This window comes from Pseudomonas gregormendelii (assembly GCF_017114825.1).
Lineage (GTDB): Bacteria > Pseudomonadota > Gammaproteobacteria > Pseudomonadales > Pseudomonadaceae > Aquipseudomonas > Aquipseudomonas gregormendelii.
Map to the genome: position 1 here is coordinate 1 of NZ_JADEVO010000043.1, position 44,734 is coordinate 44,734.

The window sequence follows — 44,734 nt, forward strand, 5'->3', positions numbered from 1 at the left end:
CCCCCCAACCCACTCCCCACCCCGCTCCTCACCCTGTAGGAGCTGTCGAGTGAAACGAGGCTGCGATCTTTTAACACCCAGCGCACACCAGCCACCAACATGTCGCCCCAATTCCCACAGGCATTTTCCCTACAACACAGGCGTACGCGGCGGGATCAGGCGCTTGGAGCCGGTGGCCTCGAACGCACTGGCCAGGCGCAGCAACGATGAATCGTCATAGGCACGACCGGCAAAGGTCAGGCCCACCGGCATGCCAATGTCCGGCATCACGCCCATCGGGACCGTCACCGTAGGGACGCCCAGGTGGCGGATAGCGAGGTTGCCATTGGCGACCCAGACGCCGTTGCTCCAGGCGATGTCCGCAGAACGGGGATCGACATCGGCATTCGCCGGGGCCACGTCGGCGACGGTCGGAAACAGCACCGCGTCCAGGCCCAGGCGATCCATCCAGTCTTCGAGATCGATGCGCCGGGTCTGTTCCAGTCCGCGCAGGCCGTCAGGCACCGTGGTGATCTGGTCCCACGGTGTGATGCCGCGTTCGGCCATGCGCACATACTCGTCCATGCCCGCTACCAGGTCGCCTTCGCGGTTGGGCAGGGTGCCTGGGTCGTGGGGAAAGATCAGCGGGCCGTCGACGTCGACCAGCCGGTTGAGCTTTGGATCCCCGTTGGCCTGCAGGAAATCATCGAACGCCCAGGCCGTCAGGTCCCAGAGTTCGTGGTGCAGAAACTCCTTCGACACCAGGCCCCGAGTGAAGACCGTCGGTGCTCCGGGGCGATCACCCTCGCAATTGGACACCAGCGGGAAATCCACTTCGATCACTTGCGCGCCCGCCGCTTCCAGCGTCTGACGCGCCTGTTGCCAAAGCCCGATCACCGAATCCCGGGTGATGATGCGCTGGCCTGTCGGCCCGCCGATGCCCGGCGCTTCTGCCGTGCCAGCCTCGGGGTCGGCATTGATATACATGCGCGGCACGCCCAGGCGTTTCCCGGCCAGAGCCTCAGCCTTAGCGGCCAGCGCTGGATAGCTCGCCGGACGCACCGAGGCCACGCTCGGAATCGGTACCCAGGGCTGCATGCGCCACAGGTCGCCGCGGGTGTCGGGATCTTCCGCGACCACCACGTCGAGCACTTCGAGCAGATCCGCCATGGTCCGGGCGAAGGGCACGACCACGTCCATGGTCGGCGTCAGGGGCCAGTTGCCGCGCACCGAAATCACCCCACGCGAAGGTGTATAGGCACACAAGCCGTTGTTCGATGCTGGCCCACGGCCACTCGACCAGGTTTCTTCCGCCAGCCCGAACGCGGCGAAACTGGCCGCCGTTGCCGTACCCGCGCCATTGGACGAACCGGAAGCAAAGGGCGCCGTGAGGTAATCGGCGTTGTACGGGCTCTCTGCACGGCCATAAACCCCGCGTTGCATACCTCCATTGGCCATGGGCGGCATGTTGGTCTTGCCCAGGCAAATCGCACCCGCACCACGCAGGCGCTCGATGGTGAACGCATCACGGTAAGCCACCAGGTCGACGAAGGCCGGGCTGCCGGAGGCGGCCGTCAGCCCCTTGACCAGATAACTGTCCTTGGCAGTGTAGGGAATACCATCGAGCGGGCCGAGGGTCTGGCCCTTGGCGCGGCGCTCATCGGATGCCTGCGCTTCGGCGAGGGCTTCAGGGTTGCGCACCACCACTGCGTTCAGCGCTGTCGGCGTGTCGCGCCCGTCGTAGGCATCGACCCTGGCGAGATAAGCCTGGACCAGTTCAACCGCGGTGGTCTGGCCCGACTCGAGCGCCGCCCGCAGCTGCGCAATGGAAACCTCAGTGACCTCGATCATGCGGTTACCCCCGACATTGTTTGAATGATGTGCTTCGTTGAACCAAAACGCTGGGTCCGGGGGGCATCACACTTCTCAACTTGGATATTCATATGACTCTCGTTGCACTGCATTCGCGACAGGGCCTGAGCTTATCGGCCGAGTGCCTATTTTGCACCAGAGTGGGCGCGCCGCCGGCAAAAAAAGTACCGAAGCCTCAACCCTCGCGGCCATGCGCAGCGGCGGCCAGCTGTCCGGTATCGACCCGCACGAACACCGAGTCGCCCACCGCTGTCAGCACGCCATCGGCATACACCTCGCAGATCACCCGGGTCTTGCGGCCAACGTCACTGCCAAGCCTATAAGAATTTCCTGACCTGTGGGAGCCTGACTGGCCGGCGATGACGCCCGTGAGCTCGCCATCGCCGGCAAGCCAGCGCCTGCAAGATGCTCTGCCCTACGGTTTCACGACCACCGCCCCGCCGGGTAGCCCGACGCTGTTCACCGCCCCATAGGACACCCGCGGCACACCTCGCATGCGCTGCTCCAGCAACTGCGTGAGCGACTCTCCGGGATTCAGATAAGCGTCGCCGAAATCCGTGCCGATTTGGTTCGGGTGGGCGACGATTTCCAGTACTCCTTTGGTCGGCATTGCTGCGTTGCGCAGGTCCACAGGCGTGCACACATAGTCGGCTGTGGCGCCGGCCAATTGCTGGAGACGGGCGTTGAGCAATCGTTTGAACACGCGCTTGGGCAGGCTGAGGTTTTGCCCCAGGTTGCGCGCCAGGCGCACCGGCACGCCCTGGCGGGCGGCGAAGCGCGCGACGATTTCGCCGATCGGCCAGATGTTGTGCACGTGTTGATGGGAATCCAGATGGCTGGGCCGCACGCCGTTGTCCAGGCAGCGTTGCCATTGCGCTTCAAGCTCCTCCAGAACCGCTTGGCGATCTTCGCGGCTGAGCCAGAGGCGATGGCGGGGCAGGTTGAGGTCGAACACCCCGGCGTTGTCGCAGAAGTGCGGGCGCGAAAGAATGCCCAGGCTCAACGGCTGGCCGTAGGTGAGGTTGAAGTGCAGGCCGATGCGACCGGTCAGCAGCGGATGCCGCGCCATGGCGCATGCGGCTTCGAAGGCCGGCATGTTGGCCATGGCCGTGGCAGAGCTGATAACGCCCGCCTGGAATGCACCGAGGATCACGGCGTTTTCATTTGGGCTGAGCCCGAAATCATCAGCGTTGACTATGACTTGACGTGGCATGTTTGCCCTCCAGTATGGCGGTGTTCCTGGCCTTGACCTGCTTGGCAGCGGGGGTGGGCGTGGCCACGGCGGCCGCCACTGGTTGCACCGCTTCCGGTTTTACGGGCTTGGCCGCACGCCGCGCTTTCCATTGTTGCAACCGTGGCTTGAGCGCCTGCCAGACCCGTAAGGCCAGCCCCAGGGCGATACCGCTGGGTCGCCAGGAATAGAAGCTCCAGCGCCAGTGCTCCAGTTGCCCGGTCATGCGCTCGTGCAGTTGATGACTGGAATTTTCCAGACTGACGCGCGAGGCATCGATCCAGCGCCAGTTGTCGTCCAGGCCCCAGCGAATCCACTCTTCGAGCAAGACGCGGCCGCTGCCCAGGTCGGCGTATTGCGGCAGGAATGCCAGGTTGTAATCGTACAACCGACCCTGTTCGAGCAGCCCCAGGCGGTAACTGATGCAGCGCCCGTCCAGCTCGAGGATCACCACCCGCACCAGCCCCTGGGCGGCGAGGGCGGTGAAGGCTTGATTCATCCATTGGCGGTGGCGCTCATCGGCAAAAATCCCCACCCCTTCGTCACCTTTCCAGCTTACCGCCTCGACTTCACTGATGGCCTGCAGCAACGCACCCATGGTCGACGCATCCGGGGTAATGCGCCGCACTTGTGCACCACAGGCAGCGATGCGTTTACGTGCGCGGCGCAGTTTGTAGCGCGGGTCGCCGGAGATTTCCTGGTGGTCGGCCTCGCTGATCTGGTGCACGGGCACGCGACAACTCAGGCGCCGTTCACCGGTAGAGCTGTGCGCCATCCAGTGGGTCAGGGCGCTTTCTTCGCCAGCGGCAGCGCAAAGCTCGTTCAATTGCAGCAAGGCGTGGGGCAGTTTGCGGCGAACCTGCGCCAATGCCTGGCGCACGTCCCCGGCGTCCAGGCGGGCAAGCAGCGCCAGGCGATCGGCCAGGGGGTAGCCCAGGTGGTGCAGCACCCGGAAGGGCAACCCGCCGAAACGCTCCACCGATGCCACCAAGGGCAGGCACAACTGCAGCTCATCGCCTCGCCAGGCCAGCAGCACATGCACCTGGCATCCGACGGCGAGGGCCTGTTCCGACGCGCACATCCAGGCCAGCGTGTTGAACGGAGTGTGCTCCGCGACCCGCAGGCGCAACGCTTCATAAGCCGCTGCCGGGAAGTCGGGTGTACACAGCGAAGTACGCCATTCAAATCGTGCTGTCATAGGTTCAGGTCGGTCCGTGGCGTTCATGAGGCGCTCCAGCGCAGGGCGAACAAGGTTTCCCCAGGCAGCTCGAAGCTGATGCGGCCGCCCTGGCATTTGAAAGGTGCTTCGCGGCTGCGATTGTCCGCGCCGAAGTAATGCAATGTGCCGTTGTTCAGCGGGCAGGCCGTGCCCTCCAGGCTGACCAACTGGATGCGCGCGCCTTTGTTGACCCCGAACAGACTGCGTTGATGGTCGCTGGCCATGGCCAGCACATCCACTTCGAAGGCGTCGTTCTCCAGGCGCATCACGTCGTGCAGCCAGTGCTGCTGCATGAACTGCTGGGCATATCCCACCGGTTTGAGCTCGTAGTGCTCTTCGTCGAGCATGCGCAGCATGCCCTTGCGATGGTCGGATTCGTCGGCGGCCTGGAACCAGCCGAGCATGTCGAGCAAGCCATCCTGGGATGAATTGATCGCTACCGAGGCCCACCACAGTGAAGCGTAATGGGTCTCCTGGTCGTACGGGCTGAGGCTGCTCCCGCTGGACATGTTGGTTTGGTCCAGCAGCAAGGCCTTGCGTGGGCGACCTTGGGCATCCAGCCCGACCAGATCGGCGGCGCGCCGCACGCTGTCGCGATAGACCCGGGTCGCCAGCAGGTCGCGCACCATCCATTCGTGCCAGGCCAGGGCATCGATGCTGTCCCCGGATTCGGCGAGCAGGCGCCTGGCCCAGTCGATGCCACGCCGGTCTTCGGCGTTTTCGATGAACGGACCGTTGATGAACCGCGAGCTCGCTGGCATCACAATGCGCACGCCGGCCTTGGCATTGGCCGGGTCGCTGCGTACCTGGCGAGCCATGCTGTTGAAGATCGCCTGATAGCTCGCGTAGTCGCGGTAGTTGAGGTTTGGCTCGTCGGCGAAGCCGATGTAGTGCGTGCCCTTGCCGCCGAGGGCGCGAGTGGCGGCCAGCCAGGCATCGAGCCCGGCGGTGCTGTTGGCATCGAGGCGCAGGTCGGCCACTCGGTACCGGCCGGCCAGCAGGGTCAGGTTCTGGGTGATGCCGAAACGCTCCTGGAACAGGCGACGGAATTTGTCTTCGTAATGCGGCCGGGTCGCCATGATGTCGACCAGGCTGTAGTGGGTCGCGGCTGTGGCGTTGAGCGCATCGAACAAGGCAAAAGTCGAGGGCGGCGGCAACGCGTAGGGCATGGCGATGCCCAGGTTCGGGGTCTTGCCGATCACGCCCGGGTGCAGGGTCAGGCGGGTCTTGCCGAAGTCCTCGCGCAAGGGTTTGAGTTGCTGTGGGGTCTGGGCAAACAGGTTGGCCGTGCCATCGAGCCAGAACGCCACTTTGCCACTGCCGCGCAAGCGCAGGCGCCAGACCTGGTCAGCGGCGGCCACTGGCAATTCGACCTTGTCGAACTGCCAATACGCCGGGTAGGGTTTGAGGGCCAGCGACACCTGCTTGCCGTCATCCAGCCGTTGCGCCTGTAAGGCCTCCACGCCGCCGTGGAACTTGCCGGCCAGTACCGCGCGCTCGCCGGCCGCGACCTTGAAGTACAACTCCTCGTTGTCCCCGGGTTCGGCGCTGAAATGCACCTTGGCCGGGGCAAACAGCGCGACCGTGCGCTCGTCGTGCTCAACCGTGTACCGGCGGAAGCTGTAGCCTGGAATTTCCAGGCGATAACTGGCCGCGCTCGGTGCCAGCGGCCAGCTTTGGCTGCCACTGGTTTCACTCGCGGCGATCTTGCGTTCGGCCTGCAATTTGCCCTGGCCATCGATCAGGTACAACTGTTCTTCGTTGGCTTGTGCCTGCCAGGCCGGCGTCCAGCGCACGGTCAGGGTGTCAGGACTATCGGGTTGCAGGTACAGGCTGCCGTCGCGAATTTGCGCCCAGCGCATGGGGGCGGCTTCGGCGCTCAGACTCAGACTGATGAACAGTAACAGCCACTTCATGCCGACTTCCGTTGCAGCATTTGCAGCATGGGCGCCACGTCGCTGGGCAGGATGATCAGGGTTTGCCAGATAGGCACCCGGCTCAAGTGGCAGTACAGCAGCAGCAGCGCCACAGTCACCGCCAGGTAGGCAATTGAAGAAGCCGCTGCTGCACCGACGATGCCATAGGCGGGGATCAGTATGAGGTTCAGCGGCAGGCTGAGCAGGGCGCTGAAACCCATCAGCATGGAAATCGCGCCGGGACGGTTCTTGCCCAGCAGGTCCAGGCGCAGGATGCTCATGTAGCACAGGCCCAGCAGGCCCGGCAGCAGCGCCAGGAGGGCCGGGTAGGCCGGTTGATAGGCAACGCCGAACAAGGTAATGATCAGCCATTCACCGATCAGCGCCATGGACAGGCACGCACCGATCATCACCGTGGCGGTGAGGCGCAATGCCAGGGGCGTGAGTTTCTCAATGCCCTTTTCCTGCTGCAGCAGGTTCTTCATCAGCGGAGTGGTCACGGCTTCGGGAACGATCAGCAGCAATTCCGCAGCCGCGCTGGCCATCGCGTAATGGCCCAGGGCCGTGGTACCTAACAGGGCGCCGATGAACAGATAGTCGGAGCGCAGGATCACCTGCTGGAACAACAGGTCGGGATGGCTGCGGGCGCTGTAGCGCAGCAGTTCTTTCTGGCTGGCCCGGTCCCACTGCAAGATCACCGGCTGGGCTCGCTTGAGCCAGATCCAGCCGGTCAGCACCACCATGCTGAGCCCGGCCAGCCAACTGATCAACGCGGCTTCCAGCGCCGCGTTTTTCCACATCCAGAACAGGGCGAGAAACAGCAGCAGCGGCGCCACCGATTCGATCAGGCGCAAGACGTTGAACGCCATCACGTTGCCCGAGGCGTTGTGCAGCGTCAACAGGCCACTCTTGAGTACCGTCAGCGGCACCGCCAACAACAATAACCAGGCGAGCAAACCCAGTTGCAGGGTGATGTCCAGTTCGCTGCCGAACTCCCGCGTCAGCGCCACCACCACCAACGTCAGCAACCCGGCGAGCAAGCAGCCGTACACCAATACCTGACTCAGCAACAGACCCATGGGCCGATGCTGCGCTGCCTGGAAGCCGACGGCCGAATTTAGCCCGCCACTGGTGGCGGCGCTGATCAGTTCGGGCAGGGTACTGAGCAGGGCAAACAGACCACGCTCGCTTGGCCCCAGAATCCGCGCCAGCAAAACGTTGCGTAGCAGGCGCACGGCGATCATCGCCAGCTTGGTGCCCATGCTCAAAGCCAGGTTTTTCAGGTACGTGTTGCGACTCATGCGCGGGCTCCGCGGCAGATGCGCCAGGACAACAACTGCGGATTGCGCGCCACCCTTTGGCTGACGCCGAACCTGGGCAGTGCCAGCGGATCCGGGTGGCCACGGTAAATCCCGGCAGCGGTGCCCAGGGCAAATGGGAAATCATGGTCGGCGACCTGTTGCCGCACCCGTGCATCGTTGTCGCCATTGGGGTAGCAGTACACTGGCAACGGTCGCTGGCAGCCGTTGTGCAGCGCATCGCGGCTACGGCGGATTTCCTCCGCCAGGGTGCGATCGTCGAGCCCGGTGAGGATCGCATGGCTGGCCCCGTGCGGACCGAAGCGCACCAGCCCGGAATTTTCCAGCTCGCGCACCTGCTGCCAGTCCAGTGCCTGGGGCATGGATTCGGCCGGACACTCGTCGGTGAGTCGGCTGAGCGCCTGGGGCGGCAGGGTTTTCAGGCTTTGCAGAAAGCGCAGCAGCGCCAGGCTGCGGCGTTGCTCGTTGGCATCGTGCAACTGCGCCGGCAGTGGCCGGCCGGCCTGTTGCAGGGATTCGATCAGGTGTATCCGCGCCTCCTCGCCATGACTGCCCCAGAGCGTTTCACCAAGGCTTTCCCACCAGAACCGCTGGCGGCTGCCGATGAAATCGCTGGAGAGAAAAATACTCGCCGGCACTTGGTGCTTGAGCAATACCGGGAAGGCGTGCAGGGCGTTGTCGCGCCAGCCGTCGTCGAACGTCAGGCTCACTCTTGGCCGCTTCGTCGGGCTTTGGGTGGGTTGCAGGATGTCCATCAGCGGCACGCAGTCGAAGTGCCTGCTCAGCCAGCCCAGAAAGTGGTCAAAGGCCTGGGTGCCGATGCACAGTTCGTTGCGATGGGGCAGGTCGGCGGCGTCGTCATCGGGCAGCACCCGATGCAGCATCAGGATCACCCCGGCGCCGTGCAGTTGATTGCGCCCCACTGACGAGTTCAGGTAGAGCCATCCGCTGGTCTGTTTGAACAATTGCATAATCCCCATGGTTCCATCCTCTCAGCGATTTTGTTCGGGGTTCCATCGTGCATAGCGTTGACCGCGCAGGAACTGCCACAGCCCGATACTCATCCCGGCAAGGGTGACCAGCAGGAAGGCGGCGAGGCGGAAGGGTTTGGGCAGGCGGTGTTGCGAGTCCAGCAGACCGGCGATAGCGATCGCGTAACCGAGCAGTTGCGCGACCAGGAACACTTGGTAGAAAGCATGCTCCTGCCACAGCCAGAAATTGCTCAGCAACAACGGCAGCAACAGGATGGGCGCCAGGCGGCGGATCAGCTTGTGGCTGATCAGCGCGATGGCGTACAGCCCGTGCTTGAACGGGTTGAGCAGTTCGCGGCGCTGGGCCAGGCTTTGCAGACCGCCGACGGTCACGCGCTGGCGCCGGCGGAATTGTTTGTCTGCCTCGTCGACGCCCTGGTCGATCACTTGGGCCTGGGGCACGTAAACGATGCGTTTGAACGCCACAGGCGCACAGGTGCTGATAAAAAAATCATCGTTGACCTCTGCCGGCACGGTCTGGAACAACTCGCGTCGCAACGCCAGTAGCGCGCCATCGGCGGAGACCATGCAGCCGGTGCGATTCTCCACCCGGCGCAACCAGCCTTCGTAATGTCGATACAGGCTGTCGCCGATGCTCAGGCCTTTGCCGGTCACCGGGATCACCATGTGCCCGGCGCAGGCGCCGACCGCAGGGTCTGTCAGCGGCGCGAGCAGGTGGCCGAGGGTGTCGGTGGCCCATTGATTGTCGGCGTCGGTAAACACCAGGATGTCACCGCTGCTCAGTGCTACCCCGGCGTTGAGGGTCGCGGCCTTACCCCCGCGGGGCAGGTCGAGCACTGTGATGCGCGGGTCGACAACCTTGCGCGCACAGGCCACGGTGTCGTCGGTAGAGCCGTCGCTGGCGAGGATGATTTGCAGCGAGCGTGGCTGGTAATCCTGGGCCAGCAGCGTGCGCAGTTTTTCCTCGATGTGCCGCGCCTCGTTGTGGGCGGCAATCACGATGCTCACGTTCATCGGTGGCGCCGGCGCCGGACGGCGCGCCGGGTACAGCGGTGCGAGCAACGTCAGCAGCACGGGATAACCCAGATAGGCGTACACCGGCAGCAGCAGGCACATCCAGAAAATGAATTCAGCCACGGGCGGGCCTCCTGGCATTCCATTGGCAAAGGCTGAGAATGAACGCGGCGCCGGCCAGGTGCAGACGCACCCAGTGCAAGCCCCAGAGTTGCACCGTCAGGCCGACGCTGCGGTGCCTGGCACTCTGGCGCAAGCTCAGCATCAGCGCCGGCAACAGTGTCAGCACAAACATCAGCAGCGCGTGATGCGGGTAGCCGTTGAGCAGTGCTGAAATGGCGAGAAAATCCACCACCCAGGCCATGATCGACAACAACGGAAAGCGTAGCAGTCGCAGGCTCATGCCGTGGGTGCGCAGCAATTGCAGATGACTGCCCTGACGCCACATTTCCTTGCCCATCCATTCCCGCCAGCTGCCTTCGTAACCCCAGTGCAGGGCCACGCTTTGGTTGGCGGTGAGCAGGCGCGCGCCGTGTTTGCCCAGGCGCAGGGTGAACTCCTTGTCTTCCCCGGTGCGCAGGTTTTCGTCGAAACCGCCGACCTTGTCGAACCAGCTGCGCTGCATCAGCAGGTTGGCACTGGGCAGCCAGTCCACCGTCTGTACGGTATGGGCGCTGGGGCGCAGCGTACGGCGCTGCCAGGCGGTCGCGTACCAGGGCGCTTCGGCGGGGGTGTGCAGGTCCAGGCCAAATACATCGGCCTGGCCGCCGGCGTCGAGTTCGATCAGCCGGGTCAGCCAGTCCTCGGGCATCTCGATGTCGGCGTCGATAAAGGCCAGCCAGTGACCGCTGGCGACGGCGGCACCGCGATTGCGCAAGGCGCCGATCGCCAGGCCAGGCATCACCAGCACCTGGGCGCCGAACTGCCGGGCAATCTGCGGGCCCCGATCAGTGGAGCCATTGTCGACCACGATCAGCTCGCATTGCAGGTCGGCGGCATGCGCGGCCTTCTGCGCGGCGAGCAGCGTGCGCCCAATATGCCGCGCCTCGTTGAACATCGGGATGACGATGCTGATGCTGTTCATGTCCGAGCCTCGAACGGAGCGCTTTCTTCAGCTTTGATACGTAGCACGCTGGTCAGCGCGAGCATGATCCACAGGTACTTGTGGTTCGGCGCACTGAGGAACATCAGGAACAGTGTCAACGAGAGAAAACTCATGCTCAGGTGCGTCAGCATGTCGACTTGCTCGCTATTGCCGCGCTGCCTCCAGGCGCGACGCGCCCGCGTCAGGTTGTACATGGCCAGGCCGAGCATGCCGACAAACATCAGCCCGGCAGGAATCCCCAGCTCACTGAAAATCTCCAGGTAGGTATTGTGCGCGTGTCGGTACAGTTCTTCGGGGTTGCTGTTGAAGGCGAAGGCCTTTGAATAGCCGGTGGCTGCGTAGTGCAGCGGGAAGGTACCGGGACCGGTGCCGATCAACGGGTTCTCGGCAATCATCCCGCTGCCGACCACGATGTAGGACGCGCGGCGGCCCAGGGATGCGTCCTGGCTCCTGGCGCCGGAGCTAAGGATGCTCAAGGACTCGATGCGTTTGATGTAGCTGGCCGGCATCGCGTACAGCGCAAGCGGAATCACGATTGCCAGACCCAGCATGGCAAACCCCAGGTGCCGTGGACGGATGCGGGGCAGCAATGCCCGGTAGTGCCAGGCGCCGATCAACAGGCTGATAAACAGCACCACCAGGCCCGAACGAGATTCGGTCTTGGTAATGCCGACCAACAGCAGGAGGGTGCACCCACCCCAGAACAGCCGGTGCAGCATGTTCGAGCTACGCATGACCAGAAACAGCGCCAGGGGCACGGCAAAGGCGATCATCAGGGCGAAATTGTTCGGGTCTTTCAACAAGCCGGCAGCACGCCCGGCGTCCTGGTATTTAACGGAGAACAGCGTCATGGCGCAGGTCACCGCGACGCTGAGGGTGACCAGTTTGGCAAAGGTGTTCAGATTCAGTTCGCGACCAATCAGCAAGGTGATGATAAACAGCACCAGGCCGACACTCAGGTCACGCAGATGCCCAAGCGATACGCTCATGTTGTCGCTGTTCAGCAGGCTGAGCAGGTACAACGCCATGAAGCTGAGCAGAAAGCGCCAGATATTGCTGCGCAAGCGTTCGGCCGGCAGCTGGTGCATCGCCAGTTGCAACATCAGGATCAGCACCAGCGAGGCACCCAGGATTTTCGAACCGGGAAAGGCGCTGTCCTTGAACAGGCCCTCGAACGGCAGGATGGCGGCGATGCCCAACAGGCCCCAGGTCGGCTTGCGGTACAGGACCGCGACGCCGACCAGGCCCAGGACCACCCCCGGCGCCAGGAAAGGAAAAGGGCTGGCCAGCAAACCAAGGCAGACCAGGGCGAGCAAACTGACGATCGAGAGCGGAACAATCACGCGCGTGCCTCCCGTGCAGTACGGATATAAAGCTGCGACCAGCGTTCGGCCAGGGCCTTGAGGTCATAGCGATCCTGTTGCGTACGTCTTGCGTTGTCGATCAGTTCGCCGGTCAGTGCCGGCTCGGACAGCAACGTACCGATCTGGCGGGCGAGGGCGCTGCTGTCGGCCGGCGTTGCCAGCAAACCGTTGTGTCGGTCCTGCAGCACGTCGGGAATCCCGCCGACCGCGAACGCCACCACCGGCACCCCGGCCTGCATCGCCTCCAGCAGAATCATCGGCGTGCCCTCGGTGCGCGAGCTGATCACCAGCGCATCAAGTTGTCGCCACCACTGGCCCATGTCCGTCTGGTAACCGGGCAAGCGGATGCGCTCCTGCAAACCCGCTGCGTCGATGCGTGCCAGCAGTTCCTCGCGTTCCGGGCCGTCGCCGAGCATCACGGCGTCCAGGTGCGGGTATTGCTGACAGAGCGGCATCAGCGCATCGAGAAACAGGTCCGGACCTTTTTCACTGCTCAGCCGCCCAACGTAACCGGCGAGAAAGCGCTGCCGGTCGGTACTTGGGAGCAACTGGCCGGTGGCGGCTGGCAAACCGTTGGGAATCACCTGCAGCTTCATCCTCCCGACCCTGGCTTGCCGGTGCAACACGGCGATGCTTTCGGCGACGCAGACCACGCGATCCACCGAAGCCGTGCGGCACAATTGCAGGCTGAGCCAGGTGTAGAACTTCTGCTTGCGACTGCGCGGGGTGAAGCCGTGCTGAGTGATCACCAGCGGCAGGCGCAACAGCGTCGCGCCAACCCAGCCGAACAACAGGCCCTTGAAATTATGGGTGTTGATCAGCGGCCGCTCGCGGCGGCGCTGGCGCAGGTGCCTGAGCAAGGCCCTGAGCCCCGCGCAACTGCGGCAGTCGACGCCGGCTTCGCGAAACCGCGCGATCAGCTCCGGCGGCGCATCCAGAAACAGCACCTGGTGCTGCCCGGGTGTTGCCAGGCAGTGATCGAGCAACATCCGCTCAGCCCCATAGAAGCCACCGCTGCTGAGCAAATGAATGATCGGCAGGGTGCTTGCAGGTGCAGTCTGGCTGAGCGGCGCGTTCAATTGCGCACCCAATGCGCGAAGCGCGGCACGGTCCAGTTCTTGTGCGGGTTGATCGGCTCGACGTTCTGATCGTTGATCACCAGCAGCACTGGCAAGCCCAGTTCGTGGGTGATTTGCGCTGGATGCTTGAAGCGGTGATCGAAGAACTCACGTACGTAGACGAAGGCGATCGCCAGCAGCAAACCGGTGAGCAGTCCCAATGGGATGATCAGCATCGGTTTGGGAAATGCGGCTTCCGTAGGCTCGAACGGTGGGCTGAGAATCCGTGCGTTGGACAGGTCGTTGTCCAGCGAACGGGCGGTGCTGCTTTCGGCAAAGCGCTGGGCGTAGGTGGAGAACGCGGCGTGCAATGCCTCGATCTCGGTGTCCATCTGGCGCAACTTGCTCTGGGTTTCCTGCAACTGGTGGATGCGGTTCTTGAACTGGGCAATGCGCGCGGTTTTCTGGTCGATCACCGAGCCGATCACGGCCAGGTCGGCGGTGCGTTCCTGAATGCGGTTGTTCACCACTTTGAGGAACTGCCCGCGAGTCCGGGTGATCTGTTCGCGCTGCAGCAACATGGGCTCGCTGCCAGGCTGGAACACCGACAGGTCATTCATGTAACGGCTGACCTGGCTGATCAGCAGTTCGCCGAGCTGCTTGACCTCGCGATCCTCGAACGCCACGTTGTCGGTGGTGGTAGTAAAGGTGTAGGGGAAGGAGTAGTCGTTGAGTTTGGCGTCCTTGGCCGCAGCCAGGCTGGTTTTCAGGTAGTCGAGCCAGCGTTTGCTTTGCAGCAGGCGATCCTGGTAGAGGTTGAGTGCCTGCTCCTCGGTGTTGATGGCGTTCAGGCGGAAAGTGATTTCTTCCCGAGGATCAGCCGAGCCGACGCCCTCAAGCAGTGTCAGCCGGTTGCCTTCCAGGCCATCGAGACGCACCTGGTACTGCATTTTCTTGGTTTCGTAAAAGCTCTGCGGCAGGTCGATGGATTGCAGAGCCTGACGGCTGACCAGGTAGTTCTGCAGCAGGGCGGCAACGAACTTGGTGCCCTGGGCCGGGTCGGGTGAGCTGTTGACGATCGAGATCACGTTGGAACCGGGCAGGGTTTCGACCTTCAGGTCGCTCATGGCTTGCTGCGTCAGTGCATCCAGTTCGGTGTCCCGTACCGGGTCGGTTTCCAGGCCCAGTGCATTACGCACAGGATTGATCAGGTGTTCGCGAATGGGCGTGGTGACGTAGTCCTTGAATGGCTGCGCTACCAGTTTGTTGAACGTGCTCACCGGCGGCGTGTACTCGCTGTTCTCGCGCATTTGGCTGAGCGTTTCGCGAATCAGCCCCGGCGAACGCAGGATATTGCTCTCGGTTTCCATGTCTGCCAGCGATGGCGGAATGAACGAGGCGTTCTCCTGGTTGAGGGAGGTGGTGGCATCTCCCTGGGAGAGTTTTTTGGACTGCACGATCACCTGGGCGGTGATATCGAAGCTCTGCTTGAGCATCAGCGGCAAGATCAGTGCGATCACTGCAAAGATCAGGAAGACTCGTTTCACCAACTGCTTGTTGGCGAAAAAGATCCTGAAAAACTCGTGCAGGTAGTTTTCTTTTGGATTCATGACGGTCACCTGAGAGTTAGTTGTCGCTGCCTTTGTTGTCGACGCGGTAGCTGAAGCTCATGCCCACGCCCTGGAACAGCACCACGTCCGCCAGTTGCCTGGCGAGTTCGCCGGCGCTGGCCAGTTTGGTCTTGGGCACGTACAGCATGTCGTCAGGCTGCAGGTAGGCGATCTGCGTGGCATCGCCGGACAGCGCCTTCTCCACGTCATAACGATGGGCAGTGACCTGGTTGCCGTTGCGCCGCATGATCATTACCGAGTCCAGGCGCGCCTTGACGTTGGAGCCGCGGGCCATGGTCAGGGCCTCGAGCACCGACACCGGACGGCGAATCGGGTAGGAGCCCGGCTGGCCGACTTCGCCCAGTACGTAGATCTCGTTGCCGGCGGTGGACTTGAGCAGCACGTCCACGGTCATGCGTCCCGGCAGGGTGGCGTAGCGTTTATTGAGGAAGGTTTCCAGCTGGTTGACCGTCATGCCCTGCAGCGGTACGGCGCCGATTTCCGGAAAGCTGGCGTAGCCGTCGGTGCCGACGATGATCTCGCGGCTCATGCCGGTATTGGGGTGGTTGAGTGTCGACTTGAGGTTCTGCTCGTTGGTCAGCGGGCTGACCACATTGAGCGACAGCGTATTGCGATTGGGCTGGAACAGCTGCTTGCGCTCATACGCACGCTGGATCTCCACGCGGGCCTGTTCGCGGGTCAGGCCTTCGACTTTCACCGAAGTATTGGCCCCCGGGAGCTCGATGGTGCCGTCGGGCAGTACCAGCTGGTTACCGTTGAGCTGGCTGGCCGCGGTGAAATTCAGCGCAACCATATCGCCCGATTGCACGCGGTAGGCGTCAGAGCCACTGGTGCTGACGTGGAAGATCACGTCCAGGACATCCTGGGGCCGCAGGGTCTGCTCGACCTGGGGCACGTCAGTGGCCTGGGCATTGGTCGGTGCAGCCGTAAGAATCTGCACCGGCATCGACTGGGTTTCTTGGGAGGTGCTGGAGCAACCTGCAAGCGGCAGCAACAGCAGGACAAGCATTCTGGCGTTCATGTCGTCATCCTTTGGCGTTCGCTCACAGGTTTTTGTAGAGCCATTTAGGCATGTAGTACTTGCGTCGATTAAACACACTGCCCACCAGTTTTGCCCCGGCCTGGGTCAGGCGCTGGACAGCGGCCTGGGCCACTTCCCAACGGGTGTCTTCGGCGCGCACGACCATGATCACGCCGTCCACCTGGGTGCTGATGACCAGGGTGTCGGCGGCTGAGTACACCGCGTCGCCGTCGATCACGACAAAGCGGTAGCGGCTGCCCAACTGGTCCAGCAACGGGCTCAGGGTTTCAGGGGTCAGGTGTTCGTCGCCCCGGGCATAACGTCCGTTGGGCAGCACGTGGAAGGGCAGGCTGGAGACGTCCACCACACAGTCCTGCAGCAAGGGCGGGCTCTGGGTGTTGAACAACAGGTCGCGAAAGCCGCGCTCTTTGGTCAGCCCAAGCTGTTGGGTGAGGTTGCTGGTGGACTGGCTGGCGTCGACCAGCAACACCTGGCCGCTGCTCATTTGGGCCAGTTGACTGGCCAGCACCAGGGCGCTGGTGGTCGTGCCCGCGCCGGGGTTGGCGGCGGTCAGGAAGAGGATCCGCAGATCTTGATCGAGCACAGTCGAAGTCAGGTTGGACTCGCTCGGGTTCGCGATTGTCAGGCTTTTTGCAGTTGAACCGTCCATTTAACTCGCTCCGTGGCCGCTGAATACTTTGAAGGGGGTTTTCAACAGGATCTTCAGATCAAGCAGCAGGCTCTGCTCGGCGATATAGCTGAGGTCCAACTCAACGCGCTGGTCGAAGTCGATATTGCTGCGCCCGGAGATCTGCCACAGGCCGGTCATGCCGGGGTAAATGCTCAGGCGCGCAAGATGATTGTCTTTGTAGCGGTAGGCATTGAACGAGGTGGGCCGAGGGCCCACCAGGCGCATGTCGCCGGCCACCACGTTGAACAGGTTGGGCAATTCGTCGAGGCTGCTGCGCCGCAGGAAGCCACCGATGCTGGTGATGCGGGGGTCCTTGTCGATCTTGAAATCGATCGCATCGGCACCGTGTTTGTTGAGGTGACGCAGGGATTCCTTGAGCTCCTCGGCGTTGGCAACCATGGTGCGGAACTTGTACATGCCGAACGTGCGACCGCGGTAGCCGGTGCGTTTTTGCACGAACATCACCGGCCCCGGGCTGCTGAACTTGATCACCAGCGCCAGGCCCAGCAGCAACGGCGAGATCAGCACCAGGATGATCAACGCCCCCAGGCAAGCCAGTACCCGGTTGGTGCGCGATAACGTCCAGGGGCGACCACCATCGCGACCAGTGATCCAGCCACGGCCCTGCATGTGGATGGCGGCATCCATGCGGATGCGGTGTTCGGGGTCCAGCCGCTTGTCTCGCCTCAATTGTTTGAGAGGTACACCTTTTTCATGTCCAGTCATGGAATCCTCCGCTGAAGTTCAGCCGCGAACGGCGCGTGGGCGATAGGCAGTGGGTAGTAGTCGCGAAACCAGGCAACGAAGCGCCCAAGTCCCTCATCCAGCGCGATCCGTGGCTGGAAACCGGTGGCCTGGGCCAGGTCGCTGGCATCGGCACAGGTATTGAGCACATCGCCGGGTTGCAGGGGCAGCAACTCGACCACGGCTGTTTGTCCGAGGTGTTTTTCCAGCAGCGCCAGGTAAGCCTTGAGCTCGACCGGGTGTTGCCCGCCGATATTGAAAATGCGCCACGGCGCCATGCTGCTGGCCGGGTCCGGGGTTTCCCGGTCCCATTCAGGGTTGGCCTGCGGTGGCCGCTCAATCAGGCGGGTGATGCTTTCGATGATGTCGTCGATGTAGGTGAAATCACGCTGGTGCTCGCCGTAGTTGAACAGCTTCAACGGCTGGCCTTCGGCAATCGCCCGGGCGAACTGGATCGGCGACATGTCCGGGCGGCCCCAGGGACCGTACACGGTAAAAAAGCGCAGCCCGGTGCAGGGGATGCCGAACAGATGGCTGTAGCTGTGGGCCATCAGTTCGTTGGCTTTCTTGGTCGCGGCGTACAGCGACAGCGGGTGATTGACGCCGTCCCTGACCGAGTAGGGCGTGTGCTGGTTGGCGCCATACACTGAACTGGAAGAGGCGTAGATCAGGTGCTGGACCGGATGGCGCCGGCAGCTTTCGAGTATGTTCAGGAAGCCACTGAGGTTGCTGTCCAGGTAGGCCCTTGGATTTTCCAGTGAGTAACGCACGCCGGCCTGGGCGGCCAGGTGAATCACTGCCTGGGGTTTTTCAAGGGCAAACAGTGCCTCGATGGCCGCGGCATCGGCCAGGTCGACTCTTTCGAGCTGGAAACGGCCGACCTGCTCCTGCACCCAGGACACTCGATCGTGTTTGAGTTGCGGCTCGTAGTAGTCGTTGAAGTTATCCAGCCCGCACACTTGATGCCCGTCGCGCAGCAGCCGCAACACACAATGGGCACCAATGAAGCCGGCGGCTCCGGTCACGAGAATCTTCATGGACGCAGCGCCTCGGGCACGATGTGACGCAAGCCGATGCCGCTGTAGTGCAGGCCGGCGGCCGCCACGTGCTCGGGGTTATAGAGGTTGCGCCCGTCGACGATCACCCGCGAACGCAACTTGCTGGCCAGCAGCTCGAAGTCGACTACGCGAAAATTCTTCCACTCGGTGCAGATCACCAGGGCATCAGCGTCTTCCAGGGTGTCATCGCGAGTGGCGCACAGGTGCAGGTCGTTGCGATAGCCGTAGAGGCGACGGCATTCGGACATGGCTTCCGGGTCGTAGGCCTGCACGCTGGCGCCCTCGGCCCACAAGGCTTCCATCAGGTAGCGGCTGGGGGCTTCGCGCATGTCGTCGGTATTGGGTTTGAACGCCAGGCCCCAGATCGCAATGGACTTGCCGGCCAGGCCTTCGGGGAATCGCGCTTTGAGTTTGCTGAAGAGGATGTGGCGCTGGCTGTCGTTGACGTCGGTCACGCTGCGCAGCAGGCGCAATGGCATGCCGTTGTGTTCGGCTGTGTGCAGCAGGGCGCGCAGGTCCTTGGGAAAGCATGAGCCACCGAAGCCGCAGCCCGGGTAGATAAAGTGATAACCGATGCGCGGGTCCGAGCCAATGCCCTTGCGCACCGCTTCGATGTCGGCGCCCAGCAGTTCGGTGAGATTGGCCAGTTCGTTCATGAAGCTGATGCGAGTGGCGAGCATCGCATTGGCCGCGTATTTGGTCAGCTCGGCACTGCGATTGTCCATAAACATGATTTTTTCATGGTTACGGCAGAAGGGGGCGTAGAGCTCGCTCAGCTGCTCGCGGGCCTGCTCGTCGTCGGTGCCGACGATAATTCGGTCCGGGCGCATGCAGTCGGCCAGCGCGCTGCCCTCCTTGAGAAACTCCGGGTTGGACACCACACGTACCTTAAACATTGTCCTTTCCCGGCGTCGCAATTCTTCGCTGGCGGCGGCGACCACCTGATCCGCCGTGCCGACCGGTACGGTGGACTTGATGATCAACGTGCGATCGGCCTCCATGAAACTGGCGATCTGACGGGCCACGTTGAGCACATGGCTGAGGTCGGCGGAACCGTCCTCATCGGCGGGCGTGCCCACGGCGATGAAGATGAGCTCGGCGTGTTCCACTGCATCGCTGGCCTGGGTGGTGAACAGCAAACGACCGGCCTTGATGTTCTCTTCCAGCGTGCCGGAGAGTCCTGGTTCACTGATCGGCGGTACCGCTTGTTGCAGCTGCTTGATCTTGTTCGGATCAATGTCGACGCACAGGACGCGATGTCCGACATCGGCCAGTGCCGCTGCTTGTATCAGGCCAACGTAGCCCGTACCAAATACGCTCACGTCCATTTTGGCGTGCCTCGTAAGACGGTGGAGAGGATCAGAATTAGACTGTCAAAATGGGTATAGACCAGCCGTGGAAATCCGTGTCAGCAAAATGACGTGTTGCATTGGCAAGACAAACCCCAAGGCTGGGGGCGATATGCCATCAAGTGCTTGTCGCAGCTGCGTTTGCCCCGTTTTTGAGGGGTTTGAGGGCTGTTCAAAGAAAACGATAGACGGTCGCTGGGCGATTCTGGGGAGGATTTGGACGCTTCAGGTGTGTCAGATTTGAGTCAACTTTTTTTTGACGCTTTGTAAAAAAGTCCGACATTTCTTGCGCAAAAATGGCTATGTGCCAGCGCCAAGAAATAGCCGACAAACTATTGGCAAACTGCGTTGCCGGGCGGCAACTCTTCGGGGAGAAAGTTTGCGGTTATTCGAGGTGATTCGCGCGAACAATCACCGCGCGGATACTGCATCTACCCTCATGCCAAGGCGCGTTAGGTAGCGAGCAGCGCTTCAGTTCATCACTGCGGACGACCCCTTGAGCATCTCCGTGCGTGCAGTGCGCACCGGATCATGCAGCAGCGAATATCCGCGCTCCAGCAGCGTGCGGCCGATTAATCGCGAACCACCCTCATTCAGGTGCGAATCGTCCAGATACAACAACTGCCCTTGAATGATCGGGCTGCAAACCCCCGCCGGGCATATCACCTGATTGGGGTCGATAAAGCGCACTTGGGGAAATTTCGCCCGCACGTCCGCCCAATACGGTGCGAGCGCGCTCTGGACTACCGAACAATCGCGCTCGGAGCCAAACATCAAGCGCCTGATCGGGCAACTGGCGGCCTTTTCGATGTGCTGGTTGCTCAGGATCACGATGACCTGGCCGCTGCTCTCCACCACCCGCCCAATGCTCGCCTCAACGATATCCCTGGCATCGGCTTCCTTGGGCCAGATCGCCGCCAACACCACATAAGGGTATTTGTTCTGCTCGATCAGGCTGAACACTCGCTCGTTGCGTTTCGCGCAGTGGGCGGCGTACACCGGGGACATATCGGCGTCGTAGCCGGGGATCGGCGGGCACGAGTCCATGGTGTAATCCATGATCGATAGATTGTCGGGTCTGGCCAGCAGATCGACCATTCCCGTGAAGTGATTGGCAAACGAGTCGCCGATCATGATGCCGTCCAACCTCTCTTTTTTCGCGCCCAGGCGGCATGAATCATCAGGCCCTGTGCTGTACAGCGCATTGGTGACATGACAGCCGCGACGAATTTCGTTGGGCCTGTTCTGGGTCATCGCTTCCAGCGCTGAAACCTGGGGACCAAAACGTTGCGGGAAACCGTTGAAAACGACGCTCAGCACTGCAATGGCAGCCAGTCCCAGGGCCGGGAGCGCAAATCGGCGAACGAACACCCGGGAAAAATGCCAGCTCGCGCCCGCGCGCCGGAAGGGCACCTCGACATAACGCCAGGACAACCACGACAGCCCGATCGACACCGCGATCAGCAGCGCACCGACGGGTATGTCGACCGGGATTTCCAGATAATTGAGGTAGGCAATCAGTGGCCAGTGCCACAGATACAGCGAATAGGAAATCAGCCCGATAAACACTATTGGCCGGCAGGTCAGCAATCGCGAGTGCCTGTCGCCGCTGCCCGCGAGAATCAACAGCGCTGCACCCAGGCAAGGGATCAGGGCGTTAAGTCCGGGAAAGGTCGATTTCGCGTTCAAGGCAAACAGCGCGAAACCGATCAGCAGGTAGCCCGCCAGCGCGAGGGCATGGGCGGTCAGCTTGCCCATGACACGGGGCTGCTGCAGATAGATGCCCAACACCCCGCCCAGCATCAGCTCGAAAAAACGCGTCGGCAGCAGGTAGTAGGCAGCCGTGGCGAAGACGCCCGTCGCGTATTCGGAAACGGCCACTGCGAGTACCACGCCGATCCCCAGGATCGGCAGGACGTAACGCGGTGCCAGGCGATAAAGCAGCACGATGAACAGCGGCCAGATGACGTAGAACTGCTCTTCGATGCCCAGCGACCAGGTATGCAGAAGAGGTGCCTCGCCGGCATCGGCGGCGAAGTAGTTGCCGTACTTGATCCAGATATAGATGTTGGAAACGCCCAGCAGGGAGAGCAGGGCGCTGACGTTGAGCCGGATCAGGTCGACCGGGGACAGGATAAAGGCGCCAACGATCACCGTCGCCAGCAACACCGTGGCCAGCGCCGGGACGATGCGATTGATGCGTCGCTGATAGAAGCCCTTGAGCGAGAATGCGTTGCGCTTGACCTCGGAATACACCTGGGAAGTGATCAGGAAACCGGAGATCACAAAAAATACATCCACTCCCACAAAACCGCCTGGCAGCAGGCTGGTATTGAGGTGGTGCAGCAATACCGCGATCACCGCTACAGCTCGTAGACCATCTATGTCCGAGCGGTATTTGCCTTCAGCCATGCGCCTGACCATCCCTAAAGCTTTCGCCAGCCAGCCAAGTCCGACCCATGACAACCACAGTCAAGATTTTGGACAGTTAAACCCACATGTCATTTGTAGCTGGGAATTGGCTGGACGCAAATCGCCGTCAGTCGCCGCAGGCGCCCGGCACCCGGGCAATCGTGATCGGACAAAAGTCCTGCCAGGCCGCTATCCTTGGCCGACGCTCACCGAACGGGTCGACCCATGCTTGAAGTCCACGCAGTGTTCAAAAGCTACGCAACGCCGCAAGGGCCCTTGCCGGTGCTGCAAGGCGTCGACCTGATGTTGAAACCGGGCAGCAGCCTGGCCTTGATGGGCGAATCCGGCAGCGGCAAGAGTACTTTGCTGCACCTGATCGCCGGGCTGGACAAGGTGGATCACGGCACCATCACCAGCGGCGAGTATCGGCTGGACCAGATGAACGAACGACAGCTGGCTAACTGGCGCCGCAGTGAAATCGGCCTGGTGTTCCAGCAGTTCAACCTGATCGGCAGCCTGCGCGTGGAGGATAACCTGGCATTTCAGGCGCGCCTGGCAGGGCGCCATGATCCGCAGTGGCAAGCGCACCTGGTGCAGCGCCTGGGGTTGGCGGATCTGCTGCGCCGCTACCCGGAACAACTCTCCGGAGGACAACAGCAGCGAGTTGCCCTGGGACGCGCGCTGGCGTCCAGACCCAAATTGCTGCTCGCCGATGAACCCACCGGCAGTCTCGATGAGGGCACCAGCGATGAGGTATTGAAGCTGCTGCTGGAACTGCTCGACGACAGCCCCACGACCTTGCTGATGGTCACCCACAGCCCTCGGGTCGCGGCGCGCCTCGCCGACAAAGTGGTGCTGCACCGTGGTCGCCTGGCTGGCGCGGACGGGCGCTGAGGTGCGGGTTTTCTACCAGGCATTACGCGCGCTGCTGAGCCACTGGCGGCAACACCCGGTGCAATTTTTCAGCGTGCTGACCGGGCTGTGGCTTGCCACCAGCCTGCTCACGGGCGTACAGGCCTTGAACAGCCAGGCACGGGACAGTTACGCCCGGGCCAGCGAGCTGATCGGGGGCGAACCCCAGGCCAGTCTCAGTGCACCGGGCGGGGGAACATTTTCCCAGCAACTGTTTGTGGACCTGCGGCGTGCTGGTTGGCCGGTTTCGCCGGTGCTGCAGGGACGGGTGACGCTCAAGGGACTGGAACAACAGCGACTGCAACTGATGGGCATTGAACCGGTGTCGCTGCCGGCAGGTTCTGCGGTGGCCGGGCGGGCACTGGCGATCGAGCAGATCGTCGAGTTTTTCACGCCCCCGGGCAGCACCTGGGTCGCACCGCAAACGTTGCGGGCCATGGGGTTGCATGAGGGCGAACGGCCGGTCAGTGCCAACGGCCAGACCTTGCCACCGCTGCATGCCCAAGCCGACATGGCGCCTGGCGTACTGCTGGTGGACATCGGCTTTGCCCAGCAGATTCTCGACCAGCCCGGTCAAGTGTCGCGCCTGCTGTTGCCCAAGGATTTCAGCGCGCCGCTGCCGGACCGGTTCAGCGCTGTGCTGCAACTCACGCGCAGTGGTGAAGAAAACAATCTGGCGCGCCTGACCGAAAGCTTTCACCTGAACCTCGATGCCTTGGGTTTTCTTTCATTCGTGGTCGGCCTGTTCATCGTCCATGCGGCCATCGGCCTGGCCCTGGAGCAACGCCGTGGTCTGCTGCGGACCTTGCGTGCCTGCGGCGTCAGCGCGCGGATGTTGATCGCTTGCCTGGTCGTCGAGCTGGGCGCTTTGGCGCTGGTCGGTGGAGTGGCCGGGGTCGCCAGCGGCTATCTGTTGGCGAGTGTGCTGTTGCCGGATGTCGCTGCCAGCTTGCGGGGCCTGTATGGCGCCGAAGTCGCCGGGCAACTGAACCTGAGCCCGTGGTGGTGGTTGAGTGGCATCGGCTTGAGCCTGCTCGGGGCGTTGCTGGCCGGTACCCATAGTCTGTTGCGGGCGGCGCGCCTGCCCTTGCTGGCGCTGGCCGATCCCCAGGCCTGGCACCAGGCCCACGCGCGCTGGCTGCGCCGCCAGGGCTGGGTCGCAGCGCTGGCAGCGGTGATCGCGCTGTTGGCATTGTTCCTGGGCGATAGCCTGGCCAGCGGCTTTGTGCTGCTGGCTGCGTTGTTGCTCGGTGCCGCGCTGGCGCTGCCGGTGGTGCTCAATCTGGTGTTGAACTCAGTGCTGCAGCGCAGTCGCTCGGTGCTTGGCCAATGGTTCGTCGCCGATTGCCGCCAGCAGTTGCCGGCGTTGAGCCTGGCACTGATGGCGCTGCTGCTGGCGCTGGCCGCGAATATTGGCGCCGGGAGCATGACCGGCGGTTTTCGCGAGACTTTCAGTCACTGGCTGGAACAACGCCTGAGCGCCGAGCTGTACCTCAACCCACAGAGCCCGGCGCAGTCGGTCGAGTTGTACGCCTGGCTCAAACAGCAACCGCAGGTCGAGGCGGTGCTGCCCAACTGGCAGGTGTCGACGCAACTGCAAGGTTGGCCCACGGACGTCTTTGGCGTGATCGACCACCCAACCTATCGCCAGCACTGGCCGCTGCTGGAGGCCCAGGGTGACGACCCATGGAAGCGCCTGGCGAGCGACGATAGCGTGATGCTGAGCGAACAGCTGGCCCGCCGGTTGAAGGTCCGGCTGGGGGATTCGCTGCCAATGACCACGCCCGGTGGAACCTGGTCGCCGCAGATCGTCGGCATCTATGCCGACTACGGCAATCCCAAAGGCCACGTACTGGTCAATGAGCGACACCTGCTGCGACATTGGCCACAGCTGACGCCCAATCGATTCAACCTGCGAATCGATCCGGCCTCGATTCCGTCTTTCCTCACCACGCTGCAGGCGCGCTTTGCCCTGGATGACAATCGGATCGTCGATCAGGCGCGGCTCAAGGACTGGTCCTCACAGGTGTTCGAGCGCACCTTTGCCGCGACCGCCGCGCTGAACAGCCTGACCCTGGCGGTTGCCGGCGTCGCTTTGTTCATCAGCCTGCTGACCCAGAGCCAGAGTCGCCTGGGGCAACTGGCGCCGCTCTGGGCGCTGGGGGTGACACGGCGCCAGCTGATGCTGCTCAACCTGGGCCAGACCTGGCTGCTGGCGGTGCTGACTCTGATCCTGGCATTGCCGCTGGGCATCGCCCTGGCCTGGTGCCTGGACGCCGTGATCAATGTCCAGGCGTTCGGCTGGCGCCTGCCGCTGCGGGTGTTTCCTTGGCAGCTGTTGCAACTGATGGGGCTGGCCCTGCTGGCGACACTGCTGGCGTCGGCCTGGCCGCTGTACTCGTTGTATCGCACGCAACCGGCGGATCTGCTGAGGACTTTTGCTCATGAGGATTAAGCTCGCAGTGCTGCTGTTGATCCTGCTCAGTGGCTGTGATCAGCCGGCGCCGGTCGGAAAAGGTTTTGCCGGTCTGGGCACTGCAGCGTCGTCATTTACCCCTGTCGTTCCAGGGCGGCTGTTCAGCTTTCCGGCTGATCACGGCCCCCATGATGGTTTTCGCATCGAATGGTGGTACGTGACCGCCAACCTCAAGGACGCCCAGGGCCGCGAGTTCGGGGTGCAATGGACCTTGTTCCGCAGCGCGCTGCAGGCCGGGCCGCCAGCGGCGGGCTGGGCCAGCCAGGTGATCTGGCTGGGGCACGCGGCAGTGACCTCGGCCACCGCGCACCACGCCGCCGAGCGTTATGCCCGGGGAGGGGTGGCGCAGGCGGGCGTCGCACTGGCGCCGTTCAATGCGTGGATCGATGACTGGCACTTCAGCAGCCAGGGGCGCGATGCGCTGGCCGACCTGCAACTCAGCGCTCGGGACAAGCACTTCAGCTACAACCTGCGGCTGACGTCCACACGCCCGTTGGTATTGCAGGGCGATCAGGGTTTCAGCCAAAAATCGGAACAGGGCCAAGCGTCGTACTACTACAGCCAGCCGTTTTTCCAGGCCAGCGGCGAACTGGAGATCGATGGTACCCGCTATCAGGTCAGCGGCCCGGCGTGGCTCGATCGGGAATGGAGTAGCCAGCCACTGACCGCCAGCCAGACGGGCTGGGACTGGTTCTCCCTGCACCTGGACAGTGGCGAGCAGGTGATGCTCTATCGCATGCGGCAAAAGGAAGGCGAGCCTTACCTGACCGGTACCTGGATCGATGCGCAGGGCCACACCCAGGCGTTGCACGCCAGCGAGATCAGCCTGGCGCCCGAGGGCACAGCGAAAGTGGCCGGTCGCACCATGCCCGTCAGCTGGTCGATCAGGATTCCGGGCAAGCAACTCGACATCCGCCTCCGTGCGCTGAACCCGAATGCCTGGATGGATTTGCGCATTCCCTACTGGGAAGGACCGGTGCGCCTGAGCGGGAGCCACGCCGGCCAGGGCTACCTGGAAATGACCGGGTATTAGCCGCGCAAACGGCTTGGAACTCCAACCCGCCTGCGGCTCTCTACCGTACGAACCCCTGCCGGGAACGCCGCAATTTGATGACTGCGGTGAGCGTGGCCGGGACAGTCGACGATCCTGAGCCTGAGGAGGCCAGCAATGAAACCGGTAACCGAGACGGAACACCCTGACGAGCCCCGGCCACCCGGGGAAGTCGAGCGCGATAATGATGCGTTGCGGCCCACTGACCCCAATCGCCGCAAGGAACAGGGCAAAGGCACCGACAGCGGGGAATCGACTGCGCAGGAGACGGCTGACAATCCCTGATGATTATTCAAACATAACTTTCACACAGTTTGTGACAGTAAGTTTATTGGTCGGACCAGTGAATTCGAAAATTTGTTTGCATGATATTTAAAGTGACATCCTGTTAAATATCATGTCGATAAATTTCATGTTGGGTTCGGCGATTTATCTTCAAACCTATATTAAAATAGTGTTCGTTCGCCCAGTGTCATGGCTCTTTACCAGTGCATGGATTGCCAAGGCCACTGCACTGGGCGAACCCCTCTTCATCCGTCATTGCAAGGTTATGCGGCGTTCACAACAGGGGCGATCACAGGGTCGCTCTTTTTTGTCTTTAAATTTCGAGTGTCATCTCTAATTGTAGATTGCCTGGTTTGCACAATTGAAAATTGCGCCGTTGGGACTGAAACGAACCGACCTGGCTGATGGTCAATGAAACAGGCACATCGACCCGGAGCGACTACGACATGAAAATCCTGATGGTTCTGACGTCCCACGACCAGTTGGGTGACACTGGCAAGAAAACCGGTTTCTGGCTGGAAGAATTCGCTGCACCGTATTATGCCTTCAAGGATGCCGGCGCCCAGCTGACCCTGGTGTCACCGAAGGGCGGTCAGCCGCCCCTGGACCCCAAAAGCGACGAGCCGGATGCGCAGACCGCCGCCACGGAGCGCTTTCGCAAGGATTCTGCTGCGCAGGCCGCCCTGGCTTCAACCGCGTTGCTGAGCAGCGCCAGGGCCGAGGACTACGATGCGGTTTTTTACCCCGGCGGCCACGGCCCGCTGTGGGACCTGGCCGAAGACAAGGTGTCGATCGCGCTGATCGAAGCGTTCTACCAGGCTGGAAAACCCGTCGCGGCGGTCTGCCATGCGCCGGGTGTGTTGCGTCACGTCAAGGGCGCGGACGGCCAACCGCTGGTCAAAGGCAAGCGGGTGACGGGCTTTACCAACTCCGAGGAGGAGGCGGTGCAACTGACCGATGTCGTACCGTTCCTGGTAGAGGACGCGCTCAAGGCCAACGGTGGCCTCTACTCCAAGGGCGACGATTGGGCCAGTTACGTGGTGACCGACGGGTTGCTGCTGACAGGGCAGAACCCGGCGTCGTCCGAGGCAGTGGCCGAGGCGCTATTGGCCAAGCTGCGCTAACCCTTCGCCAAAGCGCCAGGTTGCGTGACCTGGAATCAGGCGAAACACTGCTCGATTGAACGGCGCTGCGTTTCTGCGTACAGCGCCAGTTCATCAATGGTTGCGCGTCCCAAGGCCTGCTCGAAGGCTTGGCGGTTCGAATGCTCGCCATAGTGGCTTTGCGCAGCGTCCCCAAGGTTGGACTGAAATATCCCCGCCGCACTGACCGGCAGGAAATCCTCGTAAACCAGCGGTTCCACCCGCAGATAGCCATCGCGTAGAAGGTCCTCCAGCGCCATGGTTTGCAGCGCTCCCGCAGCCCGGCCCTTGTCCGTGACGAAGTACCGAAAATACGCCAACTCTTGCTGGCGCATGCCCTCTAGCGTGTCAGGAAACTCGCTGAAATGCCGCTCCATCAGCGTGTTGTAGCGTGTGGCGTTGCTTTCGTTGGGAAATTCGCCGAGTTCATCCCGAGCCGCGTTCAGCAGGCGGTCATACAGTGCGCGCCCTTTGGGGGTCAGCGCGGCGCCCCTTTGTTCGATTTCGCCAAAGCGGGCGCTATGGCTGCCGCGACTGTCGGCTTGATCAGTAAAGGCGATCGGCTCATCCAGCGCCTTGAAACTGGTCTGGCGCAGCAAAATCGGACACTGGCGACGGGGTGGGCCTTCGACCACCGCCTTGGGGGTGATGCCGTGGTCGGGCATTTGTGCCTGTACGATATCGATGTCCAGGGTGCGCGGCGTCAAGTGGTTGATGTGGGGGCCCTTGAACGCCACCACGTCGGCGATCAGGCGATGTTGCGCGCTGAGTTTTTGATACTGCTCGGCGGTGACGGTGGCGCTGTGGTGCCAGCGGAAGGTTTCCAGCGCCTGCTCGACGAATTGTTGCGCCTGCTCTTCGCCAAGGCCGCCCTCGCGTTCGGCGCACTCGATGAGGTGCAGCGCTGCCGGGGTGAAGATCCTGCGTTTATCCAGTACCGCCTGGGCAAAGGTACGCAGTGCCTGATCTTCGATCAGCTCAAGGCGCAGCAATGAGGTGAACACCCGAAACGGGCTGACTTGCAATGCGGCTTCGTGCACCGCGCGAAACGCGGTGGAGTGAACCGGCACCCCCGCCGGGGTCAGGTCGTAGTAGCCAACGGGCTGCATGCCCATGACCGCAAACAGGCGGGCCAGGGTGGCCAGTTCATCGGCCGTGCCCACGCGAATTGCGCCATGGCGCTCCAGGTCCAGGCGCTGGATTTCGCCGGTACTGTCCAGTTGCCGGGCCACCTGTGGATCGCTTTGCAGCACGTGACGGTTGGTTTGCTCCACCAGTTGCATCAGCGCGCCGTACAGCGGGACCTCTTCGCGGTACATGTCGGACATCGCTTTGGAGAAGCGTTGGCGGATCAGGTCGGGGCTGACGAAGCTCGGATGGCTCATGGAAGGTTTTCCTGGCGCTGGCGTGAAGGATGGGCAAAAGATCGCAGCCTTCAGCGTCCCCGACAAACGAAGAATCTTCCGAACTTCATTCTGTCACGGACTGCAAACAGGGGTCAGACCGGCAAGTGCGAGCGTTGGGATGCCAAAAATTCTCCATACAGTCGCGCCGTGTGTGCGGGCTGTTCAACCATCGGCATATGCCCGACGCCTTCGCCGATCTCCACCCGCAGGTCGGCAATGCCCTTGCTCCAGACCGCCACACTGCTGACATCGATCAGCCGGTCCTTGCGCCCCCACACCAGCAGGGCCGGGCACTTGATATCGGCCAGTCTTGGCTCCATCGGCGGGCTGGCGCGAAAGTCTCTGAAGATTTCCTCCAGCTCATCGCGAGACTGTTGATAGCGTTGGGCAAAGGCATCCAGCACCACCCCCGGCACCCAGGGCGGATTGGCCATGGTCATGGCGTAGAACTGGCGGAACTCCTCCCGGGAATGAATCAGGAACGGGTTATGCCCCTTGCCCAGCTGCCGCTCCAGATCACTGATCTCCGGTGCAGTGACGCCGGCCGGGTCGATCAGCGCAACCGACGCGATGCGGTCCGGGTAGTGGGCGGCAAGCCAGGCCGCCATGTAACCACCCATGGAGTTGCCGATCACATGCACTTTTTCCACGCCGCAGACGTCGAGCAGCTGGATCATGCGCTTGGCCTGGAGCGGGATGTCGTAGCCGCCACCGGCCTTGAACCCGGTTTCGCCATGGCCGGCAATATCGGGGATGATCACCCGGTACTGGCCGACAAAATGCCGGGCGAAGCGCAGCCACAGGTTCTTGTCGGCGCTGTAGCCATGCAGCATCAGCACGCTGCTGGTGGCCTCGTATGGCCCGCCTTGCCAGGTCGAGACCGTCATTTCGGGGATCGGCACGACGATCTTGTGCAGCCGGTACAGCTTGGCTTCGATGGCGGTGCTCAAGTCATACAGCAAGTAACCGATAGCGGGGTAGCTCAACCAGCTCCAGGCCACGAAAACAGCGATAGCGACAACCAATAAAAGCATCAGCGTCTTCCTTCTATCTAACGAATCAGGAGAGCAGGTGATCGGCGGGTTTCAGCGCCCGGGTGAGCCGGTGATAGCTGAAACTGAACCCCGGAAACATGGCGATTACATGACCGCTCTTGCTGTGATACCAGCTGTGGCAACCGCCAGACTTCCATACCGTGCGCTCCATTTCTCTGTGGATCATTTCAGTGTAGGTACGTTCCGCCTCAGGGCGCACCTCTATGCTGCGTAAACCCTGTTTTTTTAACGTGCCGATACAGTCGAGAATGTAGTTCATCTGCGATTCGATGATGAACAGTGCCGAGGTGTGGCCAATTCCGGTGTTGGGCCCGGTGACGATAAACAGGTTGGGAAAGCCCGGCAGGCTGGTGCCGAGGTAGGCCCGGGGGTATTGCGCCCAGACATCTTGCAGACGCGTCGCGTTCTTTCCGTAGACCGGATAGGAAATCACCCCGTCGGTGGCGTCGTAACCGGTGGACCAGACGATCAGGTCCAGATCGATGTGCTGGCCATCGCTGGTCACGATGCCGCTCTCGTCAATACGGGCAATCCCTTGTTCGCGGCTGTGCAGTGTCACATTGCTGCGCCCGAGCGCCGGGTACAAGGTGCTGGAAACAATCACCCGTTTGCAGCCGATGGCGTAATCCGGGGTCAGCTTGCGCCGCAGTTCGGGATCGGCCACCTGGCGCTTGAGAAAACCCAGCGCCTGTTGCTGGACCAGGCGGATCGCCGGCCGGGAGTACTTGAAGGCAATCACCCGGGTTTCAAATTGCCAGTAGATCATCCAGCGCAACAGCTTGTAGGCCGGCTTGAGGCCCAGGAGCCAGCGCTGGAACCGGCCAAACCGGCGATCTGCCCGGGGCAGCACCCAGTGTGGAGTGCGCTGGAACACATGCAGTTGCTGAACGTGCGGCGCGATCGCCGGGATCACCTGGGCAGCACTGGCGCCGCTGCCGACAATGGCCACGCGTTTGTTGCGGTAATCGTAGGCGTGGTCCCACTGATTGGTGTGAAAAGTCTTGCCCTTGAAACGTTCCTGGCCTTCGAAGCGAGGCACCACCGGCTGGCTCAGCGGCCCGGTGGCATTGATCAGGAACTGCGCCTGGAACATCCCCCGCGAGGTGTGCACCACCCAGCGCCTGTTGTCATCGTCCCATTCGATGCGCTCGACATTGGTCTGCAGTTCGACCTTGTCCCGCAAGCCGAAATGCTCGATGACGTACTCGGTGTAGCGTTGCAGTTCGGCCTGTTCGGCGAACATCTGCGTCCAGCGGTACGGCGCAAATGACAAGGAATAGAGCGGCGAGGGCACGTCCACCGCAGCGCCGGGGTAGGTATTCTGGCACCAGGTCCCGCCAAAGAAATCCCGCCGTTCCAGCAGGCGGAAATCTTCGATACCGGCCTTGAGCAAATTGATTGCCGCGCACTGGCCGCCGAATCCGCTGCCGATGATCAGCACTTTAAAAGTTTGCATGGACTTCCTTTTTTGATGGCGCGCCCCTTCATGTATAGCCAAACATTCGGCCTACGCCTGCCATCAATGTCGGGATATTCAGGCCGCCAGCCGGTGATGGCTATTTAACGTTGCCCTGATAGACTTCAGCACACACGCAACCCAGGTGTCAGCAGGTTCTGTTCAGTGGCATAGAAGCCCCATGGAAAAATCGGGAGTCAAAGGACTTTCACTGGCACGCAGGCTCTACACCTCGCGAACGTTAGGCCTGGCCCTGGGCCTGTTGTGCGTGGCCGCAGCCATGTACCCGCTCGATCCGCCGCATTGGGTCTGGGCGCTGATGCTATTCAATGGCCTGGTCTGGCCACACGTGGCTTATCAATGGGCCCGACGCAGGAAAATTCCTTACCACGCCGAACAGCGTAACCTCCTGGTGGATGCCTTTCTCGGCGGATTCTGGGTCGCCGCCATGCAATTCAATCCGCTGCCCAGCGCCGCGACCATTTCCATGATGGCCATGAACAACGTCGCAATTGGCGGGCTGCGTTTCCTGCTGGCCGGCACGGCGGCGCAGATCCTTGGCCTGGGCGTCGGCCTGCTGATCTTCGCGCCTGCCTTCGTGCCTGAAACCAGCCAACTGCAGTTGTACGCCTCCTTGCCCCTGCTGTGCCTTTATCCTTTGGCTCTGGGCTGGATCTGTTTCCGCCAGGCCCACACACTTGGCCAGCACAAACGTGAGCTGCTGGCGTTGAGTCGCACCGACAGCCTGACCGGCCTGCTCAACCATGGCGCCTGGAAAGACCAGCTGGAACTGGAGTTTCAACGGTGCCGCCGGCAGGGCAAGGGCGGGGCGATTGCGTTGATCGATATCGACCACTTCAAGGCGATCAACGACACTTACGGGCATGTGGCCGGCGACATCGTCCTGCGCCAGCTGAGCAAAATGCTCCGGCAGAACCTGCGGGTAACCGACCTGGCCGGGCGTTATGGCGGTGACGAATTCTGCGTGATCCTCCCAGACCTGCCCCTGAGCAGCGCGGCGGCGGCCATGGATGTGCTGCGCGACCGTTTTGCGAAATTGGGCCATGAACAGGAACCGGCGCTGAGAGTCAGCCTGAGCATTGGCCTGGCAGCATTGAACCCGACCCACACAGACGCTATCTTGTGGCTCAATGATGCGGACCAGGCGCTGTATGAAGCCAAGACCACCGGGCGCAATCGGGTTATCTGCAGCAATGACAGCCGGTCCGAGTGGGAATTGCTGGATTCGGTATAGCGACTTTGGATGCGCGGTGCTGTAACCGCATCGCGAGCAAGCTTTGCTCCCTCAGGGATAGCGCCAAAAGATCGCAGCCTCGTTGCACTCGACAGCTCCTACGCAGTTCTAGCTAGCCCGGAGGGTGCGCACAATCAGATAAGCGCAGCGCGCCGGCTTGACGCCTTGGTCGGCCCGAAGGCCGCCACGGCAAAGCTCTTGATCGCAGGCGCCCCGTTAACCACGCTGGCCGAACGCAGGTATTGCGCAGCGGGGAAACCGGCAAGGATGCCGGTTTAGCCGCGCTGGGCCAGCCATCACTCCTTGACGCTCATAAACTCCTCAGCCCAACGAATGTATTCCTCAGGCTGGGTATAGGTATGGGTCAACTCGGTAGCACTCAAATCCGATGCCTGAGTGAAAATCTGCCGCTGCTCACGCAGACTGTCATAGGTCGCCTTGATCGCCGCAAAATACGCCCCATGCCCATCAATCGTCACCCGCACACCCAACTCGGCCAGGCGCTTGTCATCACGCAACAGCGGGTTGCCATACGTCACCAGCATCAACGGCACAGTCAAGTGCTCGGCCAACTGCTCAAGGTGATCAAAATCACGCACACCCACCATGCAAATCCCGTCCGCCCCGGCACGTTGATATTGCTGAGTGCGGCTGATGATTTCCTGGACGGGCAGAATGCCGGCGTTGGTCCTGGCAATAATCGCCATCTCCGAATCAACCCGGGCTTCCAGCGCCGCGCGGATCTTGCCGACGCCCTCGGCAACCGTAATCAGGTCAGTGGATTTGCGGCCGAATTGCGCTGGCAGCAACGTATCTTCAATGGTCAGGGCGCAGATGCCCGCGCGCTCCAGTTCAACGATGGTGCGCATCACATTCAGCGCGTTGCCATAGCCATGGTCGGCGTCGGCAATCACCGGCAGTTGAGCGACGCGGCCAATGCGCGTGGCCTGTTCCGCGAACTCGCTGAGGGTGATCAAGGCAAAGTCGGGGGCGCCCAGCACCTGCAGCGATGCGACCGAGCCGCCGAGAATGCCCACTTCGAAACCCAGGTCTGCGGCAATGCGCGCCGACATCGGGTCGAACACCGAAGCGGTGTGGTAGCAGGCATTGGAGGCGAACAGCTCGCGGAAGTTACGGCGTAAGTCTTGATGAGAAAGCCTGGACATATGAGTTCCACCATTGAAATGGACGGGCTTGAGCAAAAGTGTCAACGCCGAAGAAACAAAAGGCTATCACGCGAGCGCAGGAAGAATGATGACGAATTTACCGGGTGCCCTGGCAAAGCCCTTGCCAGGGCCGATCAGGCGGCGGCCGCCTCTCGCAGCGGGTCGACCAGTGGCACGGCGCGTACCGAGTCACCGGGTTGCAGTTGCAGGCGCTTGGCAGTGAGACGATCGACCACCAGGCTGCCGTCCACCTGCCGCCCATGGGCCGCCGTGATCCGGCAGTTTTCCAGGCGGCGATTGTGGATCAGCCAGAGCGGCGCCTGCTCGTCCAGGCTGCCGATGGCCAGCGTCAGCGCCTGGCTTTCGCGTACCGTGCGGATGTCGGACACCGGGGCCTCGATGACCGGCCCGGCGTCAAAGATGTCGATGTAACCCTGATGGGTAAATCCCTCGGCGCTGAGGATCCTCAGCGCCGGTTCGGTGTTCGGGTGGGCCTTGCCGATCACCGCCCGGGCCTGCTCGGTCAACAGGCAGGTGTAGAGAGGCTGGCGGGGCATCAGTTCGGCGATGAACGATTTGCTGCCCATGCCGGACAACTGGTCGGCATGGTGGAAATCCTTCCTGAAAAAGTGCCGGCCCAGGCTGTCCCAGAAGGGCGAGCAGCCATCGAGGTCGGCATGCCCCCGCAGTTCGGCAATCAGCCTGTCGCCGAACAGATGGGTGTACTCGGCCACGAACAGCAAGCGTCCCAGGGACAGCAATCTGCCGTTGCTGCCCGAGCGCAGGTCGGGGTGCAGGAACAGCGAGCAGAGTTCCGATTGCCCGGTCATCTCGTTATTCATGACCAGTGTCGGGATCTGACGCTCGATCCCCAGGTCTGGCGACGAGCTGTGGGTCATTGCGACCCGATAGTTGTACCAGGGCTCGCGCAGGCCTACGGCGCCCTTCAAGGCGCTCACGCCGACGATTTGCTGCTCGTCGTCCTCGAGCACGAACAGGTAATCGGCATCAGCGCGTTCGACCTGCTCGGCAAAGGTGCGCCGGGCCCAGCGCACCCGGTGCGCCAGCCGATCTTCGTTGGCCGCAAGGCCGGTAAACCCGGGACCGGCCTGGCGGACCAGCGCCAGCAGGGCAGGCAAGTCGGTGGCGCTGACCGGGCGCACGATCATTGCGGCGCTCCCGCAGCCCGTCCTGGGGTGGGTCGTCGAAGGCTGTTCACAGCGCGACCAAGCGGATCAGGCTGCCGGCGTGCACATTCAACGCGGCGCACAGTTGCAGGGGCAACGCCACAGGTTGCCCGGCACGCACGTCCAGGTCGGCAACGATCGCGCGAAAGTCCCTGAGCGAGTCATTGCTGACCAGATATCGGCCGCGCGCATCGATGGCGGTAACCGGCCTGACGCTGGCAGTGAATCCCCGGGCCACCGACCGGATGGCGCAAAGAGGCGCATGCAGGGTCGGCCCACCGTCGAACAGATCGACATAATGATTGGTCTTGAAGCCCTCGCGTTCGAGAATATCGAAGGCTTCCTGGCCATCGGGATGGATGCGGCCGATGCAGGCCTGCGCAGCCTGGGGCAGCATCGGCACATAGATCGGGTAATGCGGCATGAGCTCCGCCAGGAAAGTCCGGCTTTGCAGGCCACACAGGCGCTCGGCCTCGGTGTAGGGCAGGTCGAAGAAGTGTTTGCCCACCGCATCCCAGAACGGTGAATGGCCCTCATCATCGCTGAACCCGACTATCTCGGTAATCACCGAGTCGGCAAAACGATGGCGGTGAGCGCCGATGAACATCAGGCGAGCCCGTGACAGCAATTCGCTGAACCGGCTCCCGACCAGGGTCGCCTCGACATGAAAGCCGCGCAACAAGGTGTGCCCGCTCAGGTCGTGACACAGCGACAAGGCGGGTACGGCATGTTCGACGTTGAGTTCCCGCGAGGCGGCGGTGTAATCCCGGTGGCGCAGGCTGTAGAAGGGCGTTTCGAAACCCGCCGTGGCGAGAATTTCCGAACAGCCCATCAGGCGTTGGGTCTCGAGGTCTTCCAGCACGAAGAAGTAGTTCTGCGGTCCTTGCACGGCGGCGTCTTTTTCAAATGAATCGCAGGATCCGATAATCCGCTCGCGCAGGCGTCCGGTGTCGTCGGGCAAAGACGTGACGCCCGGCAGGCTGTCACGGGCGAGTCGTTGCAGCTGGGGCAGATCGCTCAATTCGACTGGACGCAAGACCAGCATGGATGCACTCCTGTATCAAAGGGTCGGGTGACAAGCACCCGACCTGACTGTCACTGTCGGTTTCCACGCATTGCAGGGGCGGCTCACCTGATCGGTATCAGGCGCCACTGTTCATGTTTTTCAGCTTTTCACGACGCTGGCAGGGTCCCGGCGAGTCGTTAAACGCGCTGAGGCCGGCAGCGCTATGCCACAAAGATCACGGGGTGAAGGAGGTCATTATTCTGAAGATTCAGAGAGGGCATCCGGGCTCCTGCTGGATGTTTTTTCGTTTAATTCACAGGTTGATGGATCCAGTATTTATGCAACGCGCCGTGGCTGTCTAGTGATTTTTTCAAGGCTTTTTGCTCCCTTGAATACGGCCTGAGGCCTGTCAGTAAAGGCCTACAGGCATGGTCGTAGTTCGTGTAGGCCACTTGCCAATCCGTGTGTCAGACACTGCCGTCTTGCACCCAAGAAAACGCCTGCAGACAAGCTGCAGCGTGTTACCGTTTCCTGACTTTTTGCAGCGAGCATTCCCAAGTGCGGGCGACCCGTTTGACCTTGATCTGCCATGCGAGAACCGTCGCACAAAAGTTGGCGCGGTTTCCTACAAATGAGCCGTTGGAAATGGATTGGCAATCTGCACAGGGCTCCCGCAGTCGCCAATTCAAAACTTCGTCAAGACTCCTGTCTGCCCCGGAGCTGCGTGCACGGCAAACCGCTGGTTTGTTCGGTCGTAAAGTGGAGACTGTGGAGGCGCTGCGCGACTGCGACTTCGGTCGGTGGTGCGGCGCGCAGATTGATGACGTGCACGAGTCCGAACCCCAGGCGCTGCAGGCCTGGCTACAGAATCCTGATTCGGCCCCCCATGGCGGCGAATCGGTCGCCGCGCTCACTCGCCGGGTGGCGGCCTGGCTGACCGCGCTTGAGGCGACACCCGGGCACATAGTGGCGGTCACCCATCCGTTCGTGATTCGTGCGGCGTTGACCTGGGCCCTGCAAAGCTCGGCGTTTAACCAGATTGATGTTGAACCGCTGTCGATCGTCGAGTTGCGGTTCAACGGGCGCTGGCGTTTTCGTTTAACAGGCGTGGGGCATGAGGAATCGCAGCCATGAAAAAACTCCTGGTGATTGGCATCGGCGCCGGCAACCCTGACTACATCACCCTGCAGGCGGTCAAGGCGCTGAATAGCGCCGATGTGTTTTTCCTCATGGACAAGGGTCAGAGCAAGGACAAACTCATCGACCTGCGGCGCGACATCTGCGAGCGCTACATTACCCACAAGGCCTATCGTTTCGTCGAGGCCCCAAGTCCCGAGCGGGAGCGGGGAGAGGTGGACTACAGGGCCAGCGTGGAAGACCTGAACCTGGCCAGGCAGTCGACCTTTGAGCGGCTGATCCATGAGCAGATGGCCGACGACGAGTGTGCGGGTTTCCTGGTGTGGGGCGATCCGGCGTTGTACGACAGCACCATCAGGATCCTCCAGGCGATCCTCGATTCGGGCCGCTGTGAGTTCGAGTTTGAAGTCATCCCCGGGATCACCAGCGTCCAGGCCCTGTGCGCCCGGCATAAGGTGCCACTCAATCGCATTGGCCAGTCCATCGAAATCACCACCGGGCGTCGTCTGGCGGCGGGGCAGGTAAGCGATGCCGACAGCCTGGTGGTGATGCTCGACGCCCAGGATGCCTACCACCAGGTGGCAGATCCGCAGACCGAGATTTACTGGGGTGCTTATCTGGGGACGCCGGATGAGCTGCTGATCCACGGCAAGCTCGAGGACGTGGCGCAGGAAATCGAGCGGGTGCGCAAGGCGGCTCGGTTGGCCAATGGGTGGATCATGGATACCTACCTGTTGCGCAAGCCTTGAGTCAGGCGCCGTCCATGCCTGCCCCTTCGCGAGCAAGCCCACGCCCAAACCGCTCCCGATACACCGATGGCGGCACCCCCACGACACTGCGAAACGCCACCCTGAAGCTTTCTACCGACCGGTAACCGCAGCGCTCGGCAATCTGCTCGGTATTCTCCCGGGTGCCTTCCAGCAACTCCCGCGCCCGACCCACCCGTTCATGTTGCAGCCAGGCCTTGGGCGACAGGCCGGTGGCTTCGGTGAAGCGGCGCAGGAAGGTGCGCTCGCTCATGGCCGCTTCACTGGCCAGGTCGCGCACCTCCAGCGGCTGGTGCACGCGCTCGCGGGCCCATTGCATCACCCGCGAAAGATCACTGCGCGCCGCCACACTGACCGGCGCCGGAATGAATTGCGCCTGGCCGCCGGTGCGTTGCGGCGACATCACCAGGCGCCGCGCCACCGAGTTGGCGACCTGGGTACCGAAGTCCCGGGCCACCAGGTGCAGGCAGGCATCGATACCGGCGGCACTGCCGGCCGAGGTGATCAGTTGGCCTGCATCGACATACAGCACCTGCGGGTCCACCAGAATCTCGGGAAAGCGCTCAGCCAGCTCGCTGCTGTAGCGCCAATGGGTGGTGGCGCTGTGGCCGTTGAGCAAGCCGGTGGCCGCCAGCACGAACACCCCCGAGCAGATCGACAACAACCGTGCGCCCCGTGCATGGGCCTGGCGCAAGGCCGTCAACAGCGCCTCGGGTACCGGGGCACTGCGGTCGCGCCAGCCAGGGATGATGATGGTGCGGGCCTCTTGCAGCAGCTCCATGCCGCCATCGGCCAGCACCCGGATACCGCCCGTGGCGCGCATCGGGCCCGGGTCGACGGCGACAATGCAGTGGGTGTACCAGGGGAAATCGAACTCCGGCCGGGCAAGGCCGAAGATCTCCACGGCAATGCCGAACTCGAATGTGCACAGGCCATCGTAGGCCAGGATCGCGACCGATCCAGGGGCGGAATGCATTTGGCGGAAAATTCCCGGTAAGTGTCTTGTGCGCCACTGTAGCCCGAAGCTTGCCGTCGATAAAGTCATCCCACACCCCTCAACACCCAGGAGTACTGCCCATGACCAGCCTCGTTCGTGAAATCCCCGCTGCACCCTCGGCCATCGCCCTCATGCATTTCAGCAATCGCCTGACCTTCGAGACTGATTGCTCCGACGTCTACGGCAGCCAGGCGGCCGGTGAAATGGATTTCATCCTGGTCGACGTCCGCGGGCCACGGGCGTTCGAGCGCGGTCATGTGCCGGGGGCGATCAATATCCCAGGGCGATTGCTCACGGCTGAAAGCCTGGCGCACTACCCCAAAACCAGCCTGTTTGTGGTCTATTGCGCCGGCCCGCATTGCAATGGCGCGAACAAGGCTGCCGTGAAGCTGGCCGCGTTGGATTACCCGGTCAAGGAGATGATCGGCGGGGTGACCGGATGGCTGGATGAGGGATTTGCCCTGAATGTTGCCGTGCCGCGCATCGTCACCCCGGGCCTTGGCTGCGAATGTTGAGCCCGCCAGCAACCCGATAAGTGCACCGCGCCACCCGGCCATTTGGCCAGTTGGCGCGGATCTTCCACACCGGATCATCACGCTGATCATTCTTGCTGTGTTCTTGTAAATATTTGTCGCCTGGACGTAATTTAACGGCTTGTAGCCGCTCTAGACTGCCGGCCACTTCGGTTTTTTCCAACCGAAAGCGACCAATCGAACGCTGCCAATAAAAACCTCCGCACACAGGAGTTGTGAATGAAGAAGCTAGTGATGTTCGGTGCCCTGGCACTGTCGATGCTGTCCCTCGGCGCCGTGGCTGATGACGCCAAGCCGATCCGTATCGGTATCGAAGCCGGCTACCCGCCATTTTCCATGAAGACACCTGACGGCAAACTCACCGGTTTTGACGTGGATATCGGCGACGCATTGTGCGAGCAGATGAAGGTCAAGTGCACCTGGGTCGAGCAGGAGTTCGATGGCCTGATCCCGGCGCTGAAGGTCAAGAAAATCGACGCCATCCTGTCGTCCATGACCATCACCGACGACCGCAAGAAGAACGTCGATTTCACCATCAAGTACTACCACACCCCGGCACGCTTCGTGATGAAGGAGGGCAGCGAGGTCAAGGATCCGCTGACCGAACTCAAGGGCAAGAAAGTCGGTGTGCTGCGCGCCAGTACGCATGACCGCTTCGCCACTGAAGTGCTGCAGCCTGCCGGCATCATCCTGGTGCGCTACGGTTCGCAGCAGGAAGCCAACCTGGACATGGTGTCCGGTCGCCTCGACGCGATGCTGGCCGACTCGGTCAACCTGGACGACGGTTTCCTGAAAACCGACGCAGGCAAGGGCTTCGCGTTTGTCGGCCCCACCTACGAAGACGCCAAGTATTTCGGCGGCGGCGCAGGTATTGCAGTGCGCAAGGGCGATACGCAACTGGCGGAAAAATTCAACACCGCCATCACCGAGATCCGCGCCAACGGCAAGTACAAGCAAGTGCAGGACAAGTATTTCGATTTTGACGTTTACGGTCATTAATCAAACCGATTAAAAAAGTGGCAACCGTTAGCGCGGTTGCCATTTTTTTTTGCAAACGCAGGAGTTCTTCATGCAACGCATCGACCATTCACTGCCCTGGAGCCACCTGGGCACCGAACGCACCCTCAGTGTATTTCGTTATGGCGAGGGCACGCGCAAGGTGTACATCCAGGCCAGCCTGCATGCCGATGAATTGCCGGGCATGCGTACCGCCTGGGAATTGAAAAAGCGCCTGGGCGAACTCGAGGCCCGGGGGCAGCTGCAAGGGGTGATCGAACTGGTGCCGGTGGCCAACCCGATTGGCCTCGATCAGCATGTGCAAGGCAGTCATATGGGCCGCTTTGAACTGGGCAGCGGCAAGAACTTCAACCGTTCGTTCGTCGAACTGAGCGCACCGGTCGGGCAGTTGATCGGTGAGCGGTTGGGCACCGATGCCGGCGCCAATATCGCCCTGATTCGCCAGGCCATGGTCCAGGTGCTGGACGGCTTGCCCGCCCCCATGTCGCAACTCGAAGCCATGCATCGCCTGCTGCTGCGCCATGCCTGCGATGCCGACATTACCCTCGACCTGCATTGCGATTTCGAGGCGGCGATTCACCTGTATGCCTTGCCGCAACACTGGCCGCAGTGGCAGTCCCTCGCGTCGCGATTGCAGGCCGGTGTGGCACTGCTCTGCGAAGATTCCGGTGGCAGTTCGTTCGACGAGTCCTGTTCGTCGCCCTGGTTGCGCCTGGCGCGGGCGTTCCCTGAAGCGGCTATTCCACCTGCCAACTTGGCCACCACCCTGGAACTGGGGAGCATGGGCGACACCCGGGTCGATCAGGCACAGGCCAATTGCGAGGCAATACTGGGCTTTCTCGCCGAGCAGGGTGTGATCAATGGCCAATGGCCGGCAGCACCGGACACATGCTGTGAAGGCATGCCGTTCGAGGGCACCGAGTATCTGTTTGCGCCTCATCATGGCGTGGTGAGCTTTTTGCGCGAAGCGGGCGAGTGGGTTGAAAAGGGCGATCCTTTGTTCGAAGTGGTGGACCCGTTGAATGATCGGGCTACCACGGTGTGTGCCGGGACCAGTGGCGTATTGTTCGCCATTGATCGCGGGCGGTACACCCAGCCCGGGACATGGCAGGCGAAGGTGGCGGGGCGCGAGCCGATTCGGGTCGGGAAGTTGATCAACGACTGATAGCCCGGTTCTGCGGTGGGTGCAAGTCCGCTTCGCGAGCAGGCTCGCGATGGCGGCTTGGACAACACCGAATACCTCACAGTGTTAGGCTTCACCCCAATCCTGCATTTTCTAGACACCCGCCTCTTTGACATGCTCTTGCTCTTGCTCCTGCCTTTCAAGCAGTTACAACCCGCTTTTGTGTACCATTTTGAATGACGATGTCGCCCGCCTTCACGATGCGGCTCTTACCGGTATCTAACTCCAGCCATATCTCACCCTCCAGAATAATTCCGTAATCGATGGTGGCTGTGGTGTGCATGCCCGGATTTTCCGGTTCAAAGCTTTCGATCAAGCCAGGCAACGCCGCCCCCAACTCTTCATAGGCCCGGACACCATCGATGGGGTTCTGCATCACCGAGTCCGGTGGGAAATCGAACATGGCGATGCTGGTACCGCCCTGAGGAGGAATCAGTGAAGAGTTGCCTAGCGTGGGATCACGTTCCTGTTCGAGGCGTACCGGATTTGCTGGGGTCGCCCACAACTGCGCCATGGCTTGTCCTTGACCAGTGGTGAACCAGGCAGATTTACTGATCTGGATGTCGTTGTCCATGATCCAATGCAGGTCTATAGGGACTTCACCGGCGATAGCGCCGATGTTCACTAAGTGTCCGCCACGAACCGAAGTAGCCGTTGAAGGTATAGGCAGTGCACGCAATTGTGTTGCCCGCACGGCATGCCCGGCAGGAACCGCAGTATCTTCCAGGGGGAATTGCCGAAGTTATGATGTGCATGACGGACGAAGCTGGTGCGGATGCCAAGGTGATCGCAGTGCCTCACAAGAAACTCACCTCTATGTACAACGACGTGAAGGAGTGCTCAGACCTCCCTGCGTTACTCATCGCACAGATCCAGCACTTTACAAGGCATTGGAGCCGGGTAAGTGGGTGAGGACGGGCCGGTGGGGAAGCGCGGATGAAGCGCGGGAAGAGATTTGCAAGTCGGTAGCGGCGTAAATGCCAAAGTAGGTTTACGCAAGATTGAGATGCCTCTGTCGGAAGGTGACGCTGAGGGAGGTGTGATTTGCCCCTCAGTTGCTCCGATCATCAATTGCCCGGAGAACCACACGTATGGAAAGTCGAATCAACATTCGCTTGCCTAGTGAGGCTATCCGCTTGGGCGTGCTCCTGAATCTCGTGAACGGGCCCGTGCCGGGACTCAGTTGAACAGGTTGGGGGTTGATTTCGGCCTGTGACAATAATCGTTACAGGCTATTTGGACAGCCGCACTGGTACAGCTGGGATGTTAAAATATTCGCTTTAGATCTAGCCGCAAGGACACTGATGACCCATCATAAAGCTCCCGCAGAAACCCCTAGAGCAGCTGCAATTTTGGCTCGCTTCCTGTCATCGGAATCCGCTGGAGGTCTTGTTTTGATGGGCGCCGCTCTGGCCGCTCTGATTGTGGCTAACTCGCCTCTTTCCCAAAGTTACTTCGCAGCGCTACACAGTACCTGGCTCGGCATGTCTGTGGAGCATTGGGTCAACGATGGCCTGATGGCGATCTTCTTTCTGATGGTCGGTCTCGAGATCAAAAGAGAAGTGTTGGCCGGTGGGCTCTCCACATGGGGCCAGCGCGCATTGCCAGGATTTGGCGCCATAGGCGGCATGGTTGTTCCTGCACTGATCTACATTGCGATCAACTGGGGCAATTCTGAGACTCTGAAAGGTTGGGCTATTCCAGCCGCTACAGACATCGCGTTCGCTTTGGGCGTCTTATCGCTGCTGGGTAAGCGAGTCCCTACTTCGCTGAAGGTCTTCCTGGCTGCCTTGGCGATCATTGACGACTTGGGCGCCGTGGTCATCATCGCCTTTTTCTACACATCGGGCCTTTCCATGCCGATGTTGCTGGGCTCGCTCGCCACCCTGGTCATTCTGATTGCAATGAATCGATTGGGCGTAAGGCGGTTGCTCCCGTATCTCCTGGTCGGTGGTGTGCTGTGGTTCTTCGTGCTGCAATCGGGGGTGCATGCGACCCTTGCGGGTGTCGCTGTGGCACTCTGCATCCCCATGGGCAAGCCTGAGGAGGAAGCCCGGTCTCCGCTGCTTTTTCTGGAAGAGAAGCTGCACATGTGGGTAGCGTTCGCTGTGGTGCCGATTTTTGGCTTCGCCAACGCGGGTGTTTCATTGGCCGGTATTTCCATGGAGAACCTGGTCGATCCGGTTCCGCTGGGTGTGGCGCTGGGTCTGTTGGTGGGCAAGCAGGTCGGAATTTTCCTATTAGCTGCTCTGGCCATTCGTCTGGGCCTGGCCAAGTTGCCGGAAGGGAGTACTTGGACGCAGCTTTACGGCGTAGCGCTGTTGTGCGGCATTGGCTTCACCATGAGCCTGTTCATTGGCAACTTGGCGTTTGCTGGGTCGGCCCATTTGATTGATGAGGTCAAAGTCGGGGTGTTGATTGGTTCGATTCTGGCTGCGATTGGTGGTGTTCTGATACTGCGTCGAAGCAGCGCTGTGGCGGGAGCCGTCGTAGCCAGGTAAGGTCGCTTGGATTGACCATCGTATTTCTTAAACCTGAGAAGTACGGTGGCCTGAAAAAGGCTATCAAAATGAATACATACCAGCGCCACCGACGCATCGTCTGTTGCCGCTGACCGAAAACTGACCCAGTAGGGGCTGTTCTGCCGACTGAAAACTGACCCAGGTGTTCAACTGCTTCTGCTCACTTTTTGAGCAGGAGAACACAGGGTGATCAGCATGGAAATGTT

The 44,734-nt window shown here is 61.6% G+C and carries 37 protein-coding genes and 2 pseudogenes; 13 read left to right on the plus strand and 26 right to left on the minus strand.

Annotated features, from left to right (window positions below; translation table 11 throughout):
* Positions 1–129: 129 nt before the first annotated feature.
* From IMW75_RS22845 to IMW75_RS22930, 18 genes and pseudogenes are all read right to left on the minus strand, one after another.
* Positions 130–1,830 carry an amidase gene (locus tag IMW75_RS22845; protein WP_205893847.1) on the minus strand — a complete coding sequence of 567 codons (1,701 nt, stop codon included), beginning with the start codon at positions 1,828–1,830 and terminating at the stop codon, positions 130–132.
* Between the two features lie 196 nt (positions 1,831–2,026).
* Positions 2,027–2,170 (minus strand): annotated as a pseudogene (locus IMW75_RS27060) (PaaI family thioesterase); the annotation flags it as partial.
* A 96-nt stretch (positions 2,171–2,266) separates the two neighbouring features.
* The gene (locus tag IMW75_RS22855) at positions 2,267–3,064 is read right to left on the minus strand and encodes a ChbG/HpnK family deacetylase (RefSeq protein ID WP_045061569.1); all 798 of its coding nucleotides are present in this window, start codon (positions 3,062–3,064) and stop codon (positions 2,267–2,269) included.
* Complete coding sequence (locus tag IMW75_RS22860; protein ID WP_205893864.1) at positions 3,036–4,280, minus strand: GNAT family N-acetyltransferase; 1,245 nt, start codon at positions 4,278–4,280, stop codon at positions 3,036–3,038. Before IMW75_RS22860 ends, IMW75_RS22855 begins: the two co-directional genes overlap by 29 nt.
* Positions 4,281–4,303: 23 nt before the next feature.
* On the minus strand, positions 4,304–6,217 hold the full coding sequence (locus IMW75_RS22865; RefSeq protein ID WP_205893849.1) for a hypothetical protein: 1,914 nt from the start codon (positions 6,215–6,217) through the stop codon (positions 4,304–4,306).
* On the minus strand, positions 6,214–7,518 hold the full coding sequence (locus IMW75_RS22870; protein ID WP_045061567.1) for a lipopolysaccharide biosynthesis protein: 1,305 nt from the start codon (positions 7,516–7,518) through the stop codon (positions 6,214–6,216). The genes IMW75_RS22865 and IMW75_RS22870 overlap by 4 nt, the downstream gene beginning before the upstream one ends.
* Positions 7,515–8,516, minus strand: a complete 1,002-nt coding sequence (locus tag IMW75_RS22875) for a polysaccharide deacetylase family protein (RefSeq protein WP_045061566.1) — start codon at positions 8,514–8,516, stop codon at positions 7,515–7,517. The genes IMW75_RS22870 and IMW75_RS22875 overlap by 4 nt, the downstream gene beginning before the upstream one ends.
* 12 nt (positions 8,517–8,528) lie before the next feature.
* The gene (locus IMW75_RS22880; protein ID WP_205893850.1) at positions 8,529–9,665 is read right to left on the minus strand and encodes a glycosyltransferase; all 1,137 of its coding nucleotides are present in this window, start codon (positions 9,663–9,665) and stop codon (positions 8,529–8,531) included.
* On the minus strand, positions 9,658–10,626 hold the full coding sequence (locus IMW75_RS22885; RefSeq protein WP_205893851.1) for a glycosyltransferase: 969 nt from the start codon (positions 10,624–10,626) through the stop codon (positions 9,658–9,660). The genes IMW75_RS22880 and IMW75_RS22885 overlap by 8 nt, the downstream gene beginning before the upstream one ends.
* Positions 10,623–11,990 carry an O-antigen ligase family protein gene (locus IMW75_RS22890; protein WP_205893852.1) on the minus strand — a complete coding sequence of 456 codons (1,368 nt, stop codon included), beginning with the start codon at positions 11,988–11,990 and terminating at the stop codon, positions 10,623–10,625. Before IMW75_RS22890 ends, IMW75_RS22885 begins: the two co-directional genes overlap by 4 nt.
* Entirely contained in the window at positions 11,987–13,090 is a 1,104-nt protein-coding gene (locus IMW75_RS22895) for a glycosyltransferase family 4 protein (protein ID WP_045061573.1), read from the minus strand. The genes IMW75_RS22890 and IMW75_RS22895 overlap by 4 nt, the downstream gene beginning before the upstream one ends.
* Positions 13,087–14,679, minus strand: coding sequence for a GumC family protein (locus IMW75_RS22900; RefSeq protein WP_205893853.1), 1,593 nt, complete (start codon positions 14,677–14,679; stop codon positions 13,087–13,089). Before IMW75_RS22900 ends, IMW75_RS22895 begins: the two co-directional genes overlap by 4 nt.
* Positions 14,680–14,695: 16 nt before the next feature.
* Positions 14,696–15,721 carry a polysaccharide biosynthesis/export family protein gene (locus IMW75_RS22905; RefSeq protein ID WP_045061561.1) on the minus strand — a complete coding sequence of 342 codons (1,026 nt, stop codon included), beginning with the start codon at positions 15,719–15,721 and terminating at the stop codon, positions 14,696–14,698.
* 22 nt (positions 15,722–15,743) lie between these two features.
* Positions 15,744–16,391, minus strand: a complete 648-nt coding sequence (locus IMW75_RS22910; protein ID WP_045061560.1) for a CpsD/CapB family tyrosine-protein kinase — start codon at positions 16,389–16,391, stop codon at positions 15,744–15,746.
* Positions 16,392–17,138, minus strand: a complete 747-nt coding sequence (locus IMW75_RS22915; protein ID WP_045061559.1) for a sugar transferase — start codon at positions 17,136–17,138, stop codon at positions 16,392–16,394.
* On the minus strand, positions 17,135–18,193 hold the full coding sequence (locus IMW75_RS22920) for an NAD-dependent epimerase (RefSeq protein ID WP_205893854.1): 1,059 nt from the start codon (positions 18,191–18,193) through the stop codon (positions 17,135–17,137). The genes IMW75_RS22915 and IMW75_RS22920 overlap by 4 nt, the downstream gene beginning before the upstream one ends.
* Entirely contained in the window at positions 18,190–19,542 is a 1,353-nt protein-coding gene (locus IMW75_RS22925) for a UDP-glucose dehydrogenase family protein (RefSeq protein WP_205893855.1), read from the minus strand. Before IMW75_RS22925 ends, IMW75_RS22920 begins: the two co-directional genes overlap by 4 nt.
* 492 nt (positions 19,543–20,034) lie before the next feature.
* The gene (locus tag IMW75_RS22930) at positions 20,035–21,975 is read right to left on the minus strand and encodes an acyltransferase family protein (RefSeq protein WP_205893856.1); all 1,941 of its coding nucleotides are present in this window, start codon (positions 21,973–21,975) and stop codon (positions 20,035–20,037) included.
* A gap of 225 nt (positions 21,976–22,200) precedes the next feature.
* Here IMW75_RS22930 and IMW75_RS22935 point away from each other — a divergent pair, with 225 nt between their 5' ends.
* The 5 genes from IMW75_RS22935 (at position 22,201) to IMW75_RS22955 (ending at position 27,823) form a co-directional block, all read left to right on the plus strand.
* Complete coding sequence (locus IMW75_RS22935; protein WP_045061555.1) at positions 22,201–22,869, plus strand: ABC transporter ATP-binding protein; 669 nt, start codon at positions 22,201–22,203, stop codon at positions 22,867–22,869.
* 1 nt (position 22,870) lies between these two features.
* Positions 22,871–25,342, plus strand: a complete 2,472-nt coding sequence (locus IMW75_RS22940; RefSeq protein ID WP_205893865.1) for an FtsX-like permease family protein — start codon at positions 22,871–22,873, stop codon at positions 25,340–25,342.
* Positions 25,332–26,396, plus strand: a complete 1,065-nt coding sequence (locus IMW75_RS22945) for a lipocalin-like domain-containing protein (protein ID WP_205893857.1) — start codon at positions 25,332–25,334, stop codon at positions 26,394–26,396. Before IMW75_RS22940 ends, IMW75_RS22945 begins: the two co-directional genes overlap by 11 nt.
* Positions 26,397–26,531: 135 nt before the next feature.
* Positions 26,532–26,699 carry a hypothetical protein gene (locus IMW75_RS22950; RefSeq protein ID WP_177328588.1) on the plus strand — a complete coding sequence of 56 codons (168 nt, stop codon included), beginning with the start codon at positions 26,532–26,534 and terminating at the stop codon, positions 26,697–26,699.
* 446 nt (positions 26,700–27,145) lie between these two features.
* Positions 27,146–27,823, plus strand: a complete 678-nt coding sequence (locus tag IMW75_RS22955; protein ID WP_045059715.1) for a type 1 glutamine amidotransferase domain-containing protein — start codon at positions 27,146–27,148, stop codon at positions 27,821–27,823.
* Positions 27,824–27,858: 35 nt separating this feature from the next.
* On the opposite strand, the gene hglS is transcribed toward IMW75_RS22955, so the two are convergent.
* The 3 genes from hglS to IMW75_RS22970 form a co-directional block, all read right to left on the minus strand.
* Positions 27,859–29,226: a 2-oxoadipate dioxygenase/decarboxylase HglS gene (gene hglS, locus IMW75_RS22960; protein WP_045059716.1), complete on the minus strand. Its 1,368-nt coding sequence runs from the start codon at positions 29,224–29,226 to the stop codon at positions 27,859–27,861.
* Positions 29,227–29,339: 113 nt separating this feature from the next.
* Entirely contained in the window at positions 29,340–30,281 is a 942-nt protein-coding gene (locus tag IMW75_RS22965) for an alpha/beta fold hydrolase (protein WP_045059717.1), read from the minus strand.
* A 25-nt stretch (positions 30,282–30,306) separates the two neighbouring features.
* The gene (locus IMW75_RS22970; protein ID WP_205893858.1) at positions 30,307–31,758 is read right to left on the minus strand and encodes a flavin-containing monooxygenase; all 1,452 of its coding nucleotides are present in this window, start codon (positions 31,756–31,758) and stop codon (positions 30,307–30,309) included.
* A 181-nt stretch (positions 31,759–31,939) separates the two neighbouring features.
* Between IMW75_RS22970 and IMW75_RS22975 the strand changes: the two genes are divergently transcribed.
* Complete coding sequence (locus IMW75_RS22975; RefSeq protein ID WP_205893859.1) at positions 31,940–33,013, plus strand: diguanylate cyclase; 1,074 nt, start codon at positions 31,940–31,942, stop codon at positions 33,011–33,013.
* Between the two features lie 296 nt (positions 33,014–33,309).
* Here IMW75_RS22975 and IMW75_RS22980 read toward each other — a convergent pair whose 3' ends face one another.
* From IMW75_RS22980 to IMW75_RS22990, 3 genes are all read right to left on the minus strand, one after another.
* On the minus strand, positions 33,310–34,179 hold the full coding sequence (locus tag IMW75_RS22980; protein ID WP_045059720.1) for an isocitrate lyase/PEP mutase family protein: 870 nt from the start codon (positions 34,177–34,179) through the stop codon (positions 33,310–33,312).
* Positions 34,180–34,313: 134 nt separating this feature from the next.
* Positions 34,314–35,348 (minus strand): arginine N-succinyltransferase, encoded by a 1,035-nt coding sequence (gene astA / locus IMW75_RS22985; protein WP_205893860.1) that lies wholly within the window; start codon positions 35,346–35,348, stop codon positions 34,314–34,316.
* 46 nt (positions 35,349–35,394) lie between these two features.
* Entirely contained in the window at positions 35,395–36,411 is a 1,017-nt protein-coding gene (locus IMW75_RS22990) for an arginine N-succinyltransferase (RefSeq protein ID WP_045059722.1), read from the minus strand.
* Positions 36,412–36,930: 519 nt separating this feature from the next.
* Here IMW75_RS22990 and IMW75_RS22995 point away from each other — a divergent pair.
* Positions 36,931–37,506, plus strand: coding sequence for a histidine phosphatase family protein (locus tag IMW75_RS22995; protein ID WP_205893861.1), 576 nt, complete (start codon positions 36,931–36,933; stop codon positions 37,504–37,506).
* Entirely contained in the window at positions 37,503–38,258 is a 756-nt protein-coding gene (gene cobF / locus IMW75_RS23000) for a precorrin-6A synthase (deacetylating) (RefSeq protein ID WP_045059725.1), read from the plus strand. The genes IMW75_RS22995 and cobF overlap by 4 nt, the downstream gene beginning before the upstream one ends.
* A gap of 1 nt (position 38,259) precedes the next feature.
* Here cobF and ftrA read toward each other — a convergent pair whose 3' ends face one another.
* Positions 38,260–39,252 carry a transcriptional regulator FtrA gene (gene ftrA, locus IMW75_RS23005; RefSeq protein WP_045059726.1) on the minus strand — a complete coding sequence of 331 codons (993 nt, stop codon included), beginning with the start codon at positions 39,250–39,252 and terminating at the stop codon, positions 38,260–38,262.
* Positions 39,253–39,353: 101 nt separating this feature from the next.
* Between ftrA and IMW75_RS23010 the strand changes: the two genes are divergently transcribed.
* The 3 genes from IMW75_RS23010 to IMW75_RS23020 all read left to right on the plus strand — a co-directional run bounded on the left by IMW75_RS23010 (position 39,354) and on the right by IMW75_RS23020 (position 41,988).
* On the plus strand, positions 39,354–39,788 hold the full coding sequence (locus tag IMW75_RS23010) for a rhodanese-like domain-containing protein (protein WP_205893862.1): 435 nt from the start codon (positions 39,354–39,356) through the stop codon (positions 39,786–39,788).
* A 237-nt stretch (positions 39,789–40,025) separates the two neighbouring features.
* A complete protein-coding gene (locus tag IMW75_RS23015; RefSeq protein ID WP_045059728.1) occupies positions 40,026–40,805 on the plus strand; it encodes an ABC transporter substrate-binding protein in 780 nt (259 codons plus the stop codon).
* 70 nt (positions 40,806–40,875) lie between these two features.
* The gene (locus tag IMW75_RS23020; protein ID WP_205893863.1) at positions 40,876–41,988 is read left to right on the plus strand and encodes a succinylglutamate desuccinylase/aspartoacylase family protein; all 1,113 of its coding nucleotides are present in this window, start codon (positions 40,876–40,878) and stop codon (positions 41,986–41,988) included.
* Between the two features lie 157 nt (positions 41,989–42,145).
* On the opposite strand, the gene IMW75_RS23025 is transcribed toward IMW75_RS23020, so the two are convergent.
* Positions 42,146–42,631 (minus strand): cupin domain-containing protein, encoded by a 486-nt coding sequence (locus IMW75_RS23025; protein ID WP_414704663.1) that lies wholly within the window; start codon positions 42,629–42,631, stop codon positions 42,146–42,148.
* A gap of 128 nt (positions 42,632–42,759) precedes the next feature.
* Between IMW75_RS23025 and IMW75_RS23035 the strand changes: the two are divergent.
* Positions 42,760–42,983: pseudogene (locus tag IMW75_RS23035) on the plus strand (inorganic diphosphatase); the annotation flags it as partial.
* A 327-nt stretch (positions 42,984–43,310) separates the two neighbouring features.
* Entirely contained in the window at positions 43,311–44,507 is a 1,197-nt protein-coding gene (gene nhaA, locus IMW75_RS23040) for a Na+/H+ antiporter NhaA (protein ID WP_045059730.1), read from the plus strand.
* Positions 44,508–44,734: the final 227 nt, after the last annotated feature.

Excerpts from the sequence above, each read along its gene's own strand:
- IMW75_RS22920 (WP_205893854.1), bottom strand. The coding sequence starts at position 18,193 with ATGAAGATTCTCGTGACCGGAGCCGCCGGCTTCATTGGTGCCCATTGT.
- IMW75_RS22910 (WP_045061560.1), bottom strand. The coding sequence starts at position 16,391 with ATGGACGGTTCAACTGCAAAAAGCCTGACAATCGCGAACCCGAGCGAG.
- hglS (WP_045059716.1), bottom strand. The coding sequence starts at position 29,226 with ATGAGCCATCCGAGCTTCGTCAGCCCCGACCTGATCCGCCAACGCTTC.
- IMW75_RS22860 (WP_205893864.1), bottom strand. The coding sequence starts at position 4,280 with ATGACAGCACGATTTGAATGGCGTACTTCGCTGTGTACACCCGACTTC.
- IMW75_RS22855 (WP_045061569.1), bottom strand. The coding sequence starts at position 3,064 with ATGCCACGTCAAGTCATAGTCAACGCTGATGATTTCGGGCTCAGCCCA.
- IMW75_RS23020 (WP_205893863.1), top strand. The coding sequence starts at position 40,876 with ATGCAACGCATCGACCATTCACTGCCCTGGAGCCACCTGGGCACCGAA.
- IMW75_RS22955 (WP_045059715.1), top strand. The coding sequence starts at position 27,146 with ATGAAAATCCTGATGGTTCTGACGTCCCACGACCAGTTGGGTGACACT.
- IMW75_RS22885 (WP_205893851.1), bottom strand. The coding sequence starts at position 10,626 with ATGAACAGCATCAGCATCGTCATCCCGATGTTCAACGAGGCGCGGCAT.
- IMW75_RS22900 (WP_205893853.1), bottom strand. The coding sequence starts at position 14,679 with ATGAATCCAAAAGAAAACTACCTGCACGAGTTTTTCAGGATCTTTTTC.
- IMW75_RS22945 (WP_205893857.1), top strand. The coding sequence starts at position 25,332 with ATGAGGATTAAGCTCGCAGTGCTGCTGTTGATCCTGCTCAGTGGCTGT.
- IMW75_RS22980 (WP_045059720.1), bottom strand. The coding sequence starts at position 34,179 with ATGTCCAGGCTTTCTCATCAAGACTTACGCCGTAACTTCCGCGAGCTG.
- ftrA (WP_045059726.1), bottom strand. The coding sequence starts at position 39,252 with ATGCATTCCGCCCCTGGATCGGTCGCGATCCTGGCCTACGATGGCCTG.
- IMW75_RS22865 (WP_205893849.1), bottom strand. The coding sequence starts at position 6,217 with ATGAAGTGGCTGTTACTGTTCATCAGTCTGAGTCTGAGCGCCGAAGCC.
- IMW75_RS22970 (WP_205893858.1), bottom strand. The coding sequence starts at position 31,758 with ATGCAAACTTTTAAAGTGCTGATCATCGGCAGCGGATTCGGCGGCCAG.
- nhaA (WP_045059730.1), top strand. The coding sequence starts at position 43,311 with ATGACCCATCATAAAGCTCCCGCAGAAACCCCTAGAGCAGCTGCAATT.
- IMW75_RS22915 (WP_045061559.1), bottom strand. The coding sequence starts at position 17,138 with ATGACTGGACATGAAAAAGGTGTACCTCTCAAACAATTGAGGCGAGAC.
- IMW75_RS22950 (WP_177328588.1), top strand. The coding sequence starts at position 26,532 with ATGAAACCGGTAACCGAGACGGAACACCCTGACGAGCCCCGGCCACCC.
- IMW75_RS22875 (WP_045061566.1), bottom strand. The coding sequence starts at position 8,516 with ATGGGGATTATGCAATTGTTCAAACAGACCAGCGGATGGCTCTACCTG.
- IMW75_RS22965 (WP_045059717.1), bottom strand. The coding sequence starts at position 30,281 with ATGCTTTTATTGGTTGTCGCTATCGCTGTTTTCGTGGCCTGGAGCTGG.
- IMW75_RS22925 (WP_205893855.1), bottom strand. The coding sequence starts at position 19,542 with ATGGACGTGAGCGTATTTGGTACGGGCTACGTTGGCCTGATACAAGCA.
- IMW75_RS22870 (WP_045061567.1), bottom strand. The coding sequence starts at position 7,518 with ATGAGTCGCAACACGTACCTGAAAAACCTGGCTTTGAGCATGGGCACC.
- IMW75_RS22990 (WP_045059722.1), bottom strand. The coding sequence starts at position 36,411 with ATGCTGGTCTTGCGTCCAGTCGAATTGAGCGATCTGCCCCAGCTGCAA.
- IMW75_RS22930 (WP_205893856.1), bottom strand. The coding sequence starts at position 21,975 with ATGGCTGAAGGCAAATACCGCTCGGACATAGATGGTCTACGAGCTGTA.
- cobF (WP_045059725.1), top strand. The coding sequence starts at position 37,503 with ATGAAAAAACTCCTGGTGATTGGCATCGGCGCCGGCAACCCTGACTAC.
- IMW75_RS23015 (WP_045059728.1), top strand. The coding sequence starts at position 40,026 with ATGAAGAAGCTAGTGATGTTCGGTGCCCTGGCACTGTCGATGCTGTCC.
- IMW75_RS22935 (WP_045061555.1), top strand. The coding sequence starts at position 22,201 with ATGCTTGAAGTCCACGCAGTGTTCAAAAGCTACGCAACGCCGCAAGGG.
- IMW75_RS22905 (WP_045061561.1), bottom strand. The coding sequence starts at position 15,721 with ATGAACGCCAGAATGCTTGTCCTGCTGTTGCTGCCGCTTGCAGGTTGC.
- IMW75_RS23010 (WP_205893862.1), top strand. The coding sequence starts at position 39,354 with ATGACCAGCCTCGTTCGTGAAATCCCCGCTGCACCCTCGGCCATCGCC.
- astA (WP_205893860.1), bottom strand. The coding sequence starts at position 35,348 with ATGATCGTGCGCCCGGTCAGCGCCACCGACTTGCCTGCCCTGCTGGCG.
- IMW75_RS22975 (WP_205893859.1), top strand. The coding sequence starts at position 31,940 with ATGGAAAAATCGGGAGTCAAAGGACTTTCACTGGCACGCAGGCTCTAC.
- IMW75_RS22845 (WP_205893847.1), bottom strand. The coding sequence starts at position 1,830 with ATGATCGAGGTCACTGAGGTTTCCATTGCGCAGCTGCGGGCGGCGCTC.